Here is a 57,671-nt window from a genome sequence, read left to right as displayed (position 1 = left end):
GTCGTGTCCCCTGCTGGCGGGACGACCGCGGGGGAGCGACGGCCTTCCTGCTGGCCGCCGTGATCATCGCCATGGCCGCACTCCTGCTCCTCGTGGTGGAGCCGCTGCTCCGCGCGACCGAGGAGAAGGGGCGGGCGCAGACCGCTGCGGACGCGGCGGCACTGGCCGGAGCCGTGGGTGCGCGCGACCTGGCGGTCACCGAGCTCACGGGCCTGACGTGGGTGTTCCGGCCGGAGGCGCTCACCGGCACGTCGGTCAGGTGGCGCCTGGCGTCGGCGACGGCGGGCGGTGCAGGCGTCACGCAGGCGTCCCAGTACGCGAGCCTCAACGGCGCCGCCGTGCTGCAGTACCAGCACTCGGCGGGCCGGGACCGCGTGCGCGCGACGGTGCGGCTGACGGAGGCGCCCGGACCGGAGGGCGTCGTGATGCGCGCCGTCGCCGAGGCGCGCACCGGGGTCGAGCTGTCGTCCTGCGAGGCGTCAGCCGGTCGTGAGGTCGTCGGCTGGACGGAGCCGCCGCCGCCGACGACTCCTCCGGTGCCGACGCCCGGGCCCACCCCGACGCCCACGCCCACACCCACACCCACGCCGACGTTCGTGCCGCAGCCCGTCTACGGGCCCTGGGGATTCCGGTTCCGCTGCTCGGGCGCGGAGGCGTTCACCGTGACCGCCCCGAGCGTGACCCTGCTGGTCGCGCGGGCCACCGAGAAGTTCGACGGTCTCCGACCGCGTCTGGTTTCATGAGCGTCCCCAGGACACGAGCAACAGGAGGCAGCGTGCGTCTGCGACGAGCTGGAGCGGTCCTGACGACGCTGGCCCTGGTGGGGGTGACGGTCGGTGCAGCCTCGGCGCAGGCCGCCCGGGACGACGGGGTCGCCCTCGGCGTGGCGACCGTGGAGTCCCAGGACGTGCCGGTCGCCGGGACGTTCGCGTACAACGCCCGTCAGGACGACACGAAGGACGAGATCCGCGGTGTCGTGCACGCCGTGCGGCGCGTCGACGGTGGCACGGCGCTGTACTACTCGATCGGGTCGCCGGGGCCGGACTCCGTGCGTGGCGCCGGCATGTTCCTGCAGGCGCAGGACCACGACGACATCCCCTTCGCGTGGGACGTCAAGCTCATCGACACCGCCAACCTGCGGGCGTACCGCCCGCTGCGCACGTCCGAGGGCCTCGCCACGTCCGTGAGCTCGGACCTGACCTCGGAGGGCGACCTGCACGTCGCGTTCGCCGTGTTCCCGGAGCTGCCGGCCGACGTCACCGAGGTCCAGGTGGTCGTGGCGAACGGCACGAGCGTCGGCGCGGTCCAGGTCGAGGACGGTGCGCTGGAGCCGGTCGCCGACGAGCCGGCACCCCGGCCCGGTCAGGGGTGGCCGGCGCTGCCGGACGCCGCACTGCTCGCGACGGCCGACCCCGAGGACCGCACCTTCGTCCTGACGCGCCGCTCCGGCGACCTCGCCGGTGACGTGCAGGTCGAGGAGAGCCCGGAGCAGGTCGGCGTCGTGCTCGACGCGAGCGTCCTGTTCGCCTTCGACTCGGCCGACCTGGCGCCGGAGGCCCAGGGCCGTCTGGCGGAGGTCGCGGCGGACATCGCGGCACGTGGCTCCGGGGAGGTCGTCGTCACCGGGTACACCGACAGCGACGGCGAGACCCGCTACAACCAGACCCTGTCGGAGCAGCGCGCGCAGTCGGTCGTGGCGGCGCTGCAGCCGGCCGCAGGTGGCGCCGTCACCTTCACCGCCGTCGGTGAGGGCGAGCGGGACCCCGTGGCGTCCAACGACACCGACGAGGGCAAGCAGGCCAACCGGCGCGTCACCATCGTGTACTCCGTGGAGGGCGACCGATGAAGCGCCGTCTGGTGGCCGTGGCCGCCGCAGTGGTCCTCGTCGTCGGCGGGGGCGTCGCGTTCGTCGCGTGCCAGGACTCCGACGGGGCCGGCCCCGCTCCGGCCCCCAGCAGCACCCCGACCGGCTCGAGCGACGGGGGAGAGGGCGACGGGTGGACGACGGAGGAGTTCGAGGCGGCGGTGCTCCAGGGCGACGTCGGCACCTCCCAGGTCCTCGCGTCCGTCGAGGGCGAGCTGAGCGACCCGCCCGACGTCATCCCGGTCCGGGTCGACGTGACGCAGGTCCTCGCCGACGAGACCAGCACGCTCGTGCGCTTCACGCTCGTGCACCTCGGTGACGAGCCCGTGCGGCTCGGTCCGGTCTTCAGCTCGGGTGCGATCCGGTCCCGGGAGATGCGGGACGTGGCGCTCATCGACCCGACCTCCGAGCAGCGGTACCAGCCGTACATCGGCGTGCGCGTGACGGACGAGGACGCCTCGTTCTGCGCGTGCTCGGGGCAGCCCCGGACGTTCTCCGCCACGGGGGCCTACCTGACCGCCACGTTCCCGCCGCTGGACCCGTCGACCGAGACGGTCTCGTTCGAGCTGCCGTGGCTCCCGCTCATGGAGGACATCCCGGTCCAGCGTCGGTGACCTGCGCGGCGCCGACGGAGGTCGTCGTCCCGCCGGGGGCCCGTCTCGACGGTGGGTCCGGGAGCCTACGTCCCTGCCGGTCAGGGGCCTAGGAGCCCACCGCGGCGCTGCCGGCCGCTCGTAGCCTGTGCCCCACGACGACCGCACGAGGAGACACGATGCTGGAACGGATCGCGGTTCGGCCTGCGGGCCTCGGGGCTGCAGTGGCGATGGTGGCCTACCTGCTGGTGACGGTGACGCTGGTCCCCGCAGCTGCGGACGTGCTCGTCGAGGGGGGCCCCGCCGTCGCCTCCACGGTGATCGTGCTGGCCTCCCTGCTCGCCGCGCTCCTCGGCGGCTGGGCCACGGTCGTCCGCCTGCGTCGCCACCAGCGGTACCCGTCGCGCGGGTCGGCGGTGCCGACCCTCGTCGTCGTCGGCGTGCTGGCGACCCTCGTGCTCGCGGTGCTCGGCTCGGCCGCGTCCGTGGCCGCGGGGCGCCCCGTCGACCTCGCCGGCATCCCGGCGCTGCTCGTCACGATGGTCCTGGGGGCGCTGCCGGCCGTGTGGCTCGTGCGTCCCGCCGCGGAGGGGTACGCCTACGTGCCGCACGCACGGCCGCGGGACGCGGGTCAGGGGTCGGTGGAGATGCTGGGCATCACCACCGTCGCGGTCGTTCTCGTCGGCGCGATCGTCGTGGCCATGGCACCCGGTGGGCGCTGGCTCTCGGACGAGCTGCGGGTCCAGTTCTGCCGGCTCATCACCCTGGGCCAGGGGAACTGCGGGAGCACGGAGCCGCCCCTGGCGGAGCCGCGGCCCGAGCCGACGCAGGCGTGCGTGCGCAACGACACCACCGACGACCGCGGGATGTCCGTGAGCGTCATGTGGGTGCAGGCCGAGAACGGTGCCCTCATCCGCGTGGAGAAGATGTCGGACGACACCTACCGGATCTCCCGCGAGGGGAGCGGCAGCCTCGGTGGGCAGGTCGACACCGGCCTGGGGGTCACGGTCACGGTGGACGACAAGACGGTGGGCGGGGAGGCCGTCGCCAGCGCGGCTGCGGCGCTCACCGGCGGCCTCGGTGCGACGTGGGTGGTGGACAGCGAGGCCGAGAAGGAGCAGCTCGTCTCCTACCTGAAGGACGAGCGGAACTGGGACAGCGTGCAGGGCGTGCTCGCGGCAGGCGGGTTCCTGGGACAGACCGCCGGCATGATCGGCGACGCCGGGCGCGCGGTCTGGAACTGGGCGACCGACGCGTACGAACCCCCGGCGCCCGACGAGGTCTACGGCTACGCGGGCGTGGAGGGCAAGGCGGCCGCCTCGGCGACGGGCCTGGTGCAGCACGCCGAGGCCTCGCTGGAGACGAGCCAGGTGCTCGGGACGCGCGTGGACACGAAGACAGGGGCCATGACGGTCTACTACGAGGGCCAGATCGACCTGGGAGGCGGTTACGAGTCGCTCCTCGAGGGGTCCGAGATCGGCGCCTCGGGGACGGTGCGCCCGCTCGTCGCGGTCACGTACGACCCGGAGGGCCTGCCGCTGAACGTCCAGGTGCAGGGCGTCGCGGCAGGCGAGGCGAAGCTGGTCGTCGGCCAGATGTTCGGCGACGACCTCGTGAACAAGAACCCCAACGGCGGGTTCATCTTCGACGCCCGCGTGTCGGTCACCGGGGACGAGACCCGCGACATCGCGCTCGGTCTGATGCGTGCGTCGGGCATCCCGATCAACACGCCCACGGCACGGTTCGACGGTGCGGCGGACGCGGTCGGGACGTTCATGGACGCCGCCCGGGAGCGCGGCACGCTGACACGGCAGGAGATCAACATCGAGGGCGGCACCGACTTCGCGATCAACGCGAACGGGAAGTTCGGGGGTGTCGGTGTCGGCGGGTCCTTCGAGAACTCGACGGAGACGATCACGACGACCGACGCCGACTACTGGGACGGCAGCCGGTGGCGCACGTGGGCATCGTGCCTCGCGTGACACCGCGGTTCCGCACCCTGCCCCGACCTGGGATCATGACCGGCGCGCACGAGGCGCGACGACCGACCGAGAGGCTCGACACGTGACCAAGCACCCGCACCGTCTGCGGCGGACGGTCGTCCTGCTGACGATCAGCTCGGCGCTGCTGGCAGCGTGCACCGGCGCCGGTGAGGGCGACGCGCCCGCGGAGACGCCGGTCGGCCCGCACGTCCCGACGGGACCCGCGTCGACGCTGACGCCGCAGCGGGGCGACGGTGAGACGGTCGAGCTCGACGGCGCGGGATCGCTCGTGGCGCCGGCCGACGCCCAGGTCGAGGACGTCAGCTCGACCGAGAGCGGTGCGCAGCAGGTCAACATCCGGATGCCCGACGCCGACGAGTCGGGCCTGCCGGCGGTGCAGGTGACGTGGGGCCCCGACGACGTCGGCGTGTTCGAGCAGTCCTGGACGAGCGAGAACGCCGCCAAGGTGGACGGCTCCATCTCGCAGTACGTGCGCTCGATCGTGCAGTGGCCGGGGTCCGCGGAGTCGGTGGTCGCGACGTGGGAGGAGGACGTCGCGCTCACGACCGGCGACACGCTGCCCGTGTCGGCGACGCGTCTGACCGTCCAGGACGACGACGGCACCACCGTGACCGTGCTCGCGCTGGCGCCGCGTGGCCAGCTCGAGGGCTCCGAGGTCGAGGGCACGCTCCGCTCGTTGGAGCTGGGATGACGGCCGGTCCGCGGACCGTGGCCGGTGCCTCTCGATGAGCATGGGGCTGCTCCTCGCCGCGATCCCCGTCCTGCTCTTCCTCGGCATCGGCGTCGCGCTCCTGCTGGGCGGCCTGGCCATGTCGCGCCGCGCGTCGGACCGCGGTGAGCGGGTGGCGGTCGAGGCGGTCGTCGTCGAGCGCTCGAGCTTCACCGACCCGGCACGGATCACGTTCGACTACCCGCTTCCCGGCGGCGGGTGGGCCCGGGCGACGCGCGTCGAGGGCGCGCCGTCGCCCGGCGTGCACGGTGCCGCGCGGCACCCCGGCGAGCGCATCACCGTATGGGTGGATCCGCGGCGTCCGGACGACGTCCGGCTGCCGGGCGCGCGGAGCGCGTCAGGGCTCGGGGGCGGGTTGCTGACGGTGCTCGGTGGACTCCTGTGCGCCTTCGCGCTCGGCATCGGGGCCGTCGCGGTCGCGTTCGCGCGCTGACGCCCCGGCGGGCACGGGGGCCCGGCCTCACGGCCCGGGTTGAGCCCCTGGACCCTGGGGGCGCGGACAGCCCCGTCCCTAGAGTGACGCGGTCGGACGGCCGGACGAGGGAGCGCCAGTGGACGGGCAGGACGTGCGGGACCGCGGTGCCGCAACCCTGGAGGCCTACGGCGTCGTCGTCGTCGCGGGCATCCTCGTCGCGGCGATGATCGCCGGGATCGCCCTGTACCCGGAGCGGATCTCGCAGGCGTTCTGCCTGCTGACCGCGGTCGCTCGTGGTGACGCCGCCGACTGCGGCAGCACGGCCCCGCCCGTCACCGACGGGCCGACGGACGACGACTTCCGGCCTCCCGCCTGCATGCTGCACGAGGAGAGCGAGAAGTTCTCCAGCGAGGTCAAGGTCATGTTCTTCACCTTCGGGCAGGACGCGGGCTTCGTCGTCCAGCAGTTCGCGGACGGTCCGGTGCGGGCCACCGTGACCGACGGCGCGGGCATCGGCGTGTCCGGGGGGATCACCTCGAAGACGTTCGACGTGGACAAGCTGGGCGACGGCCAGAAGGCCGGCCTCGACGTCGACCTGGGCGCTGACCTGACGTTCTCGTACGGTGACACGTGGGAGTTCGAGTCCTTCGAGCAGTGGGAGCAGATGAAGGACGACCTCGACTACTACGTCGCGCAGCAGTACTCGATCCGCCACACCGAGAACGGCTACCTCGCAGCCAAGGCGATGGGCATCGCGGACCCGCCGAAGGACCCGCAGACCGCGTTCTCGAGGATCGAGCTCGAAGCCGGCGTCACGGCAGGGCTGGGGCTCAAGCACGACACCGGCCTGAAGGACGACAAGGGTGACCCCCAGCTCTTCGACCCGAACATCGGCGTCGGGCTCCAGGCGTCGGCGGGGACCGCGGTCGTGGTGGAGCGCGACTACGTGACGGGGGAGGAGAGCTACACCTACGAGCTGACGGCACAGGGGTCGGTCGACGGTTCGATGGTCGCGGTCTCGGGCGAGGCGCACGGCATGACGCAGGGGGCGTTCACGGTGACGCGCGACAAGAGCGGTCAGGCCACCGCCCTGGTCTTCAACTCGGTGCGGGAGGGGGGCCTCGGCTGGCGGGTGGGCAACAACTCGTTCGCTGCGGGAGGTGGCGCCTCGGACGACTACTCGGACTCGACCGTGACGTCGACCCGCCTCGAGGTGGACGACGAGAACCGCGCCCTGGTCGACCGGTGGCTCGCGGACCGGAACGACTACGGTGTGGCCCTGGCGCTCCCGTTCGAGGCGATGGTGCCCGACCGCCCGTCGGACGACCCGTTCCTCCAGCACCTGTACGAGAAGGCGACGACCAGCGTCACCACCTACGAGAACGTGCGCGACAAGTGGGAGTTCGAGGCGACCGTGAAGAAGGGCTGGGAGTTCGGTTTCAGCATCAGCGGTGAGGAGGCGACCGCCGACGCGGTCGTCTCGGACTTCCTCGGGGCGCCGGGCAAGGACGGTGTCCGGACGATGCTCCCCGACACGGAGTGCGTGGCGTGAGCGGCGCGCGTCCGCTGCCACCGCAGCTCGGGTGGTCGGACCTCCTGCTGGCCTGGGCCGGTGGGCTCGTGGGCTACCTCGTGGGCGAGTACGGCGCCGGCGCACTGCTGCGGGTCACGTACCGTGCCGGCGGGGTCGAGGCGCTCCTGTCGTGGGTCTGGCTGCCCTGGCTGGCCGGGGCGGTCCTGTGCGGCGCCGGTGCCGGTGGTGTCCTGGTGCTGCTGCGTGCGAGGACCGTGTGGTGGCACTGGATCGCGGCGGGCGCACTGGTGCCGGTCGCCTCCGGCGTCATCAGCTGGTTCGTGCTGGGTGGTCGGGTGGAGGGCGGGTCCGTCGCCGTCACCGTCGCCACCCAGGTCCTGGTCGCGGTCCTCGTGGCGGCACTCGTCGGGGCGCTCCTGGCGCTGCGCCGGAGCAGGCCACGTGCTCCTCGACCGCACCACGCGTCCGGCTACGCCTCCTGATCCACCACGAGCTCGGAGTCCACTCATGTCGTCGTCCCGTTCAGCCCGGTTGGTGTCCGTCGCGCTCGCGCTCGCGCTCGCCGGTGGGTGCTCGAGCGACCCGCTGCCCGAGGGCTGGGTAGCGGCCTCGGAGGAGAGCATGCGGTTCGCGGTCCCCGACACGTGGGTCGACACCGGTGAGCTCAACGAGCGGTGGACCCGCTCGTGGCAGGACGTCGAGGGCGACGACGCACGGATCCAGCTCGCCGCCGCGCCCGAGGTCGGGTTCTACGACGCGGCCATGGCGCGGTCCGCGCTGATGGCGACCGCACAGATCGGCGAGATGCCCGGCTTCGCGGTCGTCCGGTACGTCGACGAGGACGAGCTGGGGCGTAGCGAGCGTGAGCTCACGCGCACCGAGTTCACCTACGAGCCGGAGGACGGCACGGTCTACGACGGCGTGCTGTGGACGGCCTCGGCGGATCGCCAGCACCACGCCGTCGCCCTGCAGCTCACCGGGCCGGACCTCGACCCCGACCTCGTCGCCGGGATCGAGGAGACCCTGGCCGTCGTCGTCGACTGAGGCGTCGGTTCCCCACTGGCGCGGCGTCGCCCCCTCATCGGTGCGTGCGGTACGTCGCCGGCTCGCCCGCACTCGCCGGGGCGCTGGCGACCAGCACGGCCACGCCACCGACGAGGAGCCACAGGGCGAGGTCGAGGACGATGGTGACGGCGCCGGGCTCCGCGACCAGCTGCGCCGCGTAGGTGCGCCCGGCCCAGGTCGTGGGGCTCAGCGCGTAACCGAGCACGAGTCCCAGCAGTGCGCCGAGGCGCAGGCCGGTCCGTGTGGTGGACAGCACGCGCGCCCGCACGGCGAACCAGCCGGCGACCAGCAGGACCACGGTCACGAGCAAGGCCCGCAGGATGATCCCGGCCGTGACGTCGAAGCTCTGCAGCGAGACGTAGAGGGCGGCGAAGGAGCTCAGCAGCGCGCCGAGAGCGCTCGTCGCCGCCACCTGGGCGATGACTGCAGGTCGCATCGAGGACACCCTTCGTCACGTCGTGCCGGTCGCCCGGCTGCCACGGCGAACCGTGGGTCGCGCCGACGCTAGTGCGCGCCCGACGTGCGCGATGGGCCCCCGAACCCAGGCCGAGGCCCGCGGGGGCCCAGGGCGTCGCACCTCTCGCGCGAGCGCCACGACGGTCCTCGCCGGGCGCCGCTGACGCAGGCAGGAGGGCCGTCGGCGCCCCGGACGCGGACTAGGCTGGACGCGTGACGCAGACCCCCGATCCCGCCACGCCCCCGCAGCCCACGACGCACCGGCCGGTCCTCGTCGTGGACTTCGGGGCCCAGTACGCGCAGCTCATCGCGCGGCGCGTGCGCGAGGCGAACGTGTACTCCGAGATCGTGCCGCACACCGCGAGCGTCGAGCAGATGCTGGCGAAGGACCCCGCGGCGATCATCCTGTCCGGCGGCCCCTCGTCGGTCTACGCGACCGGCGCGCCGTTCGTCGGTCCCGAGCTCTTCGAGGCCGGGGTGCCGGTGCTCGGCATCTGCTACGGCTTCCAGGCGATGGCCCAGGCCCTCGGCGGCACCGTGGCCCAGACCGGGCAGCGCGAGTACGGCGGCACGGCCGTCGAGATCACGGCGCCCGGGACGGTCCTGGACGGCAGCCCCGAGGCGCAGACGGTGTGGATGAGCCACGGCGACGCGGTGCACGCCGCACCCGAGGGCTTCGAGGTGCTCGCGACCAGCGCCGGCAGCCCCGTCGCCGCGTTCGAGGACCGGGAGCGGCACCTGTACGGGATGCAGTGGCACCCCGAGGTCAAGCACTCGCCCCTGGGGCAGGCGGCCATCGAGAACTTCCTGTACCGCGGCGCGGGGCTGAAGCCCGACTGGAACCCCGGCAACGTCATCGCCGAGCAGGTCGAGCGCATCCGCGCCCAGGTGGGCGACGCGCGCGTGATCTGCGGCCTGTCCGGCGGCGTGGACTCCTCCGTCGCGGCGGCGCTCGTGCAGCGCGCGGTCGGTGACCAGCTCACCTGCGTGTTCGTCGACCACGGCCTGCTGCGTGCGGGTGAGGCCGAGCAGGTCGAGCAGGACTTCGTGGCGGCGACGGGCGTGCAGCTCAAGGTCGTCGACGCGCGCGAGCGGTTCCTCACCGCGCTCGCGGGCGTGTCCGACCCGGAGACGAAGCGCAAGATCATCGGCCGTGAGTTCATCCGCGTGTTCGAGGACGCCGCGCGCGAGGTCGTCGAGGACGCCGGTGCGCACGGCGACACCGTGAAGTTCCTCGTCCAGGGCACCCTGTACCCGGACGTCGTGGAGTCCGGCGGTGGTGAGGGCGCGGCCAACATCAAGTCGCACCACAACGTCGGCGGCCTGCCGGACGACCTGCAGTTCGCGCTCGTCGAGCCCCTGCGCACGCTCTTCAAGGACGAGGTGCGCGCCGTCGGCCTCGAGCTGGGCGTGCCCGAGGTCATCGTGTGGCGCCAGCCGTTCCCGGGTCCCGGCCTGGGCATCCGGATCGTCGGGGAGGTCACCGCCGAGCGGCTCGAGACGCTGCGTGCCGCCGACGCGATCGCCCGCGAGGAGCTGACGCGCGCCGGCCTGGACCGCGAGATCTGGCAGTGCCCCGTGGTGCTGCTGGGTGACGTGCGGTCGGTCGGCGTGCAGGGCGACGGGCGGACCTACGGGCACCCGATCGTCCTGCGTCCGGTGTCGTCCGAGGACGCCATGACGGCCGACTGGACGCGGCTGCCGTACGACGTGCTCGCGACCATCTCGACGCGCATCACCAACGAGGTGCCCGAGGTGAACCGGGTCGTCCTCGACGTCACGAGCAAGCCGCCGGGCACCATCGAGTGGGAGTGAGCGGCCTGCCCGCGGGGGTGCGACGAGCGACGACGAGAGGACCAGCGTGACCACGGAACCGACCAGCACCCCGACCGAGGTCGGGACTCCCGACGCGACCGCCTGGGGGCGCAAGGCCCGGGGGTCGCTGAGGCGCTACCGCGTGATGGCGTGGATCACGGGCGTGATGCTGCTGATCCTGTGCGTCGAGATGCTCTTCAAGTACGTGCTGCAGCTCCCCGGCTTCAACGTCGAGGGCGACCCGCGGCACGAGGCGGCGCGGATCATCGCGATGGTGCACGGCTGGGTGTACGTCGTGTACCTCGTCACCGTGTTCGACCTGTGGTCGACCCTGCGCTGGCGGCTCGGGCGGCTCACGGCGATGGCCGCGGCGGGCGTGGTGCCGGTCATGTCGTTCGTCCTGGAACGGCGCGTGCACGCGGACGCGGACGCCCGCATCGACGCGGCCGCCGGGCCGCAGGCCTGACGCCGGACGGCCGACGCGTGCGGATCGTCCACGTCTCCGACTGCTTCGCGCCCCGGACCGGGGGCATCGAGACGCAGGTGGGGGACCTCGCCCGGCACCAGGCGCGTGCGGGCCACGAGGTGCACGTGCTCACCGCCACCCTCGGTGAGGGTGGCGAGCGCGGCGGCGTCGTGGACGTCGAGGACGGCGTGCACGTGCACCGGCTCGGCGCCCGCCTGCCGTTCGATCTGCCCGTCAACCCCGTGGCCGGCCCGAGCCTGATCCGGTCCGCGCTGCGCGACGTGGGGCCCGACGCCGTGCACGTCCACGCCGGCGTCCTGTCACCGTTCGCGTTCGACGGCGTCCGGGTCGCGACGGCGCTGCACGTGCCGACGGCCATCACGTGGCACTGCATGCTCGACGGCACGGTGCGCCTGGGACGGCCGCTCGTGCGGCACACCCGGTGGCGTGGGCTGCCCGCGGCGCTCAGCGCCGTCAGCGGTGCGGCGGCGCTGCGGGTGCGCGAGCTGTTCGACGTACGCGTCGACGTGGTGCCCAACGGCATCGACGTCGCGGCGTGGGCGCCCCGGGCCGGGAGCACCGCGCCGGCCGTCCCGCGGGACGACGCGCCCGCTGCGCCGCTGCGCCTCGTCGCGACCATGCGCCTGGCGCCCCGCAAGCGGGCCGTGCCCCTGGTCGACGTCGTCACGGCCGCAGCGCGGCGCCTGCCGCCGGACGCGTTGCACCTCACGCTGATCGGTGACGGCCCGGCGCGCGACGCCGTCCGGGCACGTGTCGCGGCGGCCGGGCTGGAGCGCGTCGTCGAGCTCCGCGGGCGCCTCCCGCGCGAGGAGGTGCGGGCGGCGTACCGCGACGCCGACGTGTTCCTCGCGCCCGCCCGGCTGGAGGCCTTCGGGATCGCGGCGCTCGAGGCGCGCACCGCGGGGCTGGCCGTGCTGGCGCACGCCGGCACGGGGGTGGGGGAGTTCGTCACCGACGGCCTCGACGGGTTCCTCGTCGCCGACGACGCGGAGATGACCGAGGCGGTCGTCCTGCTGGCTCGGGACCGACACCTGCTGGCGGGGATGCGCGAGCGCGCGGCGAGCGTCCCGCCGCCGTTCGACTGGGAGCACGTGCTCGACGCCGCCGAGGCCCAGTACGCGAGGGCCCGCACGCTGGTCTGACGGGGTGCGAGGGTCGTCCCTGTCTCGTGCGGCGCCCGCGTCGGGCCAGGTGGGCACACTGCAACAGGCCCTAGGTCCGGGGTCGACCTCGTGATTCACTCGTCCGGGTGAGTGGGGCGACACGCCCACGGGACCAGGGTCCCACCCGAAACGCCTCACCTGCGGCGACGCTGTTCATGTGAGCACGTCGTTCACCGGACCGGACCTCCGGTCACGCGGGGGTCAGTCCTAACCGATCGGGGAGATCGAGATGTCGAACGCAGCAGTCCAGACCAAGCCCGCCCACCTCAAGGTGCTGGCGACCATCGTCCTCGTCTTCGGCATGCTCTTCGCCGTCGCCGGCGCCGGCACCTGGATCGCGGTGTCCAGCAACCTGCGCGCCGAGGAGATCACGGTCTCCGACGACGCCGCGGCGTTCGGCGGCGCGCTGGTCGACACGCCGTGGGAGGCGTGGGCGCAGGCCGACATCATCAACGAGCACGCGCTCGCCGCGTCGGACGGCAAGACGTACGCCGAGCTCGACAAGGAGGACCCGGTCCGCGCGACCGTCATGAACGGCTCGTTCCTGCGCGCGTCCCTGTTCACCTCGGTCGTCGCCTTCGGCGTCGGGCTCCTCGTCTTCGGCCTCGGCGTCGTCTTCATCGTCACCGGTGAGGCCCTGCGCCGCATCGCCGTCCGGCTCGAGACGCCGATCGGCGCCGCACCCGTCGCCCAGTCCGTCTGAGCAGGCCGCGGCCTTCGCGGCTCGCGCCACGCGCGGTCCGGTGAGCGGACCGCACGGTAGGCACGAAGGGCCGGCACCCGTCACGGGTGCCGGCCCTTCGTCGTGCGGTGACCCCGCCGCCGCCGCGGCGGCGGCGGGGTCCGCGGCTCACTGCTCGCTGCGGCTGCGGCGCACCCCCTGGAACAGGGGGCCGAGGATGAGCCCGACACCACCGGCGATGAGCAGCACGATGGCGGCGAGCTGGACGTCGATCGTGTACCCGGCGGCGACGAGGACGACGCCCAGGCCCACGAGGGCGACGATGAGGCCCCACACGACCGTCCCCACCCGCACGCCGGTGCGGCGCGTGGTGACGTCCGGGGTGCGGGCCGTGGTGTCGTCGGGTGCGGCGGCGTCCAGCCGGGCGGTGTCCCGCACGGGGTCGTGCAGGGTGCTGTCGTCGGTGCTCACGGTGCGACCTCCTCGATGATGCGGACCTCGCCGACACCCGAGCTGATGTCGAGCACGAGGTTCGGTGAACCGGCGGCGGCGTCGTCGTCCTGGTACACCAGGTCGTCCAGGCCCACGCCGCTCTGCTCGTGGAAGTCCTCGTCGACCTCGAACCGGACGGACCCGATCCCGTTCGTGACGTTCGCCTGGACGGCCGCCTCCTGCGGCACGACCACCACGAGCTGTCCGGCACCGATCGCGATGGGCACGGTGAGGACGTCGTCGTCGAGCGGGACGCCCGTGAGGTCGATGCGGGAGCTGCCCGCCGCGAGGTCGAACCCGTTGCTCGCCACGTCGCGGCTCGTGACCACGACGTCCCGCTGCTGCCCGTCCCAGCCCCGGCCGACGGTGTCCGACCACTCGGTCTGGTGCACCAGCGCGATCGGCACCCACACGAGGGCGCCCGCGACCGCGAGGAACCCGACGAAGCCGCTGCTGCGGCCGCGCAGGCCCAGCGTCACGATGCCCAGTCCGGCGACGAGCAGCGCGACGCCACCGGCGGTGAGCGCCAGCGGGCCGTCGTAGGCGCCCGTGCGCTCGGCGAGCATCAGGACCCCCAGGCCCACGACGCTGAGGCCGACGACCGCACCGATGGTCGCGCCGTCGGCGCTGCGCCGCGGGGGGCGGGGCGGTGCCGGGGGGACCGGAGGCACCGGCGCGCTGCCGAAGGGCGGGTACGGCGGTGCCGGCGGGTACGGCGGTGCCGGCGGGTACGGCGGTGCCGTCGGCTGGGGGGCACCCGCAGCCCCAGGTGTGGTGGGTGCCTGCGCGCTCGTCGGCAGGGGTGCAGTGGGTGCCTGCGCGGCCCACGCCGCCGCTGCCGACGTCGCCGCACCGGTCGGGTGGTGCGCGCCACCGGGAGGCGCCCAGCCCGCGGGCGGCTGCCACCGGCCGCGACGCTGCACCGCGGTCGCGACGAGCGCGACGAGACCGATGATGCAGACGAGCCACAGCGCACCGCCGAGGGCGCTCCCGCCGTCCCAGAACCACCACCAGCCGTCGCCCCTGGCCAGGCCGACGACGACGAACGCGAGCGAGCCGAGCAGCGCGCCGTTCGCGTCACCGGCGCCCAGCCGCTCGAGCAGGATCCGGTTGTCCCGGGCGTCGGGCAGCAGCGCCCAGGCGACGCCGTAGATCACGAGGCCGAGCCCACCCACGAGGAACGTGACGGCCAGGAGGCCCCGCACGAGCAGCGGGTCGACGCCGACGCGCTCGGCCAGGCCGCCGGCCACGCCACCGACCCAGCGCTCGTCGGAGCGGTACAGCCCCGTGCGACGCACCCCGGCCCAGAAGGCGTGGGGAGCGGGCGGGGGCGTGGTGCCCGGGTACGGTCCGGGGCCCGCGCCGGGCGTCGGGCCCGGCGTGCCGGCATCAGCACCGGCGGGAGTCTGCGTGTCCATGGCTCGATCCTGACCGGCCCACCGTCGCCGGCACATCCGGGACCACCCCTGACCCGACCCTGGCCTGCACCCCCATCTCGTCGTCCCGACCCCTGAACCGGCACGCCGGAGCACCGGTGGAGGGGGTGCGGCGTGTGACGATCTGTGCGTGACCCCTGCTCCGTACGGCGCCCCGGCGCAGCCCGGCGTGCCCTCGCGCGCCCGTCTGCCGCTGCGCCGTCCCGAACGCGGCCGCTGGATCGCGGGGGTGGCCACGGGACTGGCGGCCCACCTGGACGTCCCCGTCGCGGCCGTGCGGATCGCGCTGGTCGCGCTCGTGCCCGTCGCCGGCGTCGGTGCGGCGCTCTACACGTTCTGGTGGCTCGTCGTGCCCGTCGGGGACCCGGCGGCGGCCGCCGCCGCCGGACGACCGAGCGCGATGCAGCGGCTCGCCCGGCGCCAGCCCCTGCGCTCCGACGGCCGCCGCGTCCCGTGGGCGGAGCTCGCGCTCGGCGGGCTGCTCGTCCTGACGGCCGCCGTGCTGGTCGGCACGCGTCTGGGCGCGACCATCGACGCCGCCTGGGCCCTGCCCGTCCTGGTCGTGCTCGTCGGCGTCGCACTCGCCTGGAGCCAGCTCGACGCGCTGCAGCACGGGCGGCAGGACGGGCGCCGCATCAGCGTCCTGCGCCTCATCGGCGGCGGGCTGCTCGCGGCGGCCGGCGTGCTGCTGGTCGTCGGGCAGGTCGTCGGGCAGGGGGTCGAGCCCGTGCTCCTCGTGCAGTCCGGCGTCGCGGCGCTCGCCGTGCTGGTCGGGGTCGGGCTCGTCATGGCGCCGTGGTGGGTGCGCCTGGTGCGCGCGCTCGGGGACGAGCGCGCCGCGCGCGCCCGCGAGGCCGAGCGGGCCGACATCGCGGCGCACCTGCACGACTCGGTCCTGCAGACCCTCGCGCTGATCCGGGCGCGCTCCGACGAGCCGGCGGAGGTCGCGCGGATGGCACGTGCGCAGGAGCGCGAGCTGCGGGAGTGGCTGTACGACGACCGGAACGAGCCGGGCGTGTCCCTGGTCGCGGCGCTACGGGCCGTGGTCGCCGAGGTCGAGGACTCGCGCTCCGGACCGGGTGGCGAGCCGGTGGCCGTCGACGTCGTCGTCGTCGGGGACCGCGTGCCCGAGCCCGACACGCTCGCGCTGCTGCAGGCCACGCGTGAGGCGCTCGTCAACGCGGTCGTGCACGGGCGGCCCCCGGTGTCGCTGTACCTCGAGGTCGGGCCGCAGTCCGTCGAGGTCTTCGTGCGGGACCACGGCGACGGGTTCGACCTGGACGGTGTGGGTCCCGACCGTTTCGGCGTCCGGGAGTCGATCATGGGACGCGTGCGGCGCCGCGGTGGCACCGCACGCGTGACGAGCAGCCCCGAGCGGGGCACCGAGGTCCACCTGTGCATGCCCGTCGGTGGCGGCGGGTCCGGCAGGGGACCGGACGAGGACGAGGAGCGCGACGCGTGAGCGAGCAGGTCGACGTGGTGCTGGTGGACGACCACCACATGTTCCGTGCGGGCGTGAAGGCGTCGCTCGACGCGCGCGTGCGGGTCGTGGGGGAGGCCGCGACCGTCGACGAGGCGGTGCAGGTGGTGCACGACCTGCGCCCGCCCGTCGTCCTGCTCGACGTGCACCTGCCGGGCGGCGACGGCGGTGGCGGCGCGGAGGTGGTCCGCAGGTGCGTCGACGTGCCGGGCACGCGGTTCCTCGCGCTGTCGGTGTCGGACGCGTCCGAGGACGTCGTCGCGGTCATCCGCGTGGGCGCGCGGGGGTACGTCACCAAGGCCATCGACCCCACGGCGCTGTCGGACGCGGTGCTGCGGGTCGCGGGCGGGGACGCGGTGTTCTCGCCGCGGCTCGCGGGGTTCGTCCTCGACGCGTTCGGTGCGGCCGCGGGTGACGTCGCGACCGGGGACGACGAGCTCGACCGGCTCTCGGCGCGCGAGCGCGAGGTCATGCGCCTCATCGCGCGCGGCTACACGTACCGGGAGGTCGCGGCCGAGCTGTTCATCTCGATCAAGACGGTCGAGACGCACGTGTCCGCGGTGCTGCGCAAGCTGCAGCTGTCGAACCGCAACGAGCTGACCCGGTGGGCGGCGGCGCGCCGGCTGCTGTGACGGCCGACCCGTGCGCCGGTGAGGTCAGGGGCGTGCGGCGTCGAGGCGCGCGACGACGGACGCGACGATCGCGGCCCACTCGTCGTCGGGCAGCGCCGGCAGGTGGAGCGTCCACAGCGGCATGACGAGCCCGCGCAGCTGGAGCATGCCCTCGGGGCGCGCCGAGAAGAAGACGTGCAGGTGCCCGTTGCCGTCGCCCCAGCGCTGCACGTGCACCCGCCCGACGCCCGGCACGGCGGCCAGGGCACGCTCGACACGGACCATCATCCGGCCGAGCTCGGCGGCGGCGGCGGCGTCGAGGTCACCCAGGTCGCCGTGCGCCCGGCGGTCGAGGATGAGCGTCGGGACGCTGACGGGGCCGGACGCGCTGAGCCGCCACGTGCCGTCCGTCCAGGCGAAGTGCTCGTCGGGACAGGCGCAACGCCCGCAGGTCGCGGCGTCCTCGTCGCGCCGGGGCGGCTCGGGGACCACCGGGTCCTCCAGCGCGCGCAGCCGCAGACCCTCGCGCTCGAACGGGAAGGTGTCCCAGCCGGCGATGTCGCCCACGGCGAGCCGCCCGTCGGCACCGGACGCGGCGCGCGCCCGTGCGACGAGGCCGGGGACGTCGAGAGCGGCGTCCGTCGGTAGCGGCTCGGTCATCGGATCCTCCTGCCGTGGTGTGCGGGGACCCGGGCGAGCGTAGCGGCCGGGGCCCCGGCTCGTGACGTGTCTCACAGCAGGGTCGCGAGGTCGCTGATCTGACGCCGTGTCAGGTCCTCTAGCATGTCGTGATGGACACTGTTCAGGGAATCCTTCTGGTGCTGCACCTCATCGGGTGGGCGGTCGTCCTGGGCGGCGCCCTCGCCGGGATGAAGAGCACGACCCTGCCGTCGGGCACGTTCCACGGCATCCTCACCGCGCTCGTCACGGGCATCGTCCTGACCGGGCTCCTGGGCGCGGACGCGAACCACGTGAAGATCGCCGTGAAGCTCGTCATCGCGCTCGTCGTGACGGTCCTCGTCGTGCTGGGCCGCCGCCGTCCGGAGAAGGTGACGCGCGGCTACCTCGGGGCCGTCTCCGGCCTCGTCGTGGTGAACGTCGCGCTCGCCGTCCTCTGGCACTGACGCGCCGGCCCCTGTGTGCCCGACCGGGGCTGCGGCCCCGGTCGGCGCGGGCGGGGCGGAGTCGTTAGCCTCGCGTCCGTGACGATCGACTGGGCCGCGGAGCTCGACCTGCTGGTGACGGTCCTCGTGGTCGTCGGGCTGGTCGGTGTCGTCGTGCAGGTGCTGCCCGGCGCGTTCCTGGTCGGCGGCGCCGTGACCCTCTGGGGCGCGCTGCAGGGCACGGGCCCCGGCTGGGCCGTGGCGATCGTCGCCGTGGTCCTCACCGCGGCCGGGCAGGTCGTCAAGTACCTCGTCGCGGGCCGCCACATGCAGCGCTCGGGCGTGCGCAGCAGCACGCTCGTGTGGGGCGGGGTCGCGGGCGTCGTCGGGTTCTTCGTGGTCCCGGTCGTGGGGCTGTTCCTGTTCTTCGTCGGCGCCGTCTTCCTCGTCGAGTGGCTCCGGGCGCGCGACATCCCGACGGCCCGGCGCGCGACGGTGCGCGCCCTGCAGGCCACCGGCCTGACGATCCTCGTGGAGCTCGCGACGGCCATGCTCGTGGTCGGCGTGTGGCTCGTCGCGCTCCTCGCGCGCTGACCTGCGCTGCGCACGGGGATGTCGGCGGCGGCGCCTAGGCTGGGTGGTGCCATGACGTCGTTGTTCGAGAGCCTCGCCCTGCCCGTTCCCGGAGCGCCCGTTCCCGGAGCGCCCGTCCCCGGAGCGGCCGCGCCCGCAGCGCCGGACGCGCGCGCCGCCGCCGCGCGCTCCCACGCCGGGGAGTCGTCCGGTCTGCCGCTCGTCGTCCCGCCGCGCGACGACGAGCGTGGCGACGACGAGCCGGCCGACGACCGGACGGGGCGGGCCGCCGAGCGCGCCGCCGCGGACGAGACCCGTGCCGCCGCCCTGCTCGACGGGCTCAACCCCCAGCAGCGTGCCGCCGTCCTGCACTCCGGGGGGCCGCTGCTCATCGTGGCCGGCGCCGGGTCGGGCAAGACGCGCGTGCTCACGCACCGCATCGCCCACCTGCTGGCCACGCACCGCGCGCGGGCGGGGGAGATCCTCGCCATCACCTTCACCAACAAGGCCGCAGCCGAGATGCGCGAGCGCGTCGAGCACCTGGTCGGGCCCTCCGCGCAGCGCATGTGGGTCTCGACGTTCCACTCCGCGTGCGTCCGCATCCTGCGGCGCGAGGCCGCGACGCTCGGCCTGCGCACGAGCTTCTCGATCTACGACCAGGCCGACTCCCAGCGGCTCCTCACCCTGGTCTCGCGGGAGCTGGACCTCGACCCCAAGCGCTACCCGGCCAAGGCGCTGGGGCACAAGATCTCCGCGCTCAAGGACGAGCTGGTCGACCCCGACGCGTTCGCCGCGAGCAACGGCGGGGGCCGGGCGGACGAGTTCGACACCGTCCTCGCGCAGGTCTACACGCGCTACCAGCAGCGGCTGCAGCAGGCCAACGCCCTGGACTTCGACGACCTCATCATGCGCACGGTGCACCTGCTCCAGGCGTTCCCGCAGGTGGCCGAGCACTACCGGCGGCGGTTCCGGCACATCCTGGTCGACGAGTACCAGGACACGAACCACGCGCAGTACGTCCTGGTGCGCGAGCTGGCCGGGGTCGGCGTGCAGGACGACGAGGGCGTCGGGCGCGGCGAGCTGACGGTCGTCGGCGACGCCGACCAGTCGATCTACGCGTTCCGCGGGGCGTCCATCCGCAACATCATGGAGTTCGAGGCCGACTACCCGGACGCCACGACGATCCTGCTCGAGCAGAACTACCGCTCCACGCAGACCATCCTGTCGGCCGCCAACGCGGTGATCAGCAAGAACTCGGGGCGGCAGGCCAAGCGGCTGTGGACCGACTCGGGTGCCGGCCCGCAGATCGTGGCGTACGTCGCGGACACCGAGCACGAGGAGGCGCGGTTCGTCGCCGAGGAGATCGACCGGCTCGGCGACTCCGACGGCGTGCGCCCCGGTGACGTCGCGATCTTCTACCGGGCGAACGCGCAGTCGCGCGCCCTGGAGGAGGTGCTGGTCCGCGTCGGCCTGCCGTACAAGGTCGTCGGCGGCACGCGCTTCTACGAGCGCAAGGAGATCAAGGACGCCGTCGCGTACCTGCGGGCCATCGCCAACCCGGACGACGACGTCAGCACGCGTCGCATCCTCAACGTGCCCAAGCGTGGCCTCGGGGAGCGCTCGGAGTCGATGGTGGCGGCCTACGCCGAGCGGGAGCGCATCTCGTTCGGTGCGGCGCTCGCGCGCGTCGACGAGGTCCCCGGTCTGGGGACCCGCGCGCTGACAGGGCTGCGCGCGTTCGCCGCGATGCTGGACGAGCTGCGCGACCTCGCCGCCTCGGGCACCGGGCCGGCCCAGGTGCTGGGCGCCGTGCTGGACCGCAGCGGCTACCTCGCCGAGCTGCGCGCCAGCGAGGACCCCCAGGACGGGTCACGCGTCGAGAACCTCGCCGAGCTGCACGCCGTCGCGGCCGAGTTCGAGCAGTCCGACCCGGAGGGCACGCTCACGGACTTCCTCGAGCGCGTGTCGCTCGTGGCGGACTCGGACCAGATCCCCGTGCCGGACGGGGCCGACGACGGCGAGACGGCCGCGGCGGCGCGCGACGCGGGCGTCGTCACGCTCATGACGCTGCACACGGCCAAGGGCCTGGAGTTCCCGGTCGTCTTCCTCACCGGCATGGAGGACGGCACGTTCCCGCACATGCGCTCGCTGGCCGACCCGGACCAGCTCGCCGAGGAGCGGCGTCTCGCGTACGTCGGCCTGACGCGCGCCCGCCAGCGGCTGTACGTGTCACGCGCCGCGGTGCGTACCGCGTGGGGCGTGCCCAACGAGTTCCCGCCCAGCCGGTTCCTCGACGACATCCCCGAGGAGCTCGTCGACTGGCGACGCCGCGAGTCCTCGACGTCACGGCTGCGCGGCGGCTGGGGATCGGGTTTCGGCGCCGGCGGCGGTACGCGCGGCGCGTCGTCGTGGGGCGAGCGCGGCGGCTCCGGGTCGAGCAGCGGCCCGGTGCGCAGCGAGAAGCGCGAGCCGCTGCCCCGCACGGGCGCGTCGTTCGGCTCGGCGACACCGCGCGGTCCGGTGCCGGACCTGTCGGTCGGTGACAAGGTCACGCACGACGCGTACGGGCTCGGCACGGTGGTCGCGCTCGAGGGCGCCGGGCAGAACGCCGTGGCCAAGATCGACTTCGGGAGCAACGGCGAGAAGCGGCTCCTGCTGCGGTACTCCCCGGTCACCAAGCTCTGAGGGCGGAGCCGGGGGAGCGCCCCCGGGTCGGCAAGCCGGACAAGATCGGGCGAAAGGGTGGACTTCGTTCGGATGAGCGCAATATATTGCATTCTGCACGCTCGTCCGAACGCCCACCGCACCGAGAGGACAGCACCATGCACACCACCACCGGCAAGCAGACGATCCTCCTCGTCCACGGCGCGTACGCCGACTCCTCGAGCTGGAACGGTTCCGTGCAGGACCTCCTCGACGCCGGCCACGCGGTCGTCGCCGTCGCCAACCCGCTGCGTGGCGTGGAGGAGGATGCCGCGTACCTGCGCAGCGTCATCGACCACGTCGCCGGTCCCGTCGTGCTCGCGGGGCACTCCTACGGCGGCGTCGTCATGAGCCACGCCGCCGACGGCCACCCCGACGTCACGGCGCTGGTCTACGTCGCGAGCTTCCTGGCCGAGCCCGGCGAGAACCTCGTCGAGCTCGTCGAGAAGTTCCCGGGAGCGCGGCTTGGCAGCGCGGCGCAACCCGTGCCGTACCCGACGTCGGACGGCGGCACGGGCACGGACCTGTACATCGACCAGGCCCGGTTCCACGAGCTCTTCGCCGCCGACGTCCCCGCCGACGTCGCGCAGCGCATGGCCGTCACGCAGCGCCCGCTCGCCCTCGCCGCGTTCGAGGCCCCGGCGACGCGGGCGGCGTGGCGCGGCATCGAGTCCTGGTCGCTGGCCGCGCGGCAGGACGAGGCCGTGCCGCTCGAGCTCAGCCGCTTCATGGCCGAGCGCGCCGGCGCCCACCTCGTCGAGGTCGACGCCTCGCACGCGGTGACGGTCTCCCAGCCACGCGCGGTGACGGACCTGATCCTCGAGGCCGCTGCCAGGACCGCACGGTGACCACCACCGACCCTGCCGCGCAGGGCCCCTGCGCGGCAGGGTCGGTGGCCCGCCGCCTGGACGACGGGCGTGACACGAGGTGGGATGTGCTCCATGCCACTGCCTGACGACGGTGCGACGCTCGACCGTCGCCTGCTGCGGGACGACGTCTACCGCCGCCTGCGTGACGCGATCGTCGACGGCGACCTCGCACCGGGGGAGCAGCTGCGCGACGCGGAGCTCGCCGCCCGGCTCGGGGTCAGCCGCACCCCGGTGCGCGAGGCGCTCCTGCGACTCGCGGACGCGGGGCTCGTGGTCGCGCAGCCGGGTCGCTCGACGCACGTCAGCCCGGTGGAGGCCCGCGACGTGCACGACGCGGGCAGCGTCGTGGCCGCCATGCACCTCGTCGCGGTCCGCGAGGCGATCGACCGCTTCACCCCGGCCGACATCGAGGAGATGCGCGAGGCCAACCGGCGGTTCGCGGACGCGATCGGGGTCGGGGACGTCGAGGCCGCGCTGCGCGCCGACGACGACCTGCACGCCGTGCCCGTGCGGCTCGCGGGGAACCGCGCGCTGTGCGGCGTGCTCGAGCAGTACACGCCCGTGCTGCGGCGTGCCGAGCGGCTGCGCTTCTCCTCGCCGGCCGGGTGGGACTCGGTCGTGCGGCACGAGGCGCTGATCGAGCGGTGCGCCGCGGGCGACGGGGACGGGGCCGCCGAGTACGGCTTCCGGGCCTTCGCGAGCCTCGCCGTCACCGACGGCTGACGACCCGGGGCGCGTCGACGTCCGCGTTGTCGACCACCACGTCCGCGCGTGCGGCCGGGCTGCACGCCTGCAGGTAGCGGAGCTGGCCCTCGCGGTAGCGGGCGTTGGCCGGGTCCTGCGGGTCCGGCGGACAGCCGTCCCGCAGGGCCATGCGCGCGTACGTGACCGCGAACGGCACCTCGAGCCAGACCGACAGGTCCCAGACGTCGGCGAGCTCGTCGCGGTGCAGGAAGATGCCGTCGACGACCAGCACGGTCGCCGGGTCGACGTCGACCCACGGGGTGCCGGGGTCGGCGTCCGTCGTCACGTCGCGCACGGCCGTGCGAACGCGCCGGGGCCCGGTGTGCTCGGGGGCCAGCGGGTCGAGCAGGACCCTCCGGAAGGCGTCGAGGTCGTAGGAGTCGAGGAAGAAGCCCTCAGGGCTCGCGCGCCCGCGCCGGTACCGCTCGGCGGCAGGCCGGTGGAACCCGTCGACGGAGGCCCGCAGGACGGCTCGCCCGTCGGCGCGCAGCGCGGTCGCCAGCTCGTCGGCGAACGTCGTCTTGCCCGCGCCGTCGACGCCGTCGATCCCCACCCGCACGGGACGGCGCAAGGCCCGCGGGTCGGGCACCGACCGTGCCACCTGGTGCAGCAGGCGCGTGCGGTCCTCCGTCACCCGCGCGACGCTAGCCGCCCGCAGGACGACCGGGAAGAGCGGTCCTCCCGCGCGCCCTGACGTGGTGAGCCCCGCCACAGTCTCTCGATGTCGAGGGACCTCGGTCCCGGCGATAGCATGCGTCCGGGCGATGCGGCCGCACCGAGGTCGCTGCGCGCGGTCGACGAGAGGAAACCGGACCAGGTGGACCTGTTCGAGTACCAGGCACGTGACATCTTCGAGAAGCACGGCGTGCCCGTGCTCGGCGGCATCGTCGCCACGACGCCCGAGGAGGCGCGGTCGGCAGCCGAGCAGCTGCTCCCGCCGGAGGGCGGCGTGGTCGTCGTCAAGGCGCAGGTCAAGACCGGTGGGCGCGGCAAGGCGGGCGGCGTCAAGCTCGCCCGGTCGGCCGACGAGGCCGCCGAGAAGGCCGGCGAGATCCTCGGCATGGACATCAAGGGCCACACCGTGCACCGCGTGATGATCGCGGCCGGCGCGCGGATCGCCCAGGAGTTCTACTTCTCGCTCCTGCTGGACCGCGCCGAGCGTCGCTACCTCGCGATGGCGTCGGTCGAGGGCGGCATGGACATCGAGCAGCTCGCGGTCGAGCGTCCCGAGGCGCTCGCCAAGGTCGCCGTGGACCCGCAGACCGGCATCGACCAGGCCAAGGCCGACGAGATCGTCGCCGCGGCGGGCTTCGCGCCCGAGATCGCGGACAAGGTCGCCGACGTCCTGCAGAAGCTGTGGCTGGTCTACCGGGACGAGGACGCGACCCTCGTCGAGGTGAACCCGCTCGTCCTCACCGAGGACGGCGAGATCGTCGCGCTCGACGGCAAGGTCACGCTCGACGCGAACGCGGACTTCCGGCACCCGGACCACGCGGCGCTCGAGGACAAGGCCGCCGCCGACCCGCTCGAGGCGCGCGCCAAGGAGAAGGACCTCAACTACGTCAAGCTCGACGGCGAGGTCGGCATCATCGGCAACGGCGCGGGCCTGGTCATGAGCACGCTCGACGTCGTCGCGTACGCCGGCGAGGCGCACGGCGGCGTCAAGCCCGCCAACTTCCTCGACATCGGCGGCGGCGCGTCGGCCGAGGTCATGGCCGCGGGCCTCGACATCATCCTCACGGACCCGCAGGTCAAGTCGGTGTTCGTGAACGTCTTCGGCGGCATCACGGCGTGCGACGCGGTGGCCAACGGCATCGTCGCGGCCCTGGAGATCCTCGGTGACGAGGCGTCCAAGCCGCTGGTCGTGCGTCTCGACGGCAACAACGTCGTCGAGGGCCGCCAGATCCTCGCGGACGCCGGGCACCCGCTCGTCACGCTCGCCGACACGATGGACGGCGGGGCCGACGCGGCCGCCCGCCTGGCGCACAGCGCCGCCTGAGACCCCCGACGCAGAGAGAAGCAGACTTCACATGGCGATCTTCCTGACCGAGGACTCCAAGGTCATCGTCCAGGGCATGACGGGTTCCGAGGGCCAGAAGCACACGAACCGCATGCTCGCGTCCGGCACCAACGTGGTCGGCGGGGTGAACCCCCGCAAGGCCGGCACGACCGTGACCTTCGGTGACGTCGACGTCCCCGTGTTCGGATCGGTGGCCGAGGCCATCGAGAAGACCGGTGCCGACGTCTCCGTCATCTTCGTCCCGCCGGCGCACACCAAGGGCGCCGTCGTCGAGGCCGTCGACGCGGGCATCCCGCTGGCGGTCATCATCACCGAGGGCGTGCCGGTGGCCGACACGGCCGAGTTCTTCTCCTACGCCCAGGAGAAGGGTGTGCGGCTCATCGGCCCCAACTGCCCCGGCCTCATCAGCCCCGGCAAGTCGAACGTCGGCATCATCCCGGCCGACATCACGGGCCCCGGCAAGGTCGGCCTGGTGTCGAAGTCGGGCACGCTGACCTACCAGATGATGTTCGAGCTGCGGGACTTCGGGTTCTCCACCGCCATCGGCATCGGCGGCGACCCGATCATCGGCACGACGCACATCGACGCGCTCGCCGCGTTCGAGGCCGACCCCGAGACCGAGGTCATCGTGATGATCGGGGAGATCGGTGGCGACGCCGAGGAGCGCGCGGCGGCGTACATCGCCGAGCACGTCACCAAGCCGGTCGTCGGCTACGTCGCGGGCTTCACCGCGCCGGAGGGCAAGACGATGGGGCACGCCGGCGCCATCGTGTCCGGCTCGTCCGGCACGGCGCAGGCCAAGAAGGAGGCCCTCGAGGCCGCCGGCGTCAAGGTCGGCAAGACGCCGTCCGAGACCGCCCAGCTCGCGCGCGAGATCCTCAGCGCCTGACGCACGCGCCACGCGTCCGCCGCGGCCCCGGTCCCACGGACCGGGGCCGCGTCGTGTCACCGACCGGTCGACCTCTCGCGCCCGGGTCGTGCAGACCGGGCCGACCTCGCCTCGCGGGGCGGCGGCGACGCGCCGGGCCGGGGTCCGGCGACGCGCCCCAGGCACCGGTCACCATGGGTGCGTGCCCTCGCCCACCGGTCCCGTCCCCCTGGCGGGTCGCGTGCGCCGAGTCCTGCAGGACGACCCGCACCCCACGTTCTTCACGTCGGCCATCGACGGTGCGCCGCGCTGGACCATCGGCGTGCTCACGGCCGTGCAGGCAGCCGCACTGTCGTTGCTGACGCTCGCCGTGCCCGCGATCGCGGTCTTCGTCGCGACCGCGTCCGACCCCGCGAACACCGAGGTGGCGTGGACGCGTGCCGTCGTGGTCGCCAGCAACCTGTGGCTGCTCGCCCACGGCGTCCCCGCGACCCTCGGGGGTGCGGTCGTCTCCGTGGTCCCGCTCGGTCTGACGATGCTCGCGGTGTTCACGTGCTACGCGTCGGCGCGCCGGTCGGGCCACGCGACGCGGGCCGGTGCCGTCGCCTCGATCGGCGGCTACGCGGTGCTGACCGGGTTCGTCGCACTCGTCGCGGGTGCGGGGATCGCGGGAGTCCTGCGTGCCGTCCTCGGCGGCCTGCTCGTCGGGGCTCTCGGCCTCGGCGCGGGACTGCTGCGCCGTCCGGAGGCACCGACCTGGGCGCAGGTCGTGGCCCCGCTGCGTGACCGGCTCCCGGAGCCCGTGGTCGTGGGGCTGCGCGCGGGCCTCGTGGCGGCGACAGGGCTGCTGGCACTCGCGGCACTCCTCACGACGCTGTGGGTCCTCGCGGGGCACGCGACGATCGTCGACGTCGCGCGCAGGCTCTCGCTCGACGCGGTCGGGGGAGTGGTGCTCGCGCTGGCGGAGCTCGCGTTCGTGCCCAACCTCGTCGTGTGGGCCCTCGCGTGGATCGCCGGTCCCGGCTTCGCCGTGGGGGCGGGCACGCGCTTCGCACCCGACGCGGTCGTCGCGGGCCCGATGCCGGCGCTGCCGCTGCTCGGCGCGCTCCCCGGGGCGCAGGGCGGCGCGGTGCTCCTCGCCCCGCTGCTCGTCGTCGGTGTCGGTGTGCTGGCGGGCCTGGCCGTGCGCCGGTGGCTGCGGCCGGTCCGCGCGCGCGACGTCGCGGTGGCCGTCGGGGTGGTGGCGTGCACCGTCGGGGTCGTCGTGGCGCTGCTCGTCGCTCTCGCCGGTGGTGCGGCCGGCCCGGGGCGGATGGCTCATGTCGGGGCGAGCCCGCTGTGGGTGGGACTGCTCACCGCTGCGGGGTGCGGCCTGGGCGCGGCCGGCGCCGCGGTGCCGTTCGACCCCGCGGTGCGCGACGCGCTGCGCACGCGGCGGGCGCGTCGGCGCGGTGCAGCGGCAGGCGTCACCACCGACTGAGTGCGACCGGTGCCCGTGGACGGGCGGGTCCGGACGCGCGGGTCAGGACGACGGGGGCACCGGGACGCCGAGGCGTCCGAAGACCGTCTCGAGCCGCTCGCGCATGTCGTTCTCGAGCTGGGTGGCGCAGTTGCGCTGCGCCTGGCGCGTGAGGGCGGCCGACTCGCACTGCGCGAAGTCGCGCGTCGCGTCGACGTACAGGAGCGTCTGGGAGCTGAGACCGACCCAGACCAGTGACGCGACGAGCAGGACGACGGGCAGCGCGACGACGGACCCGCGTGCCCGTGCCCGCGCGGCCCGGACCACGGCGACGATCGCGAGCACGACGCCCGTGAGTGCGGCGGCCGGCGCGACCAGCATGGCAGGCCACGGTGCGCTCATCAGCAGCAGCGAGGCGAGCAGCGCGCCCGCGGTCCAGGCGGACGTGCGGCTGGCCCGCGCGACACCCTCCGGGTCCGGCGGGGGAGCGGGGTGCGGCCCCGGGTGCCCGGGCGGGGGAGCCGGGAGCGGCCCCAGGGCCCCCGTCGTGGCGAGCGGGTGGCCGCCGGCGGCCGGTGAGCGGTCGTCGCCGAGGGGGCCGTGGGAGGGTGCGCCGTCCGGGCTGTGGGGCGGAGCGCCGTCGGCCGTCGGGGTCGGGGCACCGTCGCGTGCCGCTGCCGGAGCCTGCGAGGGCGCGGGTGTCCGCTGCCCGTGTGCCTGCGAGTCGTCCGGCGGTGCCCACGGGTTGCCCATGGGCCCTATTCTCCCGCACGTCGTGGGTGGACGTGCCCGCGGCGACCGCGCCCCGGGCGGGTAGGTTGCGCGGCGTGACGTCCTCCACGCAGCCACGTCCTGCCCCGCCCGCCCACGCCCTGGCGACGAGCCACCGACTGGTCGTGCTCGTCTCCGGCGCCGGGTCCAACCTCGCGGCGCTGCTCGACGCGCACGGCGACCCCGCGTACGGCGCGCGCGTCGTGGGCGTCGTGTCCGACCGGCCGGGGATCGCGGCACTCGACCTCGCCCGCGAGGCGGGCGTCCCCACAGCCGTCGTCGCCCTGCGGGACTTCCCGGACCGTGAGGCGTGGGACCGGGCGCTCACCGGGGCGGTCGCGGTCTTCTCGCCCGACACGGTCGTCTGCGCCGGGTTCATGAAGCTGGTCGGGCCCGCGTTCCTCGGCCGGTTCGGCGGCCGGACCGTCAACACGCACCCGGCGCTGCTGCCGTCGTTCCCCGGCGCGCACGGCGTGCGTGACGCGCTGGCGTACGGCGTGAAGGTCAGCGGGTGCTCGGTGATCGTCGTCGACGACGGCGTCGACGCCGGTCCGATCATCGCGCAGGAGGCGGTGCCCGTCGCCGACGACGACTCCGAGGAGACGCTGCACGAGCGGATCAAGGTCGTCGAGCGGCGGCTGCTGGTGGACGTCGTCGGGCGGATCGCCCGCGACGGGCTGAGCGTCGAGGGACGTCGCGCGCATCTGGGATGAGCAGCCGCGGGACCGGCACCGGCCGCTAGACTCGGGCCCGGTCGTGACTGGCGCAGGTGGAGGACCACCGGGGAGCGACCGAGCACACCCCCTGCCGTGCACCGCCCGCCTGGGTGCCGGGGTCTACCGCTGAGGTCCCTCCGGACCGCCGACCGACCCAGGAAGGTGTGCCATGCCGCACGACCTGACCCCCCTCGCCCCCGTCGCCGACGCGACCGCCGACGCCACGCGCCGCCCCGTGCGCCGTGCGCTGCTGTCGGTGTACGACAAGACCGGCCTGGTCGAGCTCGCCACGGCGCTGCACGGTGCCGGCGTCGAGCTGGTCTCGACCGGCTCCACCGCGGCGACCGTGGCTGCCGCGGGCGTCCCCGTCACGCGCGTCGAGGACGTCACCGGCTTCCCCGAGTGCCTCGACGGGCGCGTCAAGACCCTGCACCCCCGGGTGCACGCCGGGATCCTCGCGGACACGCGTCGCCCGGAGCACCTCGCGCAGCTCGAGGAGCTGGGGGTCGCGGCGTTCGAGCTCGTCGTGGTCAACCTGTACCCGTTCACGCAGACCGTGGAGTCGGGCGCGGGCATCGACGAGTGCGTCGAGCAGATCGACATCGGTGGCCCGTCGATGGTGCGCGCGGCGGCCAAGAACCACCCCAGCGTCGCGGTCGTCGTCGACCCCGCGCGCTACGGCGACGTCGTGGCCGCGGTCGCCGCCGGCGGGTTCACGCTCGCCCAGCGCACCCGGCTCGCGGCCGACGCGTTCGTCCACACGGCCTCGTACGACGTGGCCGTCGCGTCGTGGATGGGCAACGTCGCGACGACGATCGACGAGGTCGACGGGGTGGCGACCGGGTTCCCGGCGTGGATCGGCGCGACCTGGGAGCGCTCGGACGTCCTGCGGTACGGCGAGAACCCGCACCAGCGCGCGGCGCTGTACACGACGGGCCACGGCGCCGCCGGCCTGGCCCAGGCGCGCCAGCTGCACGGCAAGGCCATGAGCTACAACAACTACGTCGACGCGGACGCCGCGTGGCGCGCCGCGCACGACCACGGTGACGCGGCCACGGTCGCGATCGTCAAGCACGCCAACCCGTGCGGCATCGCCGTCGGCGCGGACGTGGCCCAGGCCCACGCCCGTGCTCACGCCTGCGACCCCGTCTCGGCGTTCGGCGGCGTGATCGCCACGAACCGGCGCCTGTCGCTCGCCGCCGCGCAGCAGATCGCCCCGGTGTTCACGGAGGTCGTCGTCGCGCCCGCGTTCGACGACGACGCGCTCGAGCTGCTCTCGCAGAAGAAGAACATCCGCCTGCTCGTGGTCGACGCACCGCCGTCGGCGGTCGTCGAGACGCGCCCGGTGTCCGGCGGTCTGCTCGTGCAGTCGGTCGACCGGGTCGACGCTCCCGGTGACGACCCCGGGGCGTGGACGCTCGCGGCCGGCGAGGCCGCCGACGACGCCACCCTCGCGGACCTCGCGTTCGCGTGGCGGGCCGTGCGCGCCGTGAAGTCCAACGCGATCCTGCTGGCGGACGGCGGTGCGTCGGTCGGGGTCGGCATGGGCCAGGTCAACCGCGTCGACTCGTGCCGGCTGGCCGTCGAGCGTGCGAACTCCGGTGACGTCGAGCGGGCACGGGGCGCGGTTGCCGCGTCCGACGCGTTCTTCCCGTTCGCGGACGGCCTGCAGGTGCTGCTGGACGCCGGCGTGCGCGCCGTGGTCCAGCCCGGCGGGTCCGTGCGTGACGAGGAGGTCGTCGCCGCGGCCGCCGCCGCCGGCGTGACGCTCTACCTCACGGGCACGCGCCACTTCGCCCACTGACACCGCGGCGGCCCCGGGTGGGCCGCGGGGCTCGGTCGCCCGCTCGCAGGGGCGGGCGACCGAGCCCGACGTCAGGTCGCCGGAGACGCGCGCAGGAGCGTGCGCAGGTCCTCGGGCACGTCCGGGCCCCGGAGCGCGACGTGCGGCAGGCCGTCGCGTGCGAACAGGCGCCGCGCCGCGCCGACGTCGCGCGGGCGGTCCACCACGAGCGCGCCCGTGACGCTGTCACCGCGGGTCCACAGCGCCGTCCAGCCGGAGCCGGTGGGGTCGCCCAGGACCGTGACGACGTCGTCGCGCGCCGGGAGACCGAACATGGTCAGGTCGTGCCCGAGCTGGGTCGAGAAGACGTACGGGACGGTCTCCGGCTCGTCGACCGTCAGGCCCAGCAGCCGCCGGACCAGCACGTCCGGACCGTGGAGCGCCTCGTCCCAGTGCCCCCCGGGAACCCAGCCGTGGCGGGCCGAGCGACGCACGGCGACGTCACCCACGGCCAGCAGGCCCGGGAGGGGTCCGCTGGTGCCGAGCACGCGGTACGACTCGTCGACCGGGACCGCGCCGGCCCGCAGCGGGACGGCGTCCGCGAGCCACGCGGTCGCCGGGCGAGCGCCCACCGCGACGAGGACGGTGTCGGCGGACAGGCGGGTGCCGTCCGCGAGCCCCACGCCCGTGCCGTCCACGGCGGCGACCGGGGCGGACGTCCGCAGCTCGACGCCCGCCGCCGCGTACCAGGGCGTCGTGAGCGCGCCGACCTGCTCCCCGAGCGCGGCAGCCAGCGGCGTGCTCCGGGCCTCGACCACCACGACGTCGTGCCCGGCGGCGGCGGTCACCCCGGCGACCTCGGCACCGATCCACCCGGCGCCGACGACGACGAGCCGGCGCGGGCCGCCCGCGAGCACGGCTCGCAGTGCGTCGGCGTCGGCGGCGGTGTGCAGCGTCGCGGCCCGCCAGCCGGGCACGGAGACCGCTCGGGCGCCCGTGGCCAGCACCACGCACGACGACGTGACCTCGCCGTCGTCGGTGAGCACGGTGGCGCCGCCGCCGGGACGCAGTCGCAGACCGCGCGCGGGCCGGGCGAGGTGCACCTCGTCGGCCAGCGCGTCGAGGTCGTGGCCGAGGTCGTCGGCGAGCCACGTGGGTGACGTGCGGTCGAGGAGGTGCTTCGACAGCGGTGGCCGGTCGTACGGCGCCAGCCCCTCGGCACCCAGGACCCGCACGGGGCCGTCGTAGCCGTGCTCCCGCAGGGCGGCGACCGTCCGCAGCGCGGCGAGGCCCCCGCCGACCACGAGGACGTCGGCCGCAGGGGCGAGGACGCGGAGCGGGTCGGTCACGGGGATCACGGTAGCCGGGGCCTCGCGGCGGTACGCTGGGCCGACCGCGCAGGGTCCCGGGGCGACGCCCGCGGAACCGTCCAGGGCGTGGTCAGCCCACGTGGCGCCCCGGAGCCGGACGGAGGGAACGCACGGATGTCGACGCCTGCGCGCACGCCGTCCACCGGACTGCCCGGTCATGCCCGGCACCCGCGGCCGAGCGCACCGGTCGTCCCGCCCGAGCGTGCGGCGTCCGAGCACGGGGAGGCGCCGACGCCCGTCCGGGCGCCGGACGCCCCGGTGGAGCACAGCCGGCTGGACCCGCGCAGCATCGCGCGCGCGTCGCTCGCGGCGGGCAGCAACCGTTCCCTGTGGTGGACGACGTCCGGGATCGTGGCGTCCGTCGTGGTCGCCTACCTCGCGGACGCCGTCGCCGGCACGTACGTGCTCGCGCTGGTGATGCTCGTCGCCGCGGTCGCACGTGCGGTCGCGCGTCAGCCGGGCCCCGTCGCGGTGTCCGTGCGGTCCAAGCCGCTCGACGTCGCCATGCTGCTCGCGGGTGCCGGTGCGCTCGTGGTCCTGGCGTCCGTGCTGCCCTCGGGCTGACGCGCCGCTCCTTCGCATGCACGAGGCCCCGGGAGCGATGCTCCCGGGGCCTCGTGACGTGCGGTGTCAGCGGTCGACGACGACCACGTCCTCCTCGGCCACGTACAGGTCGTCCTCGGCGAACAGCGAGTCCTCGACGGGCTCGGCCGCGAAGGCGCGGTAGATGAGCGCGGCGATCGCGGCACCGAGCAGGGGAGCGGCCCAGAAGAGCCACACCTGCTGCAGCGCCCACGAGTCGGAGAAGACCGCCGCGGCCAGCGAGCGCGCCGGGTTGATCGAGCCGTTGGTCACGGGCGTCGCCAGCAGGAGCACGATCGTGAGCGTCAGGCCCACGGCGAACGGCACGTGCTGCTTGTTCGCGCGGCGGTCCGTCGCGCCGAGGATGACGCCGACGAACACGGCCGTGCCGATGACCTCGACCAGGAGAGCCGCGACCAGGCTGAACTCCGCCTGCCCGTTCGACAGCGTCGCGAGGGGCGAGTGCGGGCCGAAGCCGTTGGCGGTGCCGCTGAAGAAGGAGCGGACGTCGGTGGCGCCGCCCTGGCTGACGAGAGCCGGGAGCGAGGCGGGCACGGTGAGGAAGAGGACGGCGGCGGCGAGGACGCCACCGACGACCTGTGCGACCCAGTAGGGGAGCAGGTCACGGAACGGGGTGCGCCCCGCGAGGCACGCGCCGAGCGTCACGGCGGGGTTGAAGTGCCCCCCGGAGACGTGGCCCACGGCCACGATGCCGGCCAGCACGGCGACTCCGAACCCGAGCGCGACGCCGAGCCCACCGCCCACGTTGCTGAACGCCGCGTACAGGGCGATGCCGACGCCGACGAGCACGAGGAAGAACGTGCCGAACGCCTCGGCGCCCAGACGAGCGGCGAGGCCGGGCGCGGCGGCGACGACGGTGCCCGCGGGCACGACGTAGGAGTCGTCCTCGTCGTCGTTGCCGCCGTCGACGGGCGCGGGCTGCGTCGACGCAGCAGGCGCGGGCGCGGGCGTGTCGTCCTCCTCGACGACGACGACCTCCTCGACCACGACCTCCTCGACGGGCTCGACCGGCGCGGAGGTGTCCGGGGTGCTGTCCTCGGGCACCGGGGTGCCGTCGGGGGTCTCTGGCTTCTGCTGGGACATGTCGGTCCTGTCGTGTCAGGTGGGTGAGCCACCGGTCGGTGCCGTGTCGTCGGGCCGCACCTCGATGTGGGCGTGGCGACGGCAACGGGGCGAACTACGCAAGGCACAGCATGCCAGCCCGCCCTGTGCGTGCGCAGGGGGAGCGCGCGGGGGCGCCGGACGTCACGGGCAGGGCCGCCCAGGTCTCTCGACGTCGAGTAACCTGGGCGCCACACCCACGGCACAGGAGGCAGGCCCCCGCATGGCGAAGATCAAGGTCGTCGGCCCGGTCGTCGAGCTCGACGGCGACGAGATGACGCGTATCATCTGGCAGTTCATCAAGGACCGCCTGATCCACCCGTACCTCGACGTCGACCTGCGCTACTACGACCTGTCGATCGAGAACCGTGACGCGACCGACGACCAGGTGACGATCGACGCGGCGCACGCCATCAAGGAGCACGGCGTCGGCGTCAAGTGCGCGACGATCACGCCCGACGAGGCGCGCGTCGAGGAGTTCGGCCTGAAGAAGATGTGGGTCTCGCCCAACGGGACGATCCGCAACATCCTCGGCGGCGTCGTCTTCCGCGAGCCCATCATCATCTCGAACATCCCGCGGCTGGTCCCGGGCTGGAACAAGCCGATCATCATCGGCCGTCACGCCCACGGCGACCAGTACAAGGCGACGAACTTCAAGGTGGCGGGCGCCGGCACCCTGACCCTGACGTTCACGCCCGCCGACGGCTCGGAGCCGATCCAGCAGCAGGTCGTGACGTACCCGGAGACGGGTGGCGTCGCGATGGGCATGTACAACTTCAACGAGTCGATCCGCGACTTCGCGCGTGCCTCGTTCGCGTACGGCCTGCGGCGCGGCTACCCCGTGTACCTTTCGACGAAGAACACGATCCTCAAGGCGTACGACGGCGCGTTCAAGGACATCTTCGCCGAGGTGTTCGAGGCCGAGTTCAAGGCGGACTTCGACGCCGCCGGCCTGACGTACGAGCACCGCCTCATCGACGACATGGTGGCCGCCGCGATGAAGTGGGAGGGCGGCTACGTCTGGGCGTGCAAGAACTACGACGGCGACGTCCAGTCGGACACCGTCGCCCAGGGCTTCGGCTCGCTCGGTCTCATGACGTCGGTCCTCATGACGCCCGACGGCAAGACGGTCGAGGCGGAGGCCGCCCACGGCACGGTCACGCGGCACTACCGCCAGCACCAGGCGGGCAAGCCCACGTCGACCAACCCGATCGCGTCGATCTTCGCGTGGACCGGTGGCCTGAAGCACCGCGGCAAGCTGGACGGCACGCCCGAGGTCACGCAGTTCGCCGAGACGCTCGAGGACGTCGTCGTCAAGACCGTCGAGAGCGGCAAGATGACGAAGGACCTCGCGCTGCTCGTCGGGCCTGAGCAGGCGTGGCTGACGACCGAGGAGTTCCTCGCGGCCCTCGACGAGAACCTCGCCGCGCGCCTGGGCTGAGCCCGCGCACGCACGCCACGACGGCGCCCTCCCGCTCCGGGAGGGCGCCGTCGCGCGTTCCCGGCCGCGGGCGTCGGTGGCGCCCGCTAGGCTCGCGCCCGAGATGTGACGTATGCCCGGGTTCGCGCGAGGGGATGGTGCCGGTGGGGTACACGTTCGAGCTGCGCGTCGGGTCGGTCGACGCCGTCGCCACCGAGCTGCGGGCACCGACTCTCGTCGGGGCCGAGGTCGCCGCCACCTGCGGGTTCGACCTCGACGAGGAGGTCGTGGACCGCTGGGGCGAGCTCGCGCAGGACGTGGCGCGCAGGACGACGAGCGGTTCGACCTGGCTGGGCGAGGACGAGGACGCGACGATGTACGTGCTCGCGGTGGTCACCACGATGACGCACTGGTACGGGTCGCTGGCGCACTCCTCGTCGGGGGGTGAGGCGTTCCGGGAGTTCCTCGAGGGGCCCGCGGACGACGCCCTCGGCGGCGGTCTCGTCCACGACCTGTCGGGCCGCGAGCTGGCGGGTCTCCTGCTGGACGTCCTGCCCTCGGTCGGGTGGGCGGGCAACGCCGAGCTGCGGGCGGCGGTGGCCCGTGGGCTGCCGGACGACTGCGGCCACCTGGGGCCGGAGGACGAGGACGACCTGGTGCAGCTGATCGCCTGTGTCGAGCGCGCTGCCGCCGGCGGGCTCGACCTGTTCGCGGTCCACGACTGAGCGCCGTGACGACCACCGCGCTCCCGTACGGAGCCGTACCCGAGGAGCCGAGCACGTGACCCGCCCCCACCCCCACCGCCCGGACGTCGAGGACGCCGCGCGCTGGTACGACGACGCCGTGGAGATGGTGGGCCTCGACCGCGACCGGGCCGCTCGTGACGAGCGGCTCGACCCCGGACGGGTCGGCACCGCGCTCGACGACGTGTGGGAGGCGCTGGCGTGGGGCTGGGTGACGCAGCGTCCACCGGCGGAGCTGGAGGCGTTGGTGGTGCACGCCGTCGAGGTGCTGCGCGCCGGTCTCGACACGTCGCCCGGGCGTCCGATCGGTGCGCTCGACGTCGAGCGGCTCGTGACGACGGCGTTGCTGGCAGGCGACGTCGAGGCGGCGGGGCGCGCCGCGGCGCGCGACGTGCCGCCGCCGGTCGAGCCCGTGGAGTGGCGTGCCGCGGCACTGACGGCCATGGTCCGGCGCGACGACGCCGCGGCGGGCGCTGCGGTCGAGCGGCTGCGGGCGGTCGTGGCGGACCCGACGACGGCCCCGCTCGTGGCGAACTGGCTGGTGCACCTGGACGAGGTGGCGGACGCCGTCCTGCGGCGGGACCAGGCCGCGTTCGACGACGCCCTCGCGGCCCGGGCTCGCGTCGTCGCGCGCGTGCACCGCACGGCGAGGATGCGGCGCCGGTGGACCGGTCTGCTCGACCGGTACGCGATCGCGCTGGCGCGGGTCGCAGAGCAGCGCGGCCTCGTCGTGCCGCCGGACGTCCCGGTCGTCCCGGCGGAGCTGCTGGCCGTCGTCGGGGCTGCGGCGGCCCGGGTGACCGCACCACCGAGCCGCGCGCGGGGTCGGCGGTGGCCGTGGTGGGGACATCGGACGAGAGCAGCAGGAGGCCGGGCGGTATGACGCGGCGCGCCCGAGGACGACCTCCTGGGCGGTCCGGTCCCTGCGCGACCCGTGACGTCGCCCGGGCGGCGCGCCACCGCTGACGTCCCCGCCGACCGGGCTGCCCCGCCCGCGCCGGAGCCGACGGCCACGGGCCCGAGGGTGCAGCGAGCGCGCGGCTGCGGGCGGGCTCGACCTGCTCGGCGTGTACGCCTGAGGCCCTCCGTTCCCGCGGTCACCTCGGGTAGGTTCGACGCAGGCGCCGACGTCGAGACGTCGCGCCGCCCACCGGTCGACCGAAGGAGCCCGTCCGTGTCCGTCTCCACGCCCGCTGTCGTCACCGTCACCGGCGCCGCCGGTCAGATCGGGTACGCCCTCGCCTTCCGCATCGCGTCCGGCCAGCTCCTGGGCCCCGACACCCCGGTGCGCCTGCGGATGCTCGAGATCCCGCCGGCCGTCAAGGCGGCCGAGGGCGTCGCGATGGAGCTCGACGACTGCGCGTCCCCGCTGCTGGACGGCATCGACATCACGGACGACGCCAAGGCGGCGTTCGACGGTGTGAACCTCGCACTGCTGGTGGGTGCCCGGCCGCGGACCAAGGGCATGGAGCGCGGTGACCTGCTGAGCGCCAACGGCGGCATCTTCGGCCCGCAGGGCGCGGCGATCAACGCCGGCGCCGCGGACGACGTGCGGGTCCTGGTGGTCGGCAACCCGGCCAACACCAACGCGTACATCGCGTCCGCGCACGCGCCCGACGTGCCGGCCGACCGGTTCACCGCGATGACGCGGCTCGACCACAACCGGGCCCTCGCGCAGCTGCGGCAGCGCACCGGTGCCGCGATCGACGACATCGCGCGCGTCGCGATCTGGGGCAACCACTCCGCGACCCAGTACCCGGACCTGACGCACGCGACCATCGGCGGGCGCCCTGCGCTCGAGGTCGTCGGCGACGACGCGTGGGTGCGCGACACCTTCATCCCGACGGTCGCGAAGCGCGGTGCCGCGATCATCGAGGCGCGCGGCGCGTCGTCGGCGGCGTCCGCCGCGAACGCGGCGATCGACCACGTCCACACCTGGGTGCACGGCACGCCGGAGGGCGGCTGGACGTCGGCGGGCGTGGTGTCCGACGGGTCGTACGGCGTGCCGGAGGGACTGATCTCGTCGTTCCCGGTGACCGCGGCCGACGGCGCCTACTCGATCGTGCCCGATCTGGACGTCGACGCGTTCTCGCGCGAGCGGATCGACGCGTCCGTGGCCGAGCTCGTCGAGGAGCGCGAGGCGGTGCGCGCGCTCGGGCTCGTCTGACCTCGGCTCGTCTGACCTCGGCTCGTCCGACCTCGGCTCGTCCGACGCCCGGGTTCGTCCGGGCCGGGGTCCTCGCGGTCAGCGACGCCCGCGCATCACGTCCCGGAGCACGTCGAAGACGTCCGTGCTGTGCTGCGTGCGCGCGAGCCGGTCGGCGCCCGGCCCCTGCGCGGTCAGCGGCGTGGCCCCACCGGTGTGGCTGCCGGTCGTCCAGTCGACGGTGAACTGCAGGTCGCTGCCCGCGACGGGGAAGGGGCCGTCCTCGAGGCTCTGCGTGACGGCCGGGTCGGTGCTCGCGGTGTCGCCGGACTCGTCCTCGGCGTCGACGTTCTCGACCGCCAGGCCGCCGGTCTCGTGGTCGCCGACGACGACGACGAGCGTGCCGGGGTGCCGGTCGGCGAAGTCGCGCACGAGGGCGACCGTCTCGTCCAGGGCCTGCCCGGCCTGGATCGCGCGCGCGGCGTTGTTGGCGTGCGCCATCTCGTCGACGCCTTCCTCCTCGACGAGCAGGAAGAACCCCTGCCGGTCGCGTGAGAGCACGTCCAGCGCCTTGGCGGTCATCGTGGCCAGCGGGACGGTCGGCGCGTACTCGTCGCCCTGGCCCTCGGGCGCCTGCTCGAACATCTCCTCGTTGGCGAAGAGCCCGAGGACGCGGTCGGACCGCGTCGCGGCCAGCTCCTCGGCCGTCGTCACGTAGTCGTAGCCGACGGCCTGCGCGCGGGCGACGAGGTCGCCGGCCGTGCTGCGTGAGACCTCGGGTCGGGGGTCGTCGGGGTCGTCCGGGTGGGCGCCCTCGTCACCCTCCGGGTACCACCAGTCCTCACCGCCGCCCAGGATCACGTCGGGCCGTGTCACGTCGACGTACTGGCGGGCGATCTCGCTCTGGTCCGCGCGGTCGGGCACGTGCGCGCCGAACGCCGCGGGCGTGGCGTCGGTGACCTGGGCCGTCGTCACCAGGCCGGTCGCCTTCCGCAGCCGCTGGGCGTGCTCGAGCAGGGTGGGCACGGGTGTCCCGTCGACGTCCACGGAGACGGCCCCGTTGTAGGTCCGCACCCCCGTGGCGAACGCCGTCGCGCTCGCCGCCGAGTCGGTCACGGCCTCCTCGGGGTCGGCCGAGTCGGTGCGCGTCCACCCGGCGTGACGCAGCCCGTCCATCGCGAGCCGTCCGTCCTGGCCGACGGTGGCGAGCCGGATGGCGTCGCGGGCGGCGATGCCGAGCCCGTCCCCGACGACCAGGACGACGTTCCGGGCGGTCGGCTGGCCGCCGCGTCCCCGCTCCGTGGACTGCCCGCCGCCCTGGACGTCGACGGCCGTGCTCGCGGCCAGCCCGAGCGTCAGGGCGACGGCGCCGCCCGTGCTGATCCATGTCCGTCGGCCCGTGCGCATGGTGCTGCCTCCCCCTGGTGCGGGACGTCGCCGTCTCCGTCCACGGGCCGGTGAGGGCCCGTCGGATCCACGATGCCCCGCTCGTCGGCGGTCGGCAACGGGGCGACGGCGGCTCGGGGGCAACGGCCCTGGTCCGGTCCGCCGGGAATGACCGGAACCCTTGCTGCAAGTTGTTGCAAGTTGTTACGGTCGGTCGACAGCCCGAGCAACGGCACGACGAGGTGCCGCGACGAAGGAGTCCCGATGGTCGGCGCGCCCCTGCCACGTCCCGCACGTCCTGTCCTGCCGCGGGTCACGAGGAGGTTGAGGCGGGCCGTCGCCGCGCTCGCGGCCGCGTCCGTCGCCGTCGCCGGCGCCGCCGTCGCGGTCGGGGCACCGGCGGCCGCGGACGCGGGTTCGGTCACCCTGGTCGGCAGCCTGCAGGACGAGCTCGGGTGCTCGGGCGACTGGGACCCCGCCTGCGGTGCGACCGCGCTCACGCGGACCGACGTCCCCGGCCGGTTCTCGGCGACGTTCCGGGTGCCGGGCGGTGCCCACGAGTGGAAGGTCGCGCTCGACGGCACGTGGGACGCGTCGTACGGCGCGGACGGCGGCGGCACCGACACACCGCTGGTCCTCGCCGGCCCCGCCGACCTGACGTTCACCTACGACGACTCGACGCACCGCACGTCCGTCGTCGTCGACCTGGCCGGCGGCTACACCGACACGGACGCCGCCCTGGTCGCCGACCCCGCGCGCGACCCCGGCGCGGGGGAGCAGCTGTACTTCGTCCTCACGGACCGGTTCGCCAACGGTGACCCGTCGAACGACAGCGGCGGCCTGCCAGGCGACCGGCTCGCGACCGGACTCGACCCGACGGACAAGGGGTTCTACCACGGCGGCGACCTCGCGGGCCTGCGCCAACGGCTCGACTACATCGAGGGCCTGGGCACCACCGCGATCTGGCTGACCCCGTCGTTCCTCAACCGACCCGTGCAGGGCGCCGGGCCCGACGCGTCCGCCGGGTACCACGGCTACTGGATCACCGACTTCACGCGCATCGACCCGCACCTGGGTACGAACGCGGAGCTCGAGGCGCTCATCGACGACGCGCACGCCCGTGGCATCAAGGTCTACTTCGACATCATCACCAACCACACGGCCGACGTCATCGACTACGCCGAGGGGAGCTACGCGTACGTCGAGCAGTCCGCCGAGCCCTACCGTGACGCGGCGGGCGAGCCGTTCGACCCGGCGGACGTCGCCGGCAGCGACGACTTCCCGGAGCTCGACGCCGCGGCGTCCTTCCCCTACACGCCCGTCGTCGACCCCGCGGACGCCGAGCTCAAGGTGCCGGCCTGGCTCAACGACCCGACGCTGTACCACAACCGCGGGAACTCCACGTGGACGGGGGAGTCGGTCACGCACGGCGACTTCGACGGCCTCGACGACCTCATGACCGAGCACCCCGACGTCGTCGACGGCTTCGTCGACGTCTACGAGGCGTGGGTCGACCTGGGCGTCGACGGGTTCCGCATCGACACGGTCAAGCACGTGAACCGGGAGTTCTGGGACGAGTTCACCACCGCGATCTCGGATCACGCCGCCGCGGCGGGCGACCCTGACTTCTTCATGTTCGGCGAGGTGTACGACGCCGACGCCCGGCTCACCGCGCCGTACGTGCGCGAGACCGACATGGACGCGGTCCTCGACTTCTCGTTCCAGGCTGCGGCCGCCGGCTACGCGAAGGGCGTCTCCGCGGCGGGCCTCCAGGCGCTCTTCGCGAGCGACGACCTCTACACGACCCCGAGCAGCAGCGCCCACGCGCTGCCCACGTTCCTCGGCAACCACGACATGGGCCGCATCGGCCACGCCGTGAAGGACGCGTCCGACCCGCAGGCGCGCTCCGGCCTGGCCCACGCGCTGATGTACCTGACGCGCGGCCAGCCGGTCGTCTACTACGGCGACGAGCAGGGCTTCGTCGGTGACGGGCCGCTGGGCGGCCGGGACAAGGACGCCCGGCAGTCGCTGTTCGCCACGCAGGTCGACGAGTACGCCGGTCAGGCGCTGCTCGACGGGACGCCCGCCGGGTCGGTGGACCGGTACGGGACCGACGCGCCCCTCTACGCGCACGTCGCGGCGCTCGCCGCGCTGCGGGCCGAGCACCCCGCGCTGACCGGTGGCGCCCAGGTCGAGCGGTACGCGGACGGGGCGGTGTACGCCTTCTCGCGCGTCGGCGACGACGACGTCGAGCACCTGGTGGCGCTGAACAACGCCGCGACGCCGGCGACCGTCACCCTCGACACGCTCACGCCGGGCGCGGTCTTCGCGCCGCTGCTGACGACGTCCGGCACACAGGTCGTCGACGGGGCCGACGTCACCGCCGACGCCGCGGGTGGGGTCACACTGAGCGTGCCCGCGTACGGGGCGGCGGTGCTGCGGGCCGGTGCGCCGGTGGCGACCGGCGACGACACGGTCGCGCTGACGGTCCCGGGCGCCGGGGCCGCGCTGACGGGTCTGGCCCCGGTCGCGGCGGACGTCGCCGACGACGTGCTGGCCACCACGTCCTTCGCGTACCGGGTCGTCGGCGACGACGCGTGGACGCCGCTGGGCACCGCCGAGACGACGAGCCCGCGCGTCTTCCACGACGTGGGCGACCTGGCGCCCGGCACGCTCGTGGAGTACCGCGCGGTGCGCGAGGACGTGGCCGGGCACCGCAGCGCCGCGTCGACCTACGGCAGCGTCGGCGTCGCGGTGGACGGCGCCGCGCCGCCCGAGCCGGCCGACGTCGTCACGGCGCCCGGCTCGTACCAGGACGAGGTCGGGTGCCCGAAGGACTGGGACCCCGAGTGCCTCGCCACCCGCCTCGTGGACGACGACGGGGACGGCGTCGCCACCCTGACGCTGGAGACCGTGCCCGCCGGGTCCTACGAGGTCAAGGTCGCGCACGGCCTGTCGTGGGACGAGAACTACGGCGCCGACGGTGTGCCCGGCGGCGCGAACATCCCGTTCGTCGCACCGGGCGACGAGCCCGTGACGTTCCTCTACGACCTCGTGACGCACGTGCTGACGGTCCGGGCCGGGGAGCCCCCGCTGCCCGGCACCGGGCAGCTCGCCGCGCACTGGGTGGACGCCCGCACGATCGCGTGGCCCACGTCGCTCGGCGCGAGCGGGACCGACCCGGCCGCCCTCCGGTTCTCGCTGCACGGGTCGCCCGACGCGGAGCTCGAGGTGGCCGACGGCCGGGTCGCCGGAGGGGAGACGGTCGGGCTGACGCTCGTGCCCGGCGGGCTCACGCCCGCGCAGCGCACGCGCTTCCCGGCGCTCGACGGGTACCTCGCGCTGCGCGTCGACGCCGACCGCCGGGAGGTGGCGCGCCTCCTCACGGGACAGCTGCTGGTGCGTCAGGCGGACGCCGACGACGTCGGCCAGGCCGTCACCGGCGTGCAGGTGCCGGGGGTGCTGGACGACCTGTACGGCCGCAAGGCGGCCCGGCGGACGCTCGGCGCGGCGTGGACGAAGGGTGCACCGTCGCTCGCGCTGTGGGCCCCCACGGCGCAGGACGTCGACCTGCTGGTGTGGCCTGCGGACCGCCGCGGTGCCGTCGACACCTCCGCCGACCCCGTGCGCACGGCCGCGACGCGGCAGGCGGACGGCTCGTGGACCGTGGTCGGGCCGCGCGCCTGGGCCGGCGCGGCGTACCTGTGGGAGGTGACGGTCTACGCGCCGACGACGGGGGAGATCGAGGTCAACCGGGTCACCGACCCGTACGCGGTCGCGCTGACCCTGAACAGCACGCACGGCGTGCTCGTCGACCTCGACGACCCGCGCTACCGCCCGCGGCAGTGGGAGCGCGCGCGTCAACCGGTCGTGCGGCCGGTCGACCAGACGATCTACGAGCTGCACGTGCGGGACTTCTCGATCGCGGACGCGACCGTCCCCGCCGCGCTGCGCGGCACGTACGGCGCGTTCGCGGTGCGCACAAGCGACGGTCGGGAGCACCTGCGCGACCTCGCCGACGCCGGCCTGACGACCGTGCACCTGCTGCCGACGTTCGACATCGCGTCGATCGAGGAGGACCGCGCGGCGCAGGCGACGCCGGCGTGCGACCTCGCGTCCCTGCCCCCGGACTCGCCGGAGCAGCAGGCGTGCGTGAGCGCGGTCGCGGGCTCCGACGGCTTCAACTGGGGCTACGACCCGTGGCACTGGACGGCGCCCGAGGGCTCGTACGCCGTGGACGCCCACGGCGGCGCGCGGATCGCGGAGTTCCGCAGCATGGTGGGCGCGCTGCACGCCGACGGCCTGCAGGTGGTGCTCGACCAGGTGTTCAACCACACGGCGGCGAGCGGGCAGGACGAGAAGAGCGTGCTCGACCGCGTCGTGCCCGGGTACTACCACCGCCTGAACGCCACCGGTCAGGTCGAGACGTCGACGTGCTGCCAGAACGTCGCGACCGAGCACGCGATGGCCGAGAAGATGATGGTCGACTCCGTGGTCACGTGGGCCCGGGACCACAAGGTCGACGGCTTCCGGTTCGACCTCATGGGGCACCACTCGCGGCAGACGATGGAGCGGGTCCGTGCCGCGCTCGACCGGCTGACGCCGCGCCGCGACGGCGTCGACGGGTCGAAGGTCTACCTGTACGGCGAGGGGTGGAACTTCGGGGAGGTGGCCGACAACAGGCTGTTCGAGCAGGCCACGCAGGGGCAGCTCGGCGGGACGGGGATCGGCACGTTCTCCGACCGGCTGCGTGACGCCGTGCGCGGTGGCGGCCCGTTCGACGAGGACCCGCGTCTGCAGGGCTTCGGCTCCGGGGCCTTCACCGACCCCAACGGAGCCGAGGTCAACGGCACGCCGGACGAGCAGCTCGCGCGCGTGCAGCACCAGGCCGACCTGGTCCGGCTGGGCATGGCGGGCAACCTTCGCGACTACGAGCTGTCGACGAGCGACGGCACCGTGCGGCGCGGCGACCAGGTCGACTACAACGGGCAGCCCGCGGGCTATGCCGACTCACCCGAGGAGGTCGTCACCTACGTCGACGCGCACGACAACGAGACCCTGTTCGACAACCTCTACCTCAAGCTGCCGCAGGACACGGCCATGGCGGACCGGGTCCGGATGAACACGGTGTCGCTCGCGACGGCCACGCTCGCGCAGACGCCGTCGTTCTGGCACGCCGGTGCCGACCTGCTGCGCAGCAAGTCCCTGGACCGCAACTCCTACGACTCGGGGGACTGGTTCAACGTGCCGGACTGGTCGGGACGGACGAACGGGTTCGGCCGCGGCCTGCCGCCGGCGGCCGACAACGAGGCCAAGTGGCCGTTCCAGCAGCCGTTGCTGGCCGACCCGGCGCTGGTCCCCACGCCCGACGACATCGCGGCGGCGGGCACGGCCGCGACCGAGCTGCTCGAGCTGCGGTCGTCGACGCGGCTGTTCCGCCTCGGGGACGCGGACCTGATCCAGCAGAAGGTGACGTTCCCGGGCGCGGGCGCCGACGCGACGCCCGGCGTCGTCGTGATGCACGTCGAGGACCGGGCCGGGTGGGACTGGTCGCGGTGGACGTGGCGTACCGACGTCGACCGTCGGCTCGACGGGCTGCTCGTCGTCGTGAACGCCTCGGACGAGCCGACGACGCAGCGGGTCGACGCACTGGCCGGGCGGGCCTACGCGCTGTCGCCGGTCCAGGCGGCGGGCGCCGACGCGGTGGTGCGTGGCACGGCGTACGACCGGGCGACCGGCACCGTGGTGGTGCCCGCCCGGACGGTCGCCGTGCTGGTCGAGGCGGCGCCGCACGGGCACGGGAACCGTCATGGCGCAGGCCCCGGAGGGAGGTGAACGGTGCCTTCATGCCTCGAAGGCATCGGGTGGCTGACACTCGCCGTCACTCCGGTCGTCGCGAAAGGTCACTCCGACGAGTGGTGCGGATCGCCCCGGCGTCTCCCGTAGGACACAGATAGGTCACAGCCCTTGTCGTCCGTTGCGTTCAGGTCTTGAATGCAACCGAAGCCGTACCCGGCTCACCGGCACTGCCGCCGGACCCGGGTCGGCGGGACGACGGACGTCCCGACCGGTCGAGCGGCGAACGCAAGGGAGCGGACAACGATGTCACTGGCGTGGAAGAAGAGTGCGATCGCGATGATCGCCGCAGGCATGCTCGTCGGGTCCATGGCGGCCTGCAGCACCGAGCGCGACTCCGGCACGGACGCCGGCGCCGGCGACGGCGACGACGAGACGTTCGTCGGGATCGCGATGCCCACCAAGAGCCTGGAGCGGTGGAACCGGGACGGCAGCCACCTGGACGGTCTGCTCAAGGACGCGGGCTACGAGACGAGCCTGCAGTACGCGGACAACAAGGTCGACCAGCAGATCACCCAGCTCGAGAACATGATCAACCAGGGTGCCGACATCCTCGTCATCGCGCCCATCGACGACACGGCACTCGCGCCGACCCTCCAGCAGGCGGCCGACGCGGACATCACCGTCATCGCCTACGACCGGCTCCTGCTCGGCACGCCGAACGTCGACTACTACGCGACGTTCGACAACTACGGCGTGGGCAAGATGCAGGGCGAGTTCATCGTCGAGGCGCTCGACCTCGAGAACGCCGCGGGTCCGTTCAACCTCGAGCCGTTCGCCGGGTCGCCCGACGACAACAACGCGAAGTTCTTCTTCGCCGGCGCGTGGGACGTCCTGTCCGAGCACCTGGACAGCGGCAAGCTCGTCGTGCCGTCCGGCAAGGCCCCGAGCAGCAACGACGACTGGCAGTCCATCGGCGTCCAGGGCTGGAGCTCGGAGACGGCCCAGTCCGAGATGGAGAACCGGCTCAACTCGTTCTACGCCAGCGGCACCCAGGTCGACGTCGTGCTGTCGCCCAACGACTCGCTCGCGCTCGGCATCGCCCAGGCGCTCGCGGGCAACGGCTACGCGCCCGGCGACGAGTACCCCGTCCTCACCGGTCAGGACGCCGACAAGGCGAACGTCCTCAACATGATCGCGGGCAAGCAGTCGATGTCGGTCTGGAAGGACACACGCGCACTGGGTGACCAGGTCGCGAAGATGATCGACCAGATCGTCGCGGGCGAGACCGTCGAGGTCAACGACGAGGAGACCTACGACAACGGCGAGAAGACCGTCCCGACGTACCTGCTGCAGCCGCAGGTCATCACGCCGGACAACGTCGACGTGCTCGTCGAGTCGGAGTTCTACAAGGCCGGCGACCTCGGCCTGTGAGGACCCGCCGGCCGCGCGACCCCACGGTCGCGCGGCCGGCCGCCCCACTCCCCGGCCGGCCCGGACGATCCAGCGAGGACACATGGACACCGAGCACATCCTCGAGATGCGCGGCATCACCAAGACCTTCCCCGGCGTCAAGGCGCTCGCCGACGTCACGCTCGCCGTGCGCCGCGGCGAGATCCACGCGATCTGCGGGGAGAACGGCGCCGGCAAGTCGACGCTGATGAAGGTCCTGTCAGGGATCTACCCCCACGGCACCTACGAGGGCGACATCGTCCTGGACGGTCAGGTGCAGGAGTTCCGCGGGATCCGCGACTCCGAGCGCCAGGGGATCGTCATCATCCACCAGGAGCTCGCGCTCTCGCCGTACCTGTCGATCGCCGAGAACATCTTCCTCGGCAACGAGCGCGCCGAGCGCGGCGTCGTCGACTGGAACCGCACCAACGCCGAGGCCGCGCGGCTCCTCGAGCGCGTCGGCCTGGCCGAGCGCCCCGACACGCGCGTGAGCGACATCGGCGTGGGCAAGCAGCAGCTCGTCGAGATCGCCAAGGCGCTGTCGAAGGAGGTGCGGCTGCTCATCCTCGACGAGCCGACCGCCGCCCTGAACGACGAGGACAGCGCTCACCTGCTCTCCCTCATCGAGGGTCTGCGCGCCGAGGGCATCACCTCGATCATCATCAGCCACAAGCTGAACGAGATCGAGGCGATCGCGGACACCACGACGATCATCCGCGACGGTCGGACGATCGAGTCGCTCGACATGCGCGGCGGCGAGCCCGTGACCGAGGAGCGCATCATCCGCGGCATGGTCGGGCGCCCGCTCGACCACCGGTTCCCCGAGCGCACACCCGTCATCGGCGAGGAGGTGCTGCGCATCGAGGACTGGACGGTGCACCACCCCGTCGACCAGTCGCGCAAGGTCGTCGACGGGGCGAGCCTGACGGTCCGGCGAGGGGAGATCGTCGGACTCGCGGGCCTCATGGGCGCCGGTCGTACCGAGCTCGCCATGAGCGTCTTCGGCCGCTCGTACGGCACCCGGATCTCCGGACGCATCTTCCGGGAGGGTGTCGAGATCACGGCGGGCTCGGTCCACGAGGCGATCAAGCACGGCATCGCGTACGCCACCGAGGACCGCAAGCGGTTCGGCCTCAACCTCATCGACACCGTGGAGCACAACATCTCCGCCGCGGCCCTCGGCTCGCTCTCGCGCGGCGGCGTCGTGGACCGCGAGGAGGAGTCGAAGGTCGCCGAGCGGTACCGCAAGGAGCTGAACATCCGGACGCCGACGGTCACGGCGCTCGTCGGCAAGCTGTCGGGCGGCAACCAGCAGAAGGTCGTCCTCGCCAAGTGGCTCTACGCGGACCCCGACGTGCTCATCCTCGACGAGCCGACACGCGGGATCGACGTCGGCGCCAAGTACGAGATCTACACGATCATCAACAAGCTCGCCGATGCCGGGAAGGGTGTGGTCGTCATCTCCTCCGAGCTGCCCGAGCTCCTCGGCGTCTGCGACCGCATCTACGCGCTCAGCCAGGGCCGCGTCACCGGCGAGGTGGCCCGGGCCGACGCGACCCAGGAGCACCTCATGCACTTCATGACGATGGACAAGGACGGGATCGCCCGATGAGCACCACCACCGACGTCAACGTCCCCTCGCCGACGCCTCCCGACGCGCCGCGCGTGTCGATCGGCCAGCGGCTGCAGGGTCTGGGCGGCAACGCGCGCCAGTACGGCATCTTCGGCGCCCTCGTCGTGATCGTCCTGCTGTTCCAGGTGCTGACCGACGGCAAGCTGCTGCTCGCCAACAACGTCGCGGCGCTGTTCCAGCAGAACGCGTACGTCATGATCCTGGCGATCGGCATGGTCATGGTGATCGTGGCCGGGCACATCGACCTGTCCGTCGGCTCGGTCGTCGCGTTCGTCGGCGGCATCGTCGCCCTGACCATGCGCGACCCGATCGGGCTGCCGTGGATCACGGCCGTCCTCGTCGGGCTCGCGGTCGGTGCCCTGGTCGGGGCGTGGCAGGGCTTCTGGGTGGCGTACGTGGGCATACCCGCGTTCATCGTGACGCTCGCGGGCATGCTCGTGTTCCGCGGTCTGGCGCTCGCGGTGGTCGGCGAGACGCTCGCGGGCCTGCCGCCGGCCTTCATCAGCATCTCCAAGGGCTCGCTGCCCAACGTCCTCGGGTTCGTCGGCAACATGGACGTCGTCACGCTGCTCATCGGCGGGCTCGCCGTCGCGGCCATCGTCGTCACGCAGCTGCGGGCCCGGCGGGCGCTGCGCAAGCACGCCCTGCACGTCGAGGCGCGCGGGCTGTTCGTCACCAAGATCGCGATGATCGCGCTCGCCATCGGCGTCTTCACGGTGATCCTGTCGCTCTCCGCGGGCGGCACGCCGATCGTCCTGGTCATCGTCGGCGTCCTGGTCATCGTGTACTCGTTCCTCATGGGCCGCACCGTCTTCGGCCGGCACATCTACGCGATCGGCGGCAACCGGTCCGCCGCGGCGCTGTCCGGGGTGAACACCCGCAAGGTCGACTTCTGGATCTTCGTCAACATGGGTCTGCTCGCCGGTGTCGCGGCCGTCGTCACGACCGCCCGGGCGGGTGCCGCGATCGCGGCGGCGGGCACGACCTACGAGCTCGACGCCATCGCCGCCTGCTTCATCGGTGGCGCCGCCGTCACCGGTGGCATCGGGCGGATCTCCGGTGCGATCGTCGGCGCGCTCATCATGGGCGTGCTCAACATGGGCCTGTCGATCCTGTCCGTCGACCCGTCGTGGCAGATGGCGATCAAGGGCATGGTCCTGCTGCTCGCCGTCGCGTTCGACCTGGTGAACAAGCGGCGCGCGGGCACGCAGTAGGGCCGAGGTACCGGGGTGCGGGGCACGAGCGCCGGTAGGTTGCCCCCGTGAGCAGGCGAGCGGCGGCGGCAGGCTCGCAGTCGTCCCTGCGGGAGGCCAACAAGGCGCTGGTGGTGGGAACGATCCAGCGGTACGGCGGCCTGACGCAGGTCGAGCTCGCCGCAGCCACCGGGCTGTCCCAGGCGACGGTGTCGACCATCGTCCGCGAGCTGCTCGCGGTCGGTCTGGTCGACACCGCCGTCACCACCCGCAGCGGGCGCCGTGCCCAGCTCGTCACGCTGGCCCGGCGGGTGGGGCTGGCGGTGGGCGTGCAGATCGGGCACCGGCACCTGCGCATCGCGCTGGGTGACTTCGCGCACGAGGTGGTCGCGGAGCAGGTGCTGCCGCTGCCGTACGAGCACCCGTCGGACACCACGCTGGACCGCACGGCGCTCCTGGTCGTCGACCTCCTGGAGCGCGTCGGCTCGGGCCTCGAGGACGTCGTCGGCATCGGGGTCGGCGTGCCCGCGCCGGTCGACGCGGACACCGGCATGGTCTCGGTGCCCGGCGTCATGCGCGGCTGGGAGGGCGAGCACCTGGGGCAGGTGCTGGCGAAGCGGCTCGGGCGGCCCGTGCACGTCGACAACGACGCGAACCTCGGGGCGCTCGCGGAGTCGACGCTCGGGGCGGCGCGGGGGTACCGCGACGCCGTGTACGTGCGCGCGTCGTACGGCACGGGCGCGGGCATCGTCATCAGCGGGCAGGTGCACCGGGGGTTCGCCGGGACGGCCGGCGAGATCGGGCACGTCCAGGTCGACCCGGCGGGGCACATCTGCCGGTGCGGGTCGCGCGGCTGCCTCGACACCGTCGTGGGGTCCAGCGCGCTCGTCGAGTCGCTGCGTGCGACGCACGGGTCGCTCGCGCTGCGCGACGTGATCGCGCGGACGCGTGACGGGGACCCGGGGTTCGCCCGCGTGGTGGCCGACGCGGGTGCGGTGATCGGCGCGGTCGTGGCTGGGCTCGGCACTGCGGTCAACCCGCAGTGCGTGGTCGTCGGCGGCGAGCTGTCGGAGACCGGCGAGGTGCTGCTGGGACCGCTGCGCGAGGCGGTGCGTCGCCGGGTGCTCGGCAACCGGATCGCACCGCTGGAGGTGGTCCCGGCGGCGCTGGGTCAGCGTGCCGAGGTGATGGGTGCCCTGGTGCTCGCGCTCGCGTCGGCCGACGTGGCGGTGCGGGCGGACGACGTCGCGGGGCTCGTCGGCGGCGACGAGGAGGACGGGCAGGGCGACGAGGGTTGACCGGGGGAGGGCTGGGGGCTTCACTGCACGTGGACGTGCGCGACGGGAGCAGGTGGATCGAGGCATGACTGACGCGACACGGGTGCCGTTGCTGTCGATGCGAGGCATCAGCAAGCGGTTCGGTGCGGTGGAGGCGCTCGTGGGCGTCGACCTTGAGGTGCACCGGCACGAGGTCGTCGCGCTGGTGGGCGACAACGGTGCCGGCAAGTCGACGCTCGCGCAGATGGTCGCGGGCGTCCTGAGCCCGGACGCGGGGCTCGTCGAGATCGACGGCGTCCCGGTGAGCATCCCGTCACCGGCGGCCGCGCGCGTCCTGGGCGTCGCGACGGTCTTCCAGGACCTGGCGCTTTGCGACAACCTCGACGTGACGTCGAACCTGTTCCTGGGCCGGGAGCTGCGCGACGCGCGCGGCGTGCGCGACGACGAGCGCATGGAGGAGGAGGCTCGTCAGATCCTGCGGGACCTGACGAGCCGGATCCCGTCGGTCCGGGTGCCGCTGTCGAAGCTGTCGAAGGGGCAGCGGCAGTCGGTCGCGATCGCGCGCACGCTCATCGGCGACCCGCGCATCGTGGTCCTCGACGAGCCGACGGCGTCGTTGTCGGTGGCGCAGACGGCGGAGATCCTGGTGCACATCGAGGGCCTGCGCGACCTGGGGCTCGGTGTGATCCTCATCAGCCACAACATGACCGACGTGCGGGCGGTCGCGGACCGCATCGAGGTGCTGCGGCACGGTCGCAACAACGGGTCGTTCGACGCGCGGACGACCGGTTACGAGATGATCCTCGGGGCCATCACGGGAGCGGTCCGTACCGACACCGCGCTGCCGCAGGCCCGCGCCTTCTCCTGAACGCGACGCGCTCCCAGGCTCCCCGCGAGGGGGTGGGGGCCTGGGAGCGCGTCCATGTCGCAGATGCGACGGGCGCCGTCAGGCCGCGGCGTTGCGCAGACCCAGCCCGCCGAGCACGAACCCGGTCCCGATGCCCACGAGCGCGAGCGCCACGCCGAACGCGATGACCGACGTGATGAGCGAGGCGCGCAGGAACGTCCCCGTGGCGACGGCGGGACGCTGCGGGTCCTCACGGTCCATCTCCGCGTACGTGAGGCCACCGGTCATCTCGGTGAGGTCCGCGCGGATGACCTCGGTCTGCGCCCAGGCGGCCCACGGCGTCACGACGGGCTGGCCGGCGAAGGCGGCGGCGTCCTCGGAGACGGTGATCTCCTCCTGCGCCAGGCCCTGGGCGATGCCCGCCCACGTGCCGACACCGGCGAGGGCCATGAGGATGCCGAGCGCGGCGAGGAGCGTGCCGAGCAGGTGGACCCGGCGCGCGCGGGGCGCCGGGGACGTGGTGCTGACGGGTGCGGAGCTGGGTGCGACATCGGCGGACATGGGTTCCCCTTCGGTCGGACGTCACCCGATGCCCTCGTCGGCCCCGGGTGGCCCCACGGTCGTGGGTGAATTCTCAAGGAGATACCCGGCGAAACGATTTTCGTGACCTGAGTCACATGTGCCACGTCGGTGTGACCCGTCGTCACGGCGAGGACCGAGCGGTCAGCGGTTGGTGCAGGTGGCGCCGTTCAGCGTGAACGACGACGGTGCCGCGTTGGTGCCGGAGTGCGACCCGTTGAAACCGATCTGCACCGACCCGCCGGCCGGGATCGTGCCGTTCCACGGTGCGTTCCTCACGGTCACCCGGCTGCCGGACTGCACCGCCTCGCTGCTCCAGGCCTGGGTGACCTGCTGGCCGGAGGGGAAGGCCCAGCTCAGGGTCCACCCCGAGATCGCGCTGGACGACGTGTTGGTGATCGTGACGTTGGCCGTGAACCCGGTGTTCCACTGGTTCACCGAGTACGCGACCGAGCACGTCCCCGCCGAGGTGGTGGGCGTCGTGGTCGGGGTCGGGCTGAGCGTGGGTGTCGGCGTGGGCGTCGCCGTGGGCGTCACGGTCACCGTGGGCGTGGGCGTCGCGGTCGGCGTGGGCGTGGGCGTGGTGCTCGTCTGGTCGAGGCCGAAGAACGCGATCGCGGCGGCGGCGTCGACCGGCAGGTTGTGCGAGACGCCCTGCAGGAGGTTGGCCTCCAGCGGCGCCTGCGTGCCGGTGCCGCCGTAGCGGGCGCGCGTGCGGTTGCCGATGGTCTCGGTCGAGGCGGGCGTCGAGCTGATCCCCATCACGTTCGTCCACTGCTTGACGGCCTCGGTGTGGTTCTGCGAGCTGAGGGTCTCGTCGTTGCTGCCGTGCCACAGCTGGACGCGCGGGCGCGTGCCGCTGTAACCGGGGTACGTGGCGCGGGCGAGGTCGCCCCACTGCTGGGCGGACAGGATGCGCCGGCCCTGGGCGCAGTCGCTGTTCCAGCCGGCCTGCGCCGTCGTGCCCGGCTTCGCGCCGCCGGTCGAGAAGCACGTGGCGGGGACGCCGGCGAACGCGGCACCGGCCGCGAAGACGTCGGGGTACTCGGCCAGCACCAGCTGCGTCGTCATGGCACCGGAGGACGTGCCCGTGATGAAGACGCGCGACGTGTCGGTCGTGTAGCGCTGCTGCACGTGCCGGACCATCTGGACGATGCTCTGCGGGTCCGAGCCGCCGTCGCGGGTCATCGCGGCCGTCGAGGAGACGTCGAAGCAGCTGCCCGGCCGGTTCGTGCTGGGGTAGACGACGATGTAGCCGTGCTGGGAGGCGAGCTCGTCGAACTGCTGGCCGCTGTACATCGCCTGCGCGCTGCCGGTGCAGTAGTGCACGACGACCAGGACACCGGGGTTGGCGGGCAACCGGTCGGGGACGAACTGGTACATCCGCAGGCCGCCGGGGTTGCTGCCGAAGCCGGTCACCTCGACGAGCGAGGCCGCCTGCGCCGGGGGTGCGCTCGCGAGCTGTGCCGCCCCCGTCAGCGCCAGTGCGACCACGGTGCCCAGCAGGCCGACGCGCACGGCGGCGCGACCGCGTCCACGGGTGCGGAAGAGTCTCATCGTCGTGTCCTCCTCGCCTGGCCGGACGCGGCGACGCGCCGGCACTCCTCGACACGGCGGGGAACGTTTGCCGAGCCGTCAGGCCGAGCATGTCGCGCGGCGCGCGCGACCGCACCGGGCGAAACGCTTCGCGCCGGCCGGCCCACCCCTGCGACGGGACCTCCGCCGCGGTGCGATCAGCGGAAGACGATCGTCCGGGTGCCGTCCAGCAGCACGCGGTGCTCGGCGTGCCAGCGCACGGCGCGTGCCAGCGCCCGGCGCTCGACGTCCTGCCCGAGGGCGACGAGGTCCTCGACCGCGTGCGTGTGGTCCACGCGCTCGACGTCCTGCTCGATGATCGGGCCCTCGTCGAGGTCCCCGGTCACGTAGTGCGCCGTGGCCCCGATCAGCTTCACGCCGCGCTGGTGCGCCTGGGCGTAGGGGCGTGCGCCCTTGAACGACGGCAGGAACGAGTGGTGGATGTTGATGACCCGGCCCTGCAGGCGCCGGCACAGGTCGTCCGAGAGGATCTGCATGTAGCGCGCGAGCACGACGAGCTCGACGTCGAGCTCCTCGACCAGCTCGAGCAGGCGCGCCTCGGCCGCCGCCTTCGTCGCCGCCGTCACCGGGACGTGGTGGAACGGGATGTCGTAGAAGTCGGCCATGGGGCGCAGCACGTCGTGGTTGGACACGACGGCGACGAGGTCCACGGGCAGGTTCTCCGAGCGCTGCCGGAACGCCAGGTCGTTGAGGCAGTGCGCCGTCGTCGACACCATGACCAGGGTGCGCACGGGACGCCCGGCGACGTCCAGTCGCCACGTCATGCCGAACCGGTCCGCGAGCCGGGTCAGGCCCGCACGCAGCACGTCGCCCCCGGCGTCCGTCGTCACCTGCACGCGCATGAAGAACAACCCGGACAACGGGTCGCCGAACTGCTGCGACTCGGTGATGTTGCCCCCGTGCTCGGCCAGCAGGCCGGCGACGGCCGCGACGATGCCGGGCTGGTCGGGGCAGGACAGGGTCAGGACGAGGTGCGTCGGGTCGACGGGCGAAGTGGGGGACACGATGTCCGAGAGTAGTGCGCGGGTGCCGCGGACTGACACCATGGCGCCATGACCGCCCTCGACATCCGCCCGGTCACCGTCGACGACGCGGGAGAGCTGCTCACGCTGCGCCGCGCCGCCTTCGTCACCGAGGCGCAGCAGTACGGCGACCCGAACATCCCGCCGCTGACGCAGACGCTCAAGGAGCTCAAGGCGGACCTGGAGGCCGACGGCGTCATCACGCTCGGCGCCTGGTGGGGCCACCGCCTGGTCGGCTCCATCCGCGTGCTCGTCGAAGGCGGCAAGGCCACGCTCGGCCGGTTCGCCGTCGCCCCCGACCTGCAGGGCAAGGGCATCGGCACCGAGCTGCTGTCCGCGATCCTCCCGACCCTGCCCGACGGCATCGAGGAGGTCTGGGTGTTCACGGGCCGCGACTCGCTGCAGAACATCGCGCTCTACAACAAGGCGGGGTACGAGCACCAGCACGACCAGACCGCCGGCGACCTCACGTATGCCTACCTGCGCAAGCTCCTCGGCGACGGCGAGGTCGTCCAGGCCTGAGGCCACGGACACCGACCCCCGCACGATCCGGACGCCCCGCGACGCAACCTTCGCGGGGCGTCCGGCGTGTAGGGGATGTGACAACGACGACGTCGCCCGGGGCGACACAGGAGGACGCCGTGCCGGTCAGCGAGGGCCCGGGCGCTGCCGAGGCCGTGGACGTGGCGACGGTGATGCCGCCGGGCCGCGGCCGGGACGAGGAGTTCGCGGCCTTCATGGCGGCGGCCGTCCCGTCGCTCGGCCGGACGGCGTGGCTGCTCTGCGGCGACACGCACCAGGCCGACGAGCTGGTCCAGCAGGCGCTCGTCCGCACCTACCTGGCGTGGGACCGGGCGCGGGAGGGCGAGCCGCTCGCGTACGCGCGGCGCGTGCTGGCCAACCAGCGCGTCTCGACCTGGCGGCGCCGGCGACGCGAGGTGCTGCTCGCGCCACCCCAGCTGCCGGACCGCGGCGTCGACGACGGCCAGGACGTGCACGCGGACCGCGACCAGCTGGTCCGCGCGCTCGCGCTGCTCACGGTGCGGCAACGCCGGGTCGTCGTGCTCCGGCACCTCGAGGGCCTGAGCGAGAAGGAGGTCGCGGCCGACCTCGGTGTGTCGCTGGGGACCGTGAAGTCGACCGCCTCCCGCGCGCTGCGTCAGCTGCGCGATGCGATGAACGACCACGACGACGACGCGGCGCCGGCAGCCGGCGCGCAGGCCGGAGGCCTCCGATGAGCACGACGGACGAGCAGTACGCCGAGATGCTCCGGCGCCGGGTGGAAGCCGTCGTGCCGCGCATCGACGTGGAGGTGGACCGCGTCGTCCCCCGTGCCCGTCGGCGGCGCAGGGCGGCAGCAGGGGGCCTGGGTGCCGCAGCGCTCGCTCTGGTGCTGACCGCGGGGTGGGGTGCGGGCACGGTCCTGGGTGTCGGGCCCTCGCGGGAGGTCCCACCGGCCGGCACCGCTGCCGTGCGTTCCTCGGTGCCGCCACCGTCGACCACGGACGCTCCGCCGGAGCCGACGGCGCCGCCGACCGTTCCCGCCGCGGCCGTCGTCGCCGAGGACGGGACCGTGACCGGCGTGCCGGGTGACCCGTGGGACGGTGACGAGCCGTACTGGTACGTGCTCACGGAGTCGAGCTTCCCCGCGAACCTCGACGGGGTGGTGACGTCCGGGCAGGAGCGCACGGAGCGCTGGAACAGCCGGGAACGCCCGGGACTCCTGGTGTGGGACGGTGACCTGGGCGGTGCGTCGGCGATCGGACCACGTGTGGTCCTCGGCAGCTGGGTGGTCGCCGGGGTGCGGCACGACATGCTCGCCGACCCGCGGGTGCTGCCGACGCAGGCCGACGAGCTCGCCCGGGTGGTCCGCGCGAGCCTCCAGGCCGACCGCGGTCAGGGCACGGACGACGACAAGGTGTTCGAGGTGGCACGCACCGCGCTGAGCGAGGGCGGGCTGTGGGGGCCGGAGCACCGTGCGGCGTTCTGGGGCGTCGTCGCGTCGCTCCCCGGTGTCGAGGTGGCGCAGGGGCGCGACGGCGCCGGGCGTGCAGGCGAGCTGCTCCGGTACACCGACTCGGGCGGGGTGGTGCACCAGCTCGTCCGGGCCCCGGCCACCGGCCTGCTGCTCGAGGAGAGCAGCGGTGACGGCTCCTGGACGCGCTACCTCGAGCAGCGGACTGCTGCGGAGGCCCCGCTCGAGCCGACGATCGCGCTCGCCGGCTGCGCGACATGGGCCACCTGCTGACCGTCGAGCACGTCGTCGTCGCGCGTGAGACCGAGGTTCCGGGGCATGGAGCGCCCAGGGATCTCGGTCTCGCGAGCCAGGCGGGGGCGGTGCAGGAGGGCGCGGGCGGCGGGCTGGCCCACCAGGACGCCCGCGAGGACCATGAGCACGCCAAGGGACTGCAGGAGCGTGAGGTGCTCGCCGCCGAGTGCCAGGCCGACCGCGACGCCCGTGACGGGGTTGAGCAGGCCGACGAGCCCGACGGCGCTCGCGGGCAGGTGGCGCAGCGCGGTGAACCACGTGACGTAGGCGAGGGCCGTCGCGACGAGCGAGAGGAACGCCAGGCCGAGCCACGCCCGCCCGTCGAGCGCCGGGGGCGCGCCCTCCGACACCAGTGCGACGGGGACGAGCAGCAGACCGCCCGCGACGAGCTGCCACGACGTCGTCGTCAGCACGTCGACGTCGTCCTTCCAGCGCGTGGCCAGGACGAACCCGAGCGACGACATCAGCATGGCCGTGGCCCCCGCGAGGACGCCCAGCGGGTCGACCGTGACGGTGCCGGTCAGCAGCATGGCGACCACGCCGGCGAACCCGAGGCCGGCGCCGGCGAGGGACGCCGCGCGTGGGCGCTGCCCGAGCAGCGGCCAGGCGACGAGTGCGAGCGCGAACGGCGACACCGCCATGACGGTCGACGCCACCGACGTGGGGAGGCGCTGCGCGGCGATGTACACGAGCACGAAGAACGCGCTCATGTTGAGCGCGCCCAGCACGAGGGACCGCCACCACCAGGTCCCGTGCGGTGCGCGGCGCGCGACGGCGAGCAGCACGAGGCCGGCCGGCAGCGC

Annotated in this window: 52 protein-coding genes and 1 riboswitch (1 of these 53 running past the window's edge); of the genes, 39 read left to right on the top strand and 13 right to left on the bottom strand. The window is 73.8% G+C overall.

Going from position 1 to position 57,671, the window contains the following annotated elements; translation table 11 throughout:
- The 9 genes from IR158_RS17315 to IR158_RS17275 form a co-directional block, all read left to right on the top strand.
- Positions 1-743 carry the 3' portion of a pilus assembly protein TadG-related protein gene (locus IR158_RS17315; RefSeq protein ID WP_291815132.1) on the top strand. The gene continues 19 nt to the left of window position 1, outside the view, so the window shows 743 of its 762 coding nt (coding positions 20-762); the start codon falls outside the window, past its left edge; the stop codon is at positions 741-743.
- A gap of 32 nt (positions 744-775) precedes the next feature.
- Positions 776-1,846 carry an OmpA family protein gene (locus tag IR158_RS17310; RefSeq protein WP_291815129.1) on the top strand — a complete coding sequence of 357 codons (1,071 nt, stop codon included), beginning with the start codon at positions 776-778 and terminating at the stop codon, positions 1,844-1,846.
- Complete coding sequence (locus IR158_RS17305) at positions 1,843-2,478, top strand: hypothetical protein (RefSeq protein WP_291815127.1); 636 nt, start codon at positions 1,843-1,845, stop codon at positions 2,476-2,478. Before IR158_RS17310 ends, IR158_RS17305 begins: the two co-directional genes overlap by 4 nt.
- 158 nt (positions 2,479-2,636) lie before the next feature.
- Entirely contained in the window at positions 2,637-4,439 is a 1,803-nt protein-coding gene (locus tag IR158_RS17300) for a hypothetical protein (protein ID WP_291815124.1), read from the top strand.
- A gap of 82 nt (positions 4,440-4,521) precedes the next feature.
- Positions 4,522-5,151, top strand: coding sequence for a hypothetical protein (locus IR158_RS17295; RefSeq protein WP_291815121.1), 630 nt, complete (start codon positions 4,522-4,524; stop codon positions 5,149-5,151).
- A gap of 34 nt (positions 5,152-5,185) precedes the next feature.
- Complete coding sequence (locus IR158_RS17290) at positions 5,186-5,623, top strand: DUF3592 domain-containing protein (protein ID WP_291815118.1); 438 nt, start codon at positions 5,186-5,188, stop codon at positions 5,621-5,623.
- Between the two features lie 118 nt (positions 5,624-5,741).
- Complete coding sequence (locus tag IR158_RS17285) at positions 5,742-7,157, top strand: hypothetical protein (protein WP_291815115.1); 1,416 nt, start codon at positions 5,742-5,744, stop codon at positions 7,155-7,157.
- Positions 7,154-7,621 carry a hypothetical protein gene (locus IR158_RS17280; RefSeq protein ID WP_291815112.1) on the top strand — a complete coding sequence of 156 codons (468 nt, stop codon included), beginning with the start codon at positions 7,154-7,156 and terminating at the stop codon, positions 7,619-7,621. Before IR158_RS17285 ends, IR158_RS17280 begins: the two co-directional genes overlap by 4 nt.
- 25 nt (positions 7,622-7,646) lie before the next feature.
- The gene (locus IR158_RS17275; RefSeq protein ID WP_291815110.1) at positions 7,647-8,183 is read left to right on the top strand and encodes a hypothetical protein; all 537 of its coding nucleotides are present in this window, start codon (positions 7,647-7,649) and stop codon (positions 8,181-8,183) included.
- Positions 8,184-8,217: 34 nt separating this feature from the next.
- Here IR158_RS17275 and IR158_RS17270 read toward each other — a convergent pair whose 3' ends face one another.
- Positions 8,218-8,640, bottom strand: coding sequence for a hypothetical protein (locus IR158_RS17270; protein WP_291815107.1), 423 nt, complete (start codon positions 8,638-8,640; stop codon positions 8,218-8,220).
- A gap of 233 nt (positions 8,641-8,873) precedes the next feature.
- Between IR158_RS17270 and guaA the strand changes: the two genes are divergently transcribed.
- From guaA to IR158_RS17250, 4 genes are all read left to right on the top strand, one after another.
- The gene (gene guaA, locus IR158_RS17265) at positions 8,874-10,475 is read left to right on the top strand and encodes a glutamine-hydrolyzing GMP synthase (protein WP_291815104.1); all 1,602 of its coding nucleotides are present in this window, start codon (positions 8,874-8,876) and stop codon (positions 10,473-10,475) included.
- 46 nt (positions 10,476-10,521) lie between these two features.
- Entirely contained in the window at positions 10,522-10,941 is a 420-nt protein-coding gene (locus IR158_RS17260) for a DUF3817 domain-containing protein (RefSeq protein ID WP_291815102.1), read from the top strand.
- A gap of 17 nt (positions 10,942-10,958) precedes the next feature.
- Positions 10,959-12,104: a glycosyltransferase family 4 protein gene (locus IR158_RS17255; RefSeq protein WP_291815100.1), complete on the top strand. Its 1,146-nt coding sequence runs from the start codon at positions 10,959-10,961 to the stop codon at positions 12,102-12,104.
- A 250-nt stretch (positions 12,105-12,354) separates the two neighbouring features.
- Positions 12,355-12,828: an aromatic ring-opening dioxygenase LigA gene (locus IR158_RS17250; RefSeq protein WP_291815098.1), complete on the top strand. Its 474-nt coding sequence runs from the start codon at positions 12,355-12,357 to the stop codon at positions 12,826-12,828.
- A gap of 147 nt (positions 12,829-12,975) precedes the next feature.
- Here IR158_RS17250 and IR158_RS17245 read toward each other — a convergent pair whose 3' ends face one another.
- Both IR158_RS17245 and IR158_RS17240 read right to left on the bottom strand, forming a co-directional pair.
- The gene (locus IR158_RS17245; protein WP_291815097.1) at positions 12,976-13,278 is read right to left on the bottom strand and encodes a hypothetical protein; all 303 of its coding nucleotides are present in this window, start codon (positions 13,276-13,278) and stop codon (positions 12,976-12,978) included.
- On the bottom strand, positions 13,275-14,717 hold the full coding sequence (locus IR158_RS17240) for a PspC domain-containing protein (protein ID WP_291815096.1): 1,443 nt from the start codon (positions 14,715-14,717) through the stop codon (positions 13,275-13,277). The genes IR158_RS17245 and IR158_RS17240 overlap by 4 nt, the downstream gene beginning before the upstream one ends.
- A gap of 148 nt (positions 14,718-14,865) precedes the next feature.
- Here IR158_RS17240 and IR158_RS17235 point away from each other — a divergent pair, with 148 nt between their 5' ends.
- Positions 14,866-16,197: an ATP-binding protein gene (locus IR158_RS17235; RefSeq protein ID WP_291815095.1), complete on the top strand. Its 1,332-nt coding sequence runs from the start codon at positions 14,866-14,868 to the stop codon at positions 16,195-16,197.
- Entirely contained in the window at positions 16,194-16,847 is a 654-nt protein-coding gene (locus IR158_RS17230) for a response regulator transcription factor (protein ID WP_291815094.1), read from the top strand. The genes IR158_RS17235 and IR158_RS17230 overlap by 4 nt, the downstream gene beginning before the upstream one ends.
- A gap of 24 nt (positions 16,848-16,871) precedes the next feature.
- On the opposite strand, the gene IR158_RS17225 is transcribed toward IR158_RS17230, so the two are convergent.
- On the bottom strand, positions 16,872-17,486 hold the full coding sequence (locus IR158_RS17225; protein WP_291815093.1) for a hypothetical protein: 615 nt from the start codon (positions 17,484-17,486) through the stop codon (positions 16,872-16,874).
- A gap of 131 nt (positions 17,487-17,617) precedes the next feature.
- Between IR158_RS17225 and IR158_RS17220 the strand changes: the two genes are divergently transcribed.
- The 5 genes from IR158_RS17220 (at position 17,618) to IR158_RS17200 (ending at position 22,797) form a co-directional block, all read left to right on the top strand.
- On the top strand, positions 17,618-17,950 hold the full coding sequence (locus tag IR158_RS17220; protein ID WP_291815091.1) for a hypothetical protein: 333 nt from the start codon (positions 17,618-17,620) through the stop codon (positions 17,948-17,950).
- A 78-nt stretch (positions 17,951-18,028) separates the two neighbouring features.
- A complete protein-coding gene (locus IR158_RS17215; RefSeq protein ID WP_291815089.1) occupies positions 18,029-18,523 on the top strand; it encodes a DUF456 domain-containing protein in 495 nt (164 codons plus the stop codon).
- A gap of 51 nt (positions 18,524-18,574) precedes the next feature.
- Entirely contained in the window at positions 18,575-21,187 is a 2,613-nt protein-coding gene (pcrA, locus tag IR158_RS17210; RefSeq protein ID WP_291815088.1) for a DNA helicase PcrA, read from the top strand.
- Positions 21,188-21,324: 137 nt separating this feature from the next.
- On the top strand, positions 21,325-22,053 hold the full coding sequence (locus tag IR158_RS17205) for an alpha/beta hydrolase (protein ID WP_291815087.1): 729 nt from the start codon (positions 21,325-21,327) through the stop codon (positions 22,051-22,053).
- 93 nt (positions 22,054-22,146) lie between these two features.
- Complete coding sequence (locus IR158_RS17200) at positions 22,147-22,797, top strand: GntR family transcriptional regulator (protein ID WP_291815086.1); 651 nt, start codon at positions 22,147-22,149, stop codon at positions 22,795-22,797.
- On the opposite strand, the gene IR158_RS17195 is transcribed toward IR158_RS17200, so the two are convergent.
- Positions 22,784-23,452, bottom strand: a complete 669-nt coding sequence (locus tag IR158_RS17195; protein ID WP_291815085.1) for a uridine kinase — start codon at positions 23,450-23,452, stop codon at positions 22,784-22,786. The two genes, IR158_RS17200 and IR158_RS17195, sit on opposite strands and share 14 nt — an antisense overlap.
- A 183-nt stretch (positions 23,453-23,635) precedes the next feature.
- On the opposite strand from IR158_RS17195, the gene sucC reads away from it, so the two are divergent.
- From sucC to IR158_RS17180, 3 genes are all read left to right on the top strand, one after another.
- Complete coding sequence (gene sucC / locus IR158_RS17190; RefSeq protein WP_291815244.1) at positions 23,636-24,817, top strand: ADP-forming succinate--CoA ligase subunit beta; 1,182 nt, start codon at positions 23,636-23,638, stop codon at positions 24,815-24,817.
- Positions 24,818-24,848: 31 nt separating this feature from the next.
- Positions 24,849-25,727 (top strand): succinate--CoA ligase subunit alpha, encoded by an 879-nt coding sequence (sucD, locus tag IR158_RS17185; RefSeq protein WP_291815083.1) that lies wholly within the window; start codon positions 24,849-24,851, stop codon positions 25,725-25,727.
- A gap of 181 nt (positions 25,728-25,908) precedes the next feature.
- Positions 25,909-27,186, top strand: a complete 1,278-nt coding sequence (locus IR158_RS17180; RefSeq protein ID WP_291815081.1) for a DUF6350 family protein — start codon at positions 25,909-25,911, stop codon at positions 27,184-27,186.
- 42 nt (positions 27,187-27,228) lie between these two features.
- Here IR158_RS17180 and IR158_RS17175 read toward each other — a convergent pair whose 3' ends face one another.
- The gene (locus tag IR158_RS17175) at positions 27,229-27,918 is read right to left on the bottom strand and encodes a hypothetical protein (protein ID WP_291815079.1); all 690 of its coding nucleotides are present in this window, start codon (positions 27,916-27,918) and stop codon (positions 27,229-27,231) included.
- Positions 27,919-27,992: 74 nt separating this feature from the next.
- On the opposite strand from IR158_RS17175, the gene purN reads away from it, so the two are divergent.
- Both purN and purH read left to right on the top strand, forming a co-directional pair.
- Entirely contained in the window at positions 27,993-28,649 is a 657-nt protein-coding gene (purN, locus tag IR158_RS17170; RefSeq protein WP_291815076.1) for a phosphoribosylglycinamide formyltransferase, read from the top strand.
- Between the two features lie 33 nt (positions 28,650-28,682).
- A riboswitch (ZMP/ZTP riboswitch) is annotated at positions 28,683-28,771 on the top strand.
- Positions 28,772-28,821: 50 nt separating this feature from the next.
- Entirely contained in the window at positions 28,822-30,456 is a 1,635-nt protein-coding gene (gene purH, locus IR158_RS17165) for a bifunctional phosphoribosylaminoimidazolecarboxamide formyltransferase/IMP cyclohydrolase (RefSeq protein WP_291815075.1), read from the top strand.
- A 71-nt stretch (positions 30,457-30,527) separates the two neighbouring features.
- Here the strand turns inward: purH and IR158_RS17160 are convergent, their stop codons facing one another.
- Positions 30,528-31,784, bottom strand: a complete 1,257-nt coding sequence (locus IR158_RS17160; RefSeq protein WP_291815074.1) for an NAD(P)/FAD-dependent oxidoreductase — start codon at positions 31,782-31,784, stop codon at positions 30,528-30,530.
- Between the two features lie 135 nt (positions 31,785-31,919).
- Between IR158_RS17160 and IR158_RS17155 the strand changes: the two genes are divergently transcribed.
- Positions 31,920-32,369 (top strand): DUF3017 domain-containing protein, encoded by a 450-nt coding sequence (locus tag IR158_RS17155; protein ID WP_291815073.1) that lies wholly within the window; start codon positions 31,920-31,922, stop codon positions 32,367-32,369.
- Between the two features lie 66 nt (positions 32,370-32,435).
- On the opposite strand, the gene IR158_RS17150 is transcribed toward IR158_RS17155, so the two are convergent.
- Positions 32,436-33,491, bottom strand: coding sequence for an aquaporin (locus IR158_RS17150; protein WP_291815071.1), 1,056 nt, complete (start codon positions 33,489-33,491; stop codon positions 32,436-32,438).
- Positions 33,492-33,732: 241 nt separating this feature from the next.
- Here IR158_RS17150 and IR158_RS17145 point away from each other — a divergent pair, with 241 nt between their 5' ends.
- The 4 genes from IR158_RS17145 (at position 33,733) to IR158_RS17130 (ending at position 37,839) form a co-directional block, all read left to right on the top strand.
- A complete protein-coding gene (locus IR158_RS17145; RefSeq protein WP_291815069.1) occupies positions 33,733-34,950 on the top strand; it encodes an NADP-dependent isocitrate dehydrogenase in 1,218 nt (405 codons plus the stop codon).
- Between the two features lie 143 nt (positions 34,951-35,093).
- Positions 35,094-35,654 (top strand): hypothetical protein, encoded by a 561-nt coding sequence (locus IR158_RS17140; RefSeq protein WP_291815066.1) that lies wholly within the window; start codon positions 35,094-35,096, stop codon positions 35,652-35,654.
- Between the two features lie 55 nt (positions 35,655-35,709).
- Positions 35,710-36,555, top strand: coding sequence for a hypothetical protein (locus IR158_RS17135; RefSeq protein ID WP_291815063.1), 846 nt, complete (start codon positions 35,710-35,712; stop codon positions 36,553-36,555).
- A gap of 291 nt (positions 36,556-36,846) precedes the next feature.
- Positions 36,847-37,839 carry a malate dehydrogenase gene (locus tag IR158_RS17130; RefSeq protein ID WP_291815060.1) on the top strand — a complete coding sequence of 331 codons (993 nt, stop codon included), beginning with the start codon at positions 36,847-36,849 and terminating at the stop codon, positions 37,837-37,839.
- Between the two features lie 78 nt (positions 37,840-37,917).
- On the opposite strand, the gene IR158_RS17125 is transcribed toward IR158_RS17130, so the two are convergent.
- Positions 37,918-39,225, bottom strand: a complete 1,308-nt coding sequence (locus IR158_RS17125) for an alkaline phosphatase (RefSeq protein ID WP_291815059.1) — start codon at positions 39,223-39,225, stop codon at positions 37,918-37,920.
- A 243-nt stretch (positions 39,226-39,468) separates the two neighbouring features.
- On the opposite strand from IR158_RS17125, the gene pulA reads away from it, so the two are divergent.
- From pulA to IR158_RS17095, 6 genes are all read left to right on the top strand, one after another.
- Positions 39,469-45,039, top strand: a complete 5,571-nt coding sequence (gene pulA / locus IR158_RS17120) for a pullulanase-type alpha-1,6-glucosidase (protein WP_291815058.1) — start codon at positions 39,469-39,471, stop codon at positions 45,037-45,039.
- Positions 45,040-45,306: 267 nt separating this feature from the next.
- Positions 45,307-46,434 carry a sugar-binding protein gene (locus tag IR158_RS17115; protein ID WP_291815057.1) on the top strand — a complete coding sequence of 376 codons (1,128 nt, stop codon included), beginning with the start codon at positions 45,307-45,309 and terminating at the stop codon, positions 46,432-46,434.
- Between the two features lie 82 nt (positions 46,435-46,516).
- The gene (mmsA, locus tag IR158_RS17110; RefSeq protein ID WP_291815055.1) at positions 46,517-48,064 is read left to right on the top strand and encodes a multiple monosaccharide ABC transporter ATP-binding protein; all 1,548 of its coding nucleotides are present in this window, start codon (positions 46,517-46,519) and stop codon (positions 48,062-48,064) included.
- Positions 48,061-49,299 (top strand): multiple monosaccharide ABC transporter permease, encoded by a 1,239-nt coding sequence (mmsB, locus tag IR158_RS17105; RefSeq protein WP_291815054.1) that lies wholly within the window; start codon positions 48,061-48,063, stop codon positions 49,297-49,299. Before mmsA ends, mmsB begins: the two co-directional genes overlap by 4 nt.
- A 47-nt stretch (positions 49,300-49,346) precedes the next feature.
- Positions 49,347-50,576 (top strand): ROK family transcriptional regulator, encoded by a 1,230-nt coding sequence (locus tag IR158_RS17100; protein WP_291815052.1) that lies wholly within the window; start codon positions 49,347-49,349, stop codon positions 50,574-50,576.
- 64 nt (positions 50,577-50,640) lie between these two features.
- Positions 50,641-51,423 (top strand): ATP-binding cassette domain-containing protein, encoded by a 783-nt coding sequence (locus IR158_RS17095; RefSeq protein ID WP_291815050.1) that lies wholly within the window; start codon positions 50,641-50,643, stop codon positions 51,421-51,423.
- Positions 51,424-51,501: 78 nt separating this feature from the next.
- Here IR158_RS17095 and IR158_RS17090 read toward each other — a convergent pair whose 3' ends face one another.
- From IR158_RS17090 to purU, 3 genes are all read right to left on the bottom strand, one after another.
- Complete coding sequence (locus IR158_RS17090) at positions 51,502-51,963, bottom strand: aromatic ring-opening dioxygenase LigA (protein WP_291815049.1); 462 nt, start codon at positions 51,961-51,963, stop codon at positions 51,502-51,504.
- A 162-nt stretch (positions 51,964-52,125) separates the two neighbouring features.
- On the bottom strand, positions 52,126-53,538 hold the full coding sequence (locus IR158_RS17085; protein WP_291815047.1) for a PHB depolymerase family esterase: 1,413 nt from the start codon (positions 53,536-53,538) through the stop codon (positions 52,126-52,128).
- 176 nt (positions 53,539-53,714) lie between these two features.
- A complete protein-coding gene (gene purU / locus IR158_RS17080) occupies positions 53,715-54,581 on the bottom strand; it encodes a formyltetrahydrofolate deformylase (protein WP_291815044.1) in 867 nt (288 codons plus the stop codon).
- Positions 54,582-54,629: 48 nt separating this feature from the next.
- On the opposite strand from purU, the gene IR158_RS17075 reads away from it, so the two are divergent.
- The 3 genes from IR158_RS17075 to IR158_RS17065 all read left to right on the top strand — a co-directional run bounded on the left by IR158_RS17075 (position 54,630) and on the right by IR158_RS17065 (position 56,847).
- A complete protein-coding gene (locus IR158_RS17075; protein WP_291815042.1) occupies positions 54,630-55,121 on the top strand; it encodes a GNAT family N-acetyltransferase in 492 nt (163 codons plus the stop codon).
- Between the two features lie 173 nt (positions 55,122-55,294).
- The gene (locus IR158_RS17070; protein WP_291815243.1) at positions 55,295-55,837 is read left to right on the top strand and encodes a SigE family RNA polymerase sigma factor; all 543 of its coding nucleotides are present in this window, start codon (positions 55,295-55,297) and stop codon (positions 55,835-55,837) included.
- Positions 55,834-56,847 carry a hypothetical protein gene (locus tag IR158_RS17065; RefSeq protein WP_291815040.1) on the top strand — a complete coding sequence of 338 codons (1,014 nt, stop codon included), beginning with the start codon at positions 55,834-55,836 and terminating at the stop codon, positions 56,845-56,847. The genes IR158_RS17070 and IR158_RS17065 overlap by 4 nt, the downstream gene beginning before the upstream one ends.
- Here IR158_RS17065 and IR158_RS17060 read toward each other — a convergent pair.
- Positions 56,763-57,671, bottom strand: a 909-nt coding sequence (locus IR158_RS17060; RefSeq protein ID WP_291815038.1) for a DMT family transporter, incomplete at its 5' end; no start/stop codon positions are given. The two genes, IR158_RS17065 and IR158_RS17060, sit on opposite strands and share 85 nt — an antisense overlap.

Source organism: Cellulomonas sp. (genome assembly GCF_015234515.1).
In the GTDB taxonomy this organism is placed as follows: Bacteria; Actinomycetota; Actinomycetes; order Actinomycetales; family Cellulomonadaceae; genus Cellulomonas.
This window is presented reverse-complemented; position numbering and strand designations above follow the sequence as displayed.

Coding starts and splice junctions, on each gene's coding strand:
- IR158_RS17250 (WP_291815098.1), top strand. CDS start 12,355: ATGTCGAACGCAGCAGTCCAGACCAAGCCCGCCCACCTCAAGGTGCTG.
- IR158_RS17065 (WP_291815040.1), top strand. CDS start 55,834: ATGAGCACGACGGACGAGCAGTACGCCGAGATGCTCCGGCGCCGGGTG.
- IR158_RS17085 (WP_291815047.1), bottom strand. CDS start 53,538: ATGAGACTCTTCCGCACCCGTGGACGCGGTCGCGCCGCCGTGCGCGTC.
- mmsA (WP_291815055.1), top strand. CDS start 46,517: ATGGACACCGAGCACATCCTCGAGATGCGCGGCATCACCAAGACCTTC.
- IR158_RS17275 (WP_291815110.1), top strand. CDS start 7,647: ATGTCGTCGTCCCGTTCAGCCCGGTTGGTGTCCGTCGCGCTCGCGCTC.
- purH (WP_291815075.1), top strand. CDS start 28,822: ATGCCGCACGACCTGACCCCCCTCGCCCCCGTCGCCGACGCGACCGCC.
- IR158_RS17240 (WP_291815096.1), bottom strand. CDS start 14,717: ATGGACACGCAGACTCCCGCCGGTGCTGATGCCGGCACGCCGGGCCCG.
- IR158_RS17305 (WP_291815127.1), top strand. CDS start 1,843: ATGAAGCGCCGTCTGGTGGCCGTGGCCGCCGCAGTGGTCCTCGTCGTC.
- IR158_RS17145 (WP_291815069.1), top strand. CDS start 33,733: ATGGCGAAGATCAAGGTCGTCGGCCCGGTCGTCGAGCTCGACGGCGAC.
- IR158_RS17270 (WP_291815107.1), bottom strand. CDS start 8,640: ATGCGACCTGCAGTCATCGCCCAGGTGGCGGCGACGAGCGCTCTCGGC.
- pcrA (WP_291815088.1), top strand. CDS start 18,575: ATGACGTCGTTGTTCGAGAGCCTCGCCCTGCCCGTTCCCGGAGCGCCC.
- IR158_RS17095 (WP_291815050.1), top strand. CDS start 50,641: ATGACTGACGCGACACGGGTGCCGTTGCTGTCGATGCGAGGCATCAGC.
- IR158_RS17175 (WP_291815079.1), bottom strand. CDS start 27,918: ATGGGCAACCCGTGGGCACCGCCGGACGACTCGCAGGCACACGGGCAG.
- pulA (WP_291815058.1), top strand. CDS start 39,469: ATGGTCGGCGCGCCCCTGCCACGTCCCGCACGTCCTGTCCTGCCGCGG.
- IR158_RS17125 (WP_291815059.1), bottom strand. CDS start 39,225: ATGCGCACGGGCCGACGGACATGGATCAGCACGGGCGGCGCCGTCGCC.
- IR158_RS17200 (WP_291815086.1), top strand. CDS start 22,147: ATGCCACTGCCTGACGACGGTGCGACGCTCGACCGTCGCCTGCTGCGG.
- IR158_RS17220 (WP_291815091.1), top strand. CDS start 17,618: ATGGACACTGTTCAGGGAATCCTTCTGGTGCTGCACCTCATCGGGTGG.
- IR158_RS17300 (WP_291815124.1), top strand. CDS start 2,637: ATGCTGGAACGGATCGCGGTTCGGCCTGCGGGCCTCGGGGCTGCAGTG.
- IR158_RS17070 (WP_291815243.1), top strand. CDS start 55,295: ATGCCGCCGGGCCGCGGCCGGGACGAGGAGTTCGCGGCCTTCATGGCG.
- IR158_RS17155 (WP_291815073.1), top strand. CDS start 31,920: ATGTCGACGCCTGCGCGCACGCCGTCCACCGGACTGCCCGGTCATGCC.
- IR158_RS17075 (WP_291815042.1), top strand. CDS start 54,630: ATGACCGCCCTCGACATCCGCCCGGTCACCGTCGACGACGCGGGAGAG.
- sucD (WP_291815083.1), top strand. CDS start 24,849: ATGGCGATCTTCCTGACCGAGGACTCCAAGGTCATCGTCCAGGGCATG.
- IR158_RS17225 (WP_291815093.1), bottom strand. CDS start 17,486: ATGACCGAGCCGCTACCGACGGACGCCGCTCTCGACGTCCCCGGCCTC.
- IR158_RS17205 (WP_291815087.1), top strand. CDS start 21,325: ATGCACACCACCACCGGCAAGCAGACGATCCTCCTCGTCCACGGCGCG.
- IR158_RS17090 (WP_291815049.1), bottom strand. CDS start 51,963: ATGTCCGCCGATGTCGCACCCAGCTCCGCACCCGTCAGCACCACGTCC.
- mmsB (WP_291815054.1), top strand. CDS start 48,061: ATGAGCACCACCACCGACGTCAACGTCCCCTCGCCGACGCCTCCCGAC.
- IR158_RS17115 (WP_291815057.1), top strand. CDS start 45,307: ATGTCACTGGCGTGGAAGAAGAGTGCGATCGCGATGATCGCCGCAGGC.
- IR158_RS17290 (WP_291815118.1), top strand. CDS start 5,186: ATGAGCATGGGGCTGCTCCTCGCCGCGATCCCCGTCCTGCTCTTCCTC.
- IR158_RS17150 (WP_291815071.1), bottom strand. CDS start 33,491: ATGTCCCAGCAGAAGCCAGAGACCCCCGACGGCACCCCGGTGCCCGAG.